49 protein-coding genes, 1 pseudogene and 1 riboswitch (2 of these 51 running past the window's edge) are annotated in these 56,382 nt (G+C 74.7%); of the genes and pseudogenes, 31 read left to right on the forward strand and 19 right to left on the reverse strand.

Annotated features, from left to right (window positions below):
* On the forward strand, positions 1–2,514 hold the 3' portion of the coding sequence (locus ACZ501_RS22975) for a hypothetical protein (RefSeq protein WP_468797605.1). The gene continues 2,082 nt to the left of window position 1, outside the view; 2,514 of the gene's 4,596 nt are visible here — the last part of the coding sequence; its start codon lies off the left edge, out of view; its stop codon occupies positions 2,512–2,514.
* Positions 2,515–2,529: 15 nt separating this feature from the next.
* Here ACZ501_RS22975 and ACZ501_RS22980 read toward each other — a convergent pair whose 3' ends face one another.
* Together ACZ501_RS22980 and ACZ501_RS22985 are read right to left on the reverse strand one after the other, a co-directional pair.
* Entirely contained in the window at positions 2,530–2,823 is a 294-nt protein-coding gene (locus ACZ501_RS22980; RefSeq protein ID WP_362457186.1) for a WhiB family transcriptional regulator, read from the reverse strand.
* Between the two features lie 221 nt (positions 2,824–3,044).
* Positions 3,045–3,496, reverse strand: a pseudogene (locus tag ACZ501_RS22985) (GNAT family N-acetyltransferase); the annotation flags it as partial.
* Positions 3,497–3,766: 270 nt separating this feature from the next.
* Here ACZ501_RS22985 and ACZ501_RS22990 point away from each other — a divergent pair.
* Together ACZ501_RS22990 and ACZ501_RS22995 are read left to right on the forward strand one after the other, a co-directional pair.
* Complete coding sequence (locus ACZ501_RS22990) at positions 3,767–4,567, forward strand: carbon-nitrogen hydrolase family protein (RefSeq protein WP_468797608.1); 801 nt, start codon at positions 3,767–3,769, stop codon at positions 4,565–4,567.
* A 55-nt stretch (positions 4,568–4,622) separates the two neighbouring features.
* A complete protein-coding gene (locus ACZ501_RS22995; protein WP_361609723.1) occupies positions 4,623–6,320 on the forward strand; it encodes a flavin monoamine oxidase family protein in 1,698 nt (565 codons plus the stop codon).
* A 229-nt stretch (positions 6,321–6,549) separates the two neighbouring features.
* On the opposite strand, the gene ACZ501_RS23000 is transcribed toward ACZ501_RS22995, so the two are convergent.
* From ACZ501_RS23000 to ACZ501_RS23010, 3 genes are all read right to left on the reverse strand, one after another.
* Positions 6,550–7,227, reverse strand: a complete 678-nt coding sequence (locus ACZ501_RS23000; RefSeq protein WP_361609721.1) for a DUF5995 family protein — start codon at positions 7,225–7,227, stop codon at positions 6,550–6,552.
* A gap of 76 nt (positions 7,228–7,303) precedes the next feature.
* Complete coding sequence (locus tag ACZ501_RS23005) at positions 7,304–8,692, reverse strand: uracil-xanthine permease family protein (RefSeq protein WP_361609729.1); 1,389 nt, start codon at positions 8,690–8,692, stop codon at positions 7,304–7,306.
* Between the two features lie 80 nt (positions 8,693–8,772).
* Positions 8,773–9,981, reverse strand: a complete 1,209-nt coding sequence (locus ACZ501_RS23010) for an MFS transporter (RefSeq protein ID WP_468797611.1) — start codon at positions 9,979–9,981, stop codon at positions 8,773–8,775.
* Between the two features lie 54 nt (positions 9,982–10,035).
* On the opposite strand from ACZ501_RS23010, the gene ACZ501_RS23015 reads away from it, so the two are divergent.
* Complete coding sequence (locus ACZ501_RS23015) at positions 10,036–11,205, forward strand: ROK family transcriptional regulator (protein ID WP_468797614.1); 1,170 nt, start codon at positions 10,036–10,038, stop codon at positions 11,203–11,205.
* Between the two features lie 4 nt (positions 11,206–11,209).
* Here the strand turns inward: ACZ501_RS23015 and ACZ501_RS23020 are convergent, their stop codons facing one another.
* The gene (locus ACZ501_RS23020) at positions 11,210–11,947 is read right to left on the reverse strand and encodes an SDR family oxidoreductase (protein ID WP_468797617.1); all 738 of its coding nucleotides are present in this window, start codon (positions 11,945–11,947) and stop codon (positions 11,210–11,212) included.
* Positions 11,948–12,122: 175 nt separating this feature from the next.
* Positions 12,123–14,474, reverse strand: coding sequence for a chitinase C-terminal domain-containing protein (locus tag ACZ501_RS23025; RefSeq protein ID WP_468797620.1), 2,352 nt, complete (start codon positions 14,472–14,474; stop codon positions 12,123–12,125).
* A gap of 299 nt (positions 14,475–14,773) precedes the next feature.
* A riboswitch (FMN riboswitch) is annotated at positions 14,774–14,903 on the forward strand.
* Between the two features lie 218 nt (positions 14,904–15,121).
* On the opposite strand from ACZ501_RS23025, the gene ribD reads away from it, so the two are divergent.
* From ribD to ACZ501_RS23075, 10 genes are all read left to right on the forward strand, one after another.
* Positions 15,122–16,186 carry a bifunctional diaminohydroxyphosphoribosylaminopyrimidine deaminase/5-amino-6-(5-phosphoribosylamino)uracil reductase RibD gene (gene ribD / locus ACZ501_RS23030; RefSeq protein ID WP_468797714.1) on the forward strand — a complete coding sequence of 355 codons (1,065 nt, stop codon included), beginning with the start codon at positions 15,122–15,124 and terminating at the stop codon, positions 16,184–16,186.
* Positions 16,187–16,810, forward strand: a complete 624-nt coding sequence (locus ACZ501_RS23035; RefSeq protein ID WP_361603393.1) for a riboflavin synthase — start codon at positions 16,187–16,189, stop codon at positions 16,808–16,810.
* Entirely contained in the window at positions 16,807–17,460 is a 654-nt protein-coding gene (locus tag ACZ501_RS23040; protein WP_361603390.1) for a nicotinamide mononucleotide transporter family protein, read from the forward strand. The genes ACZ501_RS23035 and ACZ501_RS23040 overlap by 4 nt, the downstream gene beginning before the upstream one ends.
* Positions 17,457–18,749, forward strand: coding sequence for a bifunctional 3,4-dihydroxy-2-butanone-4-phosphate synthase/GTP cyclohydrolase II (locus tag ACZ501_RS23045; RefSeq protein WP_361603387.1), 1,293 nt, complete (start codon positions 17,457–17,459; stop codon positions 18,747–18,749). Before ACZ501_RS23040 ends, ACZ501_RS23045 begins: the two co-directional genes overlap by 4 nt.
* Before the next feature lie 60 nt (positions 18,750–18,809).
* A complete protein-coding gene (gene ribH / locus ACZ501_RS23050) occupies positions 18,810–19,295 on the forward strand; it encodes a 6,7-dimethyl-8-ribityllumazine synthase (protein WP_361603384.1) in 486 nt (161 codons plus the stop codon).
* A gap of 58 nt (positions 19,296–19,353) precedes the next feature.
* Positions 19,354–19,635, forward strand: coding sequence for a phosphoribosyl-ATP diphosphatase (locus ACZ501_RS23055; protein WP_361603381.1), 282 nt, complete (start codon positions 19,354–19,356; stop codon positions 19,633–19,635).
* A 70-nt stretch (positions 19,636–19,705) separates the two neighbouring features.
* Positions 19,706–20,554, forward strand: a complete 849-nt coding sequence (gene hisG / locus ACZ501_RS23060; RefSeq protein ID WP_361603378.1) for an ATP phosphoribosyltransferase — start codon at positions 19,706–19,708, stop codon at positions 20,552–20,554.
* Positions 20,555–20,647: 93 nt separating this feature from the next.
* Entirely contained in the window at positions 20,648–21,112 is a 465-nt protein-coding gene (locus ACZ501_RS23065; RefSeq protein ID WP_361603375.1) for a PH domain-containing protein, read from the forward strand.
* Between the two features lie 199 nt (positions 21,113–21,311).
* On the forward strand, positions 21,312–22,679 hold the full coding sequence (locus ACZ501_RS23070; RefSeq protein WP_468797623.1) for a hemolysin family protein: 1,368 nt from the start codon (positions 21,312–21,314) through the stop codon (positions 22,677–22,679).
* Entirely contained in the window at positions 22,676–23,719 is a 1,044-nt protein-coding gene (locus tag ACZ501_RS23075; RefSeq protein WP_361603369.1) for a hemolysin family protein, read from the forward strand. Before ACZ501_RS23070 ends, ACZ501_RS23075 begins: the two co-directional genes overlap by 4 nt.
* A gap of 34 nt (positions 23,720–23,753) precedes the next feature.
* Here ACZ501_RS23075 and ACZ501_RS23080 read toward each other — a convergent pair whose 3' ends face one another.
* Both ACZ501_RS23080 and ACZ501_RS23085 read right to left on the reverse strand, forming a co-directional pair.
* Complete coding sequence (locus ACZ501_RS23080; protein ID WP_468797626.1) at positions 23,754–25,670, reverse strand: AAA family ATPase; 1,917 nt, start codon at positions 25,668–25,670, stop codon at positions 23,754–23,756.
* 378 nt (positions 25,671–26,048) lie between these two features.
* Positions 26,049–26,684: a uridine kinase family protein gene (locus ACZ501_RS23085; protein WP_468797629.1), complete on the reverse strand. Its 636-nt coding sequence runs from the start codon at positions 26,682–26,684 to the stop codon at positions 26,049–26,051.
* A 120-nt stretch (positions 26,685–26,804) separates the two neighbouring features.
* Between ACZ501_RS23085 and ACZ501_RS23090 the strand changes: the two genes are divergently transcribed.
* From ACZ501_RS23090 to ACZ501_RS23105, 4 genes are all read left to right on the forward strand, one after another.
* The gene (locus ACZ501_RS23090) at positions 26,805–28,226 is read left to right on the forward strand and encodes a peptidase C39 family protein (RefSeq protein WP_468797632.1); all 1,422 of its coding nucleotides are present in this window, start codon (positions 26,805–26,807) and stop codon (positions 28,224–28,226) included.
* A 119-nt stretch (positions 28,227–28,345) separates the two neighbouring features.
* Entirely contained in the window at positions 28,346–28,807 is a 462-nt protein-coding gene (locus ACZ501_RS23095) for an SPW repeat protein (RefSeq protein ID WP_361603360.1), read from the forward strand.
* Between the two features lie 137 nt (positions 28,808–28,944).
* Positions 28,945–29,097, forward strand: coding sequence for an SCO1431 family membrane protein (locus ACZ501_RS23100; RefSeq protein WP_361603357.1), 153 nt, complete (start codon positions 28,945–28,947; stop codon positions 29,095–29,097).
* A gap of 457 nt (positions 29,098–29,554) precedes the next feature.
* The gene (locus ACZ501_RS23105; RefSeq protein WP_361603354.1) at positions 29,555–30,727 is read left to right on the forward strand and encodes an acyl-CoA dehydrogenase family protein; all 1,173 of its coding nucleotides are present in this window, start codon (positions 29,555–29,557) and stop codon (positions 30,725–30,727) included.
* Between the two features lie 61 nt (positions 30,728–30,788).
* Here ACZ501_RS23105 and ACZ501_RS23110 read toward each other — a convergent pair whose 3' ends face one another.
* On the reverse strand, positions 30,789–31,055 hold the full coding sequence (locus tag ACZ501_RS23110) for a hypothetical protein (RefSeq protein WP_468797635.1): 267 nt from the start codon (positions 31,053–31,055) through the stop codon (positions 30,789–30,791).
* 320 nt (positions 31,056–31,375) lie between these two features.
* Between ACZ501_RS23110 and ACZ501_RS23115 the strand changes: the two genes are divergently transcribed.
* Both ACZ501_RS23115 and ACZ501_RS23120 read left to right on the forward strand, forming a co-directional pair.
* On the forward strand, positions 31,376–32,449 hold the full coding sequence (locus ACZ501_RS23115; RefSeq protein ID WP_361603403.1) for an Rv3169 family protein: 1,074 nt from the start codon (positions 31,376–31,378) through the stop codon (positions 32,447–32,449).
* Positions 32,450–32,477: 28 nt separating this feature from the next.
* Positions 32,478–33,569 (forward strand): phosphotransferase family protein, encoded by a 1,092-nt coding sequence (locus ACZ501_RS23120; protein WP_468797638.1) that lies wholly within the window; start codon positions 32,478–32,480, stop codon positions 33,567–33,569.
* 28 nt (positions 33,570–33,597) lie between these two features.
* Here ACZ501_RS23120 and ACZ501_RS23125 read toward each other — a convergent pair whose 3' ends face one another.
* Complete coding sequence (locus ACZ501_RS23125) at positions 33,598–34,047, reverse strand: hypothetical protein (protein WP_361603345.1); 450 nt, start codon at positions 34,045–34,047, stop codon at positions 33,598–33,600.
* Positions 34,048–34,264: 217 nt separating this feature from the next.
* Between ACZ501_RS23125 and ACZ501_RS23130 the strand changes: the two genes are divergently transcribed.
* The 4 genes from ACZ501_RS23130 to fxsA all read left to right on the forward strand — a co-directional run bounded on the left by ACZ501_RS23130 (position 34,265) and on the right by fxsA (position 38,305).
* Positions 34,265–34,705, forward strand: coding sequence for an Lrp/AsnC family transcriptional regulator (locus ACZ501_RS23130; RefSeq protein ID WP_030011705.1), 441 nt, complete (start codon positions 34,265–34,267; stop codon positions 34,703–34,705).
* A gap of 172 nt (positions 34,706–34,877) precedes the next feature.
* Complete coding sequence (locus ACZ501_RS23135) at positions 34,878–36,509, forward strand: amidohydrolase (RefSeq protein ID WP_468797641.1); 1,632 nt, start codon at positions 34,878–34,880, stop codon at positions 36,507–36,509.
* Between the two features lie 326 nt (positions 36,510–36,835).
* On the forward strand, positions 36,836–37,606 hold the full coding sequence (locus tag ACZ501_RS23140; protein WP_361603339.1) for a polyprenol monophosphomannose synthase: 771 nt from the start codon (positions 36,836–36,838) through the stop codon (positions 37,604–37,606).
* Between the two features lie 87 nt (positions 37,607–37,693).
* Complete coding sequence (fxsA, locus tag ACZ501_RS23145) at positions 37,694–38,305, forward strand: FxsA family membrane protein (RefSeq protein WP_468797644.1); 612 nt, start codon at positions 37,694–37,696, stop codon at positions 38,303–38,305.
* Between the two features lie 94 nt (positions 38,306–38,399).
* Here the strand turns inward: fxsA and ACZ501_RS23150 are convergent, their stop codons facing one another.
* The 3 genes from ACZ501_RS23150 to ACZ501_RS23160 form a co-directional block, all read right to left on the reverse strand.
* On the reverse strand, positions 38,400–38,774 hold the full coding sequence (locus ACZ501_RS23150; protein ID WP_007262928.1) for an RNA polymerase-binding protein RbpA: 375 nt from the start codon (positions 38,772–38,774) through the stop codon (positions 38,400–38,402).
* 346 nt (positions 38,775–39,120) lie between these two features.
* Positions 39,121–40,503 (reverse strand): MFS transporter, encoded by a 1,383-nt coding sequence (locus tag ACZ501_RS23155; protein WP_362457133.1) that lies wholly within the window; start codon positions 40,501–40,503, stop codon positions 39,121–39,123.
* Between the two features lie 65 nt (positions 40,504–40,568).
* Positions 40,569–41,339, reverse strand: coding sequence for a glycerophosphodiester phosphodiesterase (locus ACZ501_RS23160; RefSeq protein WP_468797647.1), 771 nt, complete (start codon positions 41,337–41,339; stop codon positions 40,569–40,571).
* A 200-nt stretch (positions 41,340–41,539) separates the two neighbouring features.
* Here ACZ501_RS23160 and ACZ501_RS23165 point away from each other — a divergent pair, with 200 nt between their 5' ends.
* On the forward strand, positions 41,540–43,042 hold the full coding sequence (locus ACZ501_RS23165) for an SCO1417 family PLP biosynthesis transcription factor (RefSeq protein ID WP_362457127.1): 1,503 nt from the start codon (positions 41,540–41,542) through the stop codon (positions 43,040–43,042).
* Between the two features lie 130 nt (positions 43,043–43,172).
* On the opposite strand, the gene ACZ501_RS23170 is transcribed toward ACZ501_RS23165, so the two are convergent.
* Entirely contained in the window at positions 43,173–44,795 is a 1,623-nt protein-coding gene (locus ACZ501_RS23170) for a P-loop NTPase family protein (protein ID WP_468797650.1), read from the reverse strand.
* A gap of 117 nt (positions 44,796–44,912) precedes the next feature.
* Positions 44,913–45,107: a hypothetical protein gene (locus ACZ501_RS23175; RefSeq protein ID WP_125605336.1), complete on the reverse strand. Its 195-nt coding sequence runs from the start codon at positions 45,105–45,107 to the stop codon at positions 44,913–44,915.
* Positions 45,108–45,497: 390 nt separating this feature from the next.
* Between ACZ501_RS23175 and ACZ501_RS23180 the strand changes: the two genes are divergently transcribed.
* On the forward strand, positions 45,498–45,899 hold the full coding sequence (locus tag ACZ501_RS23180) for an ankyrin repeat domain-containing protein (protein WP_361608891.1): 402 nt from the start codon (positions 45,498–45,500) through the stop codon (positions 45,897–45,899).
* A gap of 343 nt (positions 45,900–46,242) precedes the next feature.
* Entirely contained in the window at positions 46,243–47,640 is a 1,398-nt protein-coding gene (locus ACZ501_RS23185) for a HEAT repeat domain-containing protein (protein WP_468797653.1), read from the forward strand.
* 85 nt (positions 47,641–47,725) lie between these two features.
* Here ACZ501_RS23185 and ACZ501_RS23190 read toward each other — a convergent pair whose 3' ends face one another.
* From ACZ501_RS23190 to ACZ501_RS23200, 3 genes are read right to left on the reverse strand one after another with little or no spacing between them, the layout of a single operon-like run.
* Positions 47,726–48,583 carry a 5-oxoprolinase subunit C family protein gene (locus ACZ501_RS23190; protein WP_468797717.1) on the reverse strand — a complete coding sequence of 286 codons (858 nt, stop codon included), beginning with the start codon at positions 48,581–48,583 and terminating at the stop codon, positions 47,726–47,728.
* Positions 48,584–48,588: 5 nt separating this feature from the next.
* Complete coding sequence (locus ACZ501_RS23195; RefSeq protein ID WP_361608885.1) at positions 48,589–49,206, reverse strand: 5-oxoprolinase subunit B family protein; 618 nt, start codon at positions 49,204–49,206, stop codon at positions 48,589–48,591.
* Positions 49,203–49,973 carry a LamB/YcsF family protein gene (locus ACZ501_RS23200; protein ID WP_361608895.1) on the reverse strand — a complete coding sequence of 257 codons (771 nt, stop codon included), beginning with the start codon at positions 49,971–49,973 and terminating at the stop codon, positions 49,203–49,205. The genes ACZ501_RS23195 and ACZ501_RS23200 overlap by 4 nt, the downstream gene beginning before the upstream one ends.
* A gap of 85 nt (positions 49,974–50,058) precedes the next feature.
* Between ACZ501_RS23200 and ACZ501_RS23205 the strand changes: the two genes are divergently transcribed.
* The 4 genes in view from ACZ501_RS23205 to ACZ501_RS23220 are tightly spaced (at most 47 nt apart) and all read left to right on the forward strand, a layout consistent with a single transcriptional unit that may run on beyond the window.
* The gene (locus ACZ501_RS23205; RefSeq protein WP_361608883.1) at positions 50,059–51,597 is read left to right on the forward strand and encodes a hypothetical protein; all 1,539 of its coding nucleotides are present in this window, start codon (positions 50,059–50,061) and stop codon (positions 51,595–51,597) included.
* Positions 51,594–51,776, forward strand: coding sequence for a hypothetical protein (locus ACZ501_RS23210; RefSeq protein ID WP_361608881.1), 183 nt, complete (start codon positions 51,594–51,596; stop codon positions 51,774–51,776). The genes ACZ501_RS23205 and ACZ501_RS23210 overlap by 4 nt, the downstream gene beginning before the upstream one ends.
* The gene (locus tag ACZ501_RS23215) at positions 51,773–52,696 is read left to right on the forward strand and encodes a hypothetical protein (RefSeq protein ID WP_468797656.1); all 924 of its coding nucleotides are present in this window, start codon (positions 51,773–51,775) and stop codon (positions 52,694–52,696) included. Before ACZ501_RS23210 ends, ACZ501_RS23215 begins: the two co-directional genes overlap by 4 nt.
* A gap of 47 nt (positions 52,697–52,743) precedes the next feature.
* Positions 52,744–56,382, forward strand: the 5' portion of a protein-coding gene (locus tag ACZ501_RS23220) for a hypothetical protein (RefSeq protein WP_468797659.1). 1,188 nt of this gene lie beyond the right edge of the window; 3,639 of the gene's 4,827 nt are visible here — the first part of the coding sequence; the start codon lies at positions 52,744–52,746; its stop codon lies beyond the right edge, outside the window.

Consider the following 56,382-nt stretch of genomic DNA (forward strand, 5'->3'; position numbering starts at 1 on the left):
CCGTACCCGGGCCCCTCGCCCACCGCGTTCGTCCTGGAGGGCGTCGACGGCCGCACGGCCTCCTACCGCAGCCGCCGCTGGGGCCGCCGGCCCTGGGCCGTGATCCGCATGCCCCACGGCGGTGAGGACGCGGTGCTCGTCGGCCAGGAGGCCGTCCGCTGCCACGCCGCCGAGGACAACTCCCTCCTCTGGCAGGTGCACGGCTTCCCCGGCTCCGACCGCCGCCGCACCCCCGGCTTCGGAGAAGCCGCGGGCCCGTTCCCGCCGCCCGCCTTCTGGCACTTCCTCACCCCGCGCTGCGACACCTCCTCCAAGGCCCTGCGCCGCGTGGACGACACCGCCGTACGGGCCCTGCTCGACGCCGCCCTCGCGGGCGACCCGGCCCCCGCCCTGCCCGGCCGCCTCGAACCCCGCATCGCCGACGGCGTAGGCCGGGCCGCCCGGCTCGCCGCCGACGCCCTGCGCCGGCTGCGCGAGCTGGCCCGGCGGGTGGCCGTCATGCGGGCCGTCCCGGTCGTCTCCCTGTGCACCGAGGTACCCGACTCCGTCCTCGCCCCCGCCCTGTACCAGCTGGTGCCCCACCGCAGCCGCCGCTACGACGAGCCGGCGCCCGCCCCGCAGTCCGCGCTGCTGACCGCCGTCGCCGCCGACGGGCGCCACCTGCGCGGCGAGATCGGCGACGAGGCCCGCGTCCTGGCCCGCCCCGCCGCCCCCGAGACCTGGGAGCCGCTGGTCGGCGGGATCGGAGCCGTCGCCTGGCGGGCCGCCGTCGCGACCACCCCGGACCAGGACCGCACGGCACTGGCCGCGCTGCTGCGGACCTGGAGCGGGCAGCCCTTCGCCGAGCGGGGCGGCGCCTGGCGTACCGGCCGGGCCCGCGAGGACGCGCTGGCCGGCTGCCGTGCCGCCGGGCGGACCCTGACGTCCGGCGCCGTCCGCGACGGCCTGGCCTGGTTCCTCCAGCGGGCCGGCGATCCCGCCCCGGAGGGCGCGGAGGACTGCGCCACCACCGTCGTCGAGGACGACGACACCGTACGCCTGCCCCGGCTGCTGGACCTGCTCGCCGAGCGGGGCCCGCTGGAGGTGCCGCCGGCCGCGGTGGAGGCGTTCGCCCGGCTGACCGGCGTACGCGGCCCGCTCGCGCGGCTGGTCCTCGCGGGCTTCCCCGGCCGCGACCACCACGGCGAGCACCTCAAGCTGTTGGCGTCCGCCCCCTACAAGGCGAACAAGTCCCTCGCGGAGCAGTACGACGCCCTCTGCCGCCGCCTCGGCGACGCCGGACGGCGCGCGGTCCTCGCGGCCGGCCTGCCGCAGGACCCCGCCGGCCTGTGGCAGCCCGGCGGGGCCACGGCGGCGGCCGAGCGGATGGCCGCCGTGTGGACCGGGCTCCTCGGCGTCGAGGAGCCCGCGGACGAGGAGCTGGCGGCCGCCCTGGAGGCTGAACTGGGCCTGCCCGACAGCTGGGCGCGGGCCCTGCCCGCCGGGCACGCGCCCGCCGACGCGCCCTTCGGCCAGGACGGCCTGCTGCTCGTCGGCAGCCGCACGGGCGGGATCCACCTCCACCACGCCGGCCCCGACGGCAGCGCCGGGGAGTGGGTGGACTCCCGGTGGCCCGCGCACCGGCAGGCCGCGTCCGTGATCGCCTGGGCGCTGACCGAGCGGCCCGTCGGGGATCCGGCGGCCCGGGGCGCGCTGGCCCTGTACGGAAGGCTGCGGGCCCAGCTGGACGGCCCCGGCGCGCTCCTCCCGCTGGGCGGCTTCTTCCAGGAGCTGGTCGCGATCGCGGAGGCCGACCCGGAGTTCACCCCGTACGAGGGGACCGTCCTGCCCTGCCCGCAGCCGCTGTGGGAGGGGGCCGCCGGGACCTCCGCGGTCCGTGACGACGGGCTGTTCGTGGTGGCGGTGCCCAGCGGGGACGTCTTCCTGCGGACGGCCGCCCTCACCGACCCGGAGCGGATGGAGCGGGCCGAGCGGGTGGCCGGCGCGGTGCGCCAAGGCCACCTGCTGACGGTCCTGCGCCGGCATCGGGACCTCCTCGACGGCCTCGGCCGCCTCGCCACCCGCGCCGCCGCCACCCCGGTCCCCGAGGGCGGCTACGAGGCCGACCCGGCGCTGAGCGCCCCCGACCTGGTCGCGGAGGCCGCCGGAACCCTCGGGGTCGGGGCGGACGCCGCCGCCCTGTACCTCCAGCTGCTGGCCCTCGCCCGCCCGACGGACCGCGCCGTCCGCCGCTGGAACGGCTGGACGGCGGCCCGCCACAAGGCGGCTCAGGCGGAGCTGGCGGCCTGCGGCGCCGTGGAGAGCGGCAAGCGGGCCCGCGCGGGGCGCACGCTGTTCATCCCGGGCCAGTGGACGGAGTTCAAGGCTCCGCACCTGCCGGTGGAGCAGGCCAAACTGGCCGCGCACCTGGCGTCCGCCTCCGGTACGACGCTCCACGCGCCACTGCTGCGACTGCTGCCGCCGCGGCCCCCGCACGAGCTGTTCGCCCGCGCCTGGGCGGCGGCCCGCTCGTAGGCAGGCTCGTGGTGATCACACGGTGACGGGGCGGGCGCTCGGGGCCAGCATGGCCCGGCGCTCCTCCTCCGTCAGCCCGCCCCAGACGCCGAAGGGCTCGCGGGTGCGCAGCGCGTGCTCCAGGCAGGCCGCGCGGACGGGGCAGCCGGCGCAGACCTGCTTCGCCGCCCGGTCCCGGTCGTCGCGTTCCTCCCCCCGCTCCCCGGCGGGGTGGAAGAACCGGCTGGGCCCGAGCGCCCGGCAGGCGGCCCGGGACTGCCACTGCCAGTGGTGGAGGGCCGGGCCGGGCAGGCGTGAGAGGTCGGTCATGGTGAGTCCTTTCCGTTGCCTCGTAGCGCATCTGACCGCTCGGCGCGCACTGAAACACGGAACCGCCACGCGGGCGGGAACGGGAGCGCGGTGGCGGGCCGGACGACCGCTGATCTGCCGCGTGTTCATCGCCACGGCCGTCCGCCCGCTGCCCGCGCTCCCGTTCCGCCGACGCTACGGGCAACTCCGGCGGTACTCAATGAACCCCGTGTTAAAGCGTGTTACGGATGATCGTTTTCCTGCGCCGGGGTGCGGACGCCGATGAAGACCGGCTCGCGGCGCAGGGTGAACGCGTACAGCCCGATGGCGCCCGTGTCGGCGGCCGCCGCGTGCAGGAAGGGCAGGTCGCCGCGCTCGCGGATCCCGGCGGCCACCGCCCGGACCAGCCGTCCCACCAGGCCCCGGCCGCGGTGGTCGGGGTGGGTGCACACCGCGCTGATCTCCGTCCAGCCCGGCGGCCGCATCAGCTCCCCGGCCATCGCCACGAGCCCGCCCTCGTGCCGGATCCCGAGGTAGGTGCCGAGCTCGACGGCGCGCGGCAGGAAGGGGCCCGGCTGGTCAGCGCCACCAGCGCCGTCATCTCCGCCACGTCGGCGGGGCCGAGCCGGATGGCCTCCGGCGCGGGCTCGGCCCGTACCGCCCGGCCGTCCGGCTGGACGCCGGGGATGCGCAGCACCGTCTCCCGGTGCGGTTCCTTCCCTGGACGGCGCCCCGCAGGCTACGCGCGGCGGGGCGCCCGCCGCGCGCCCCGCCCGGGCCCTCCCCGCTTGCCCTTCCGGCGCCCCGGGCGCCCCTCGCGCCGCCCGCGCAACGAATCGCCGTGCACCCCGCAGAACGCGCAACGAATCGATGCGCCCAGCGCAACGCTCACGGCTTGTCCGGATCGAACGCCCGAACGTACCGTTTTACGACCCCCCGCCCCACCTGTCACAGAGGTACGCCCATGCCCCCGCTGCGCACCGCACTCCTCCAGAGCTCCGGACGGCTCGGCGACACCGCCGAGAACCTGAAGCGGCTCGACGAGGCCGCGGCGCGCGCCGCACAGGGCGGGGCCGGGCTCCTCGTGACCTCGGAGATGTTCCTGACCGGGTACGCGCTGGACCTCCAGGACGTACCGGGGTTCGCCGAACCGGCCGACGGCGAGTCCGCCCACGCCGTCGCCGGCATCGCCCGCCGCCACGGCATCGCCGTCCTGTACGGCTACCCCGAGCGCGACGGCGAGACCGTCTACAACTCGGCGCAGCTGGTCGGCCCCGACGGCTCGCGGCTGGCGAACTACCGCAAGACCCACCTGTTCGGCTGCTTCGAGCAGGACGCCTTCACCCCCGGCGACGCCCCCGTCGTCCAGGCGGACCTCAACGGCCTCCGCGTCGGCATCATGATCTGCTACGACGTGGAGTTCCCCGAGAACGTACGGGCCCACGCGCTCGCCGGGACCGACCTCCTCCTGGTCCCGACCGCGCAGATGCACCCCTTCCAGTTCGTCGCCGAACAGCTCGTGCCCGTACGGGCCTTCGAGAACCAGATGTACATCGCGTACGTCAACCGGACCGGCCCCGAGAGCGCGTTCGAGTTCGTCGGCCTCAGCTGCCTCGCCAGTCCCGACGGTGTCACCCGCACCCGTGCCGGCCGCGGCGAGGAGATGGTCTACGGGGAGGTCGACGCCGAGCTGCTGGCCGCCTCGCGCGAGACCAACCCGTACCTGCGCGACCGCCGCCCGGGGCTCTACGCCTCCCTCGTCTAAGCCCCCGCTCCGCCCTCCCCGCCCCGCCTGCTCTGCCGCAAGGAGACGTACCCCCATGACGTCCACGGTGCCCACCACCGCCGTCCCGCACAGCGACGGTCAGCCCCCGATCACCATGTTCGGGCCGGACTTCCCGTACGCCTACGACGACTTCCTCGCCCACCCGGCGGGCCTGGGCCAGATACCGGCGACCGAGCACGGCACCGAGGTCGCCGTCATCGGCGGCGGCCTGTCCGGCATCATCTCCGCCTACGAGCTGATGAAGATGGGCCTCAAGCCCGTCGTGTACGAGGCCGACCAGATCGGCGGCCGGCTGCGCACGGTCGGCTTCGAGGGCGCAGGTACCGAGGGCCTGACCGCGGAGATGGGCGCCATGCGCTTCCCGCCGTCCTCCACCGCGCTCCAGCACTACATCGACCTGGTGGGCCTGCAGACCCAGCCCTTCCCGAACCCGCTGGCCGAGGCCACCCCCTCCACGGTGGTGGACCTCAAGGGCGAGACCCACTACGCCGAGACCATCGCCGACCTCCCGCAGGTCTACCGCGACGTCGCCGCCGCGTGGAACGCCTGCCTCGACGAGGGCGCCGACTTCTCCGACATGAACACCGCGATGCGCGAGCGGGACGTCCCGCGCATCCGCGAGATCTGGGCGAAGCTCGTCGAGAAGCTGGACGACGAGACCTTCTACGGGTTCCTCTGCAAGTCCGAGGCCTTCAAGTCCTTCCGCAAGCGCGAGATCTTCGGCCAGGTCGGCTTCGGCACCGGCGGCTGGGACACGGACTTCCCGAACTCCATCCTGGAGATCCTGCGCGTCGTCTACACCGAGGCGGACGACCACCACCGCGGCATCGTCGGCGGCTCGCAGCAGCTGCCGCTGCGCCTGTGGGAGCGCGAGCCCGAGAAGATCCTGTACTGGGCCCAGGGCACGTCCCTGTCCTCCCTGCACGACGGCGCCCCGCGCCCGGCCGTGACCCGCCTGCACCGCACGGCCGGCAACCGCATCACCGTGACCGACGCCTCCGGCGACATCCGCACCTACCGCGCCGCGATCTTCACGGCCCAGTCGTGGATGCTGCTGTCCAAGATCGCCTGTGACGACACGCTCTTCCCGATCGACCACTGGACGGCGATCGAGCGCACCCACTACATGGAGTCCAGCAAGCTCTTCATCCCCGTCGACCGCCCCTTCTGGCTGGACAAGGACGAGGAGACGGGCCGCGACGTCATGTCGATGACGCTCACGGACCGCATGACCCGCGGCACCTACCTGCTGGACAACGGCCCGGACCAGCCGGCGGTCATCTGCCTGTCGTACACCTGGTGCGACGACAGCCTGAAGTGGCTGCCGCTGTCCGCGAGCGAGCGGATGGAGGTCATGCTGAAGTCCCTCGGCGAGATCTACCCCAAGGTCGACATCCGCCGCCACATCATCGGCAACCCGGTGACCGTGTCCTGGGAGAACGAGCCCTACTTCATGGGCGCGTTCAAGGCCAACCTGCCGGGTCACTACCGCTACCAGCGGCGCCTGTTCACCCACTTCATGCAGGACCGCCTCCCCGAGGACAAGCGCGGCATCTTCCTCGCGGGCGACGACATCTCCTGGACGGCCGGCTGGGCCGAGGGCGCCGTCCAGACCGCCCTGAACGCGGTCTGGGGCGTCATGCACCACCTCGGCGGCTCGACGGACGCCGCCAACCCCGGCCCGGGCGACGTCTACGACGAGATCGCCCCGGTCGAACTCCCCGAGGACTGATCCTCTCGACGCACCGCCCGCGCGGTGCGGCCCCAGGGCGCCTTACCGGCTTCGCGCCGCTGCGCCGGACTCCGTCCGGCGTGGCTGGGGCGGGGCCGGTTCGTGTTTCCGCTGCGCGGGGGTCTGGGGGCGAAGCCCCCAGGAAGGGGTCCGGGCGGAGCCCGGGGGACGGTGGAAGGGCGGGTCGGGGGCGGCCCCGCGCAGCGGCATGCCCGTACGCGCGGCGGCGTCACCAGGCGGACGGGCAGCTCCGCGCGGCGGGCCGGCCGCCCGTCGGGGTCAGGAGGCAGCGGCCCACCAGGCCGACGCCCGCGTCGAGGGACTCCTCGAACTCCTCGGCCAGGTCGGGGGAGCGGCGCAGGGTCCACAGCAGGCGCGCCGAGGCCCAGGCGCCCGAGCGGGCGCGCTCCAGGCTCCAGGAGCCGAGCAGGTGCGTGAGCGGGTCGGCGATCTCCAGCAGATCCGGGCCCGGCATCAGGTCCTCGCGGATGCGTTCCTCCAGGGCGACCAGGGTGTCGCCGACCTGGTGGAAGTCGGCTTCGAGGGCCGAGGGCGGGCAGTCCAGCACGCGGCAGGTGGACACCACCGCCAGGGCCAGGTCGTGCCCGATGTGGGCGTTGATCCCGGCCAGCGCGTGCTGGAGCGGGCGCACGCCCGGGTGGCGGCGGTACTGGAGCAGCGGGCGCCAGCAGGCGGGGGCCCGGTCCGCCTCCACCGCCGTCAGGTACCGCTCGGCGAAGCGGACGGCCAGTGTCTCGGCGCGCCGGGGCGCCGGGAACCGGCCCTGCCCGATCCGCCGGTGCAGGGTCTGCGTCACGGTCATGTACACCCGGTTGAAGACGGCCACACCGTCCTGCGCGGGGAGCCGCTCGTCGAGGGCGCGCATCCGCGCGAGTACCGCTTCCATGGGGGCAGCGTCCCAGCCGGGACGCCCCGCGCGGGGAACTTGGCCGTCTGCTTCGCCGGTTCGGGCGAAAGGCCCGTCAACCCCGCTTGCCGGCGCCGGTGTCGTAGTCCGAGGTGCCGGCGTCGAGCAGCGGCCGCTGTTCCTTCAGGTGCGCGGGGGCGAAGTAGCGCAGCGCGTGGTAACCGGTGATCACCACGATCGTGCCGAGCGCGATGCCGCCCAGTTCGAAGCTGTCGGTGAACCGGAGCTTCACCCCGCCCACGCCGATGATGATGCCTGCGGCGGCCGGTACGAGGTTCAGCGGATTGCGCAGGTCCACCCGGCCGTTCAGCCAGATCTGCGCGCCGAGCAGGCCGATCATGCCGTAAAGGATCACGGTGATGCCGCCGAGCACGCCGCCGGGGATCGCGGCGACGACGGCGCCGAACTTCGGGCACAGGCCGAAGAGCAGGGCGAAGCCGGCCGCCGCCCAGTAGGCGGCCGTGGAGTAGACGCGGGTGGCGGCCATCACCCCGATGTTCTCGGAGTAGGTGGTGTTCGGCGGGCCGCCGACCGCCGTGGACAGCATGGACGCCGCGCCGTCGGCGGCGATGGCGGTGCCGAGCTTGTCGTCGAGGGGGTCGCCGGTCATCTCGCCGACGGCCTTGATATGCCCGGCGTTCTCGGCGATCAGCGCGATCACCACCGGCAGCGCGATCAGGATCGCCGACCACTCGAAGGACGGCGCGTGGAAGGACGGCAGCCCGATCCAGTCGGCCTTGCCCACACCGGAGAGGTCGAGCCGCCAGTGGTCCACGGCCGCGGTCCCGCCCACCGGGGAGTGGATCCTGCCGAGGACCAGGTCGGAGAGCCAGGAGAGGGCGTACCCGAAGACCAGCCCCAGGAAGATCGCGATGCGCGACCAGAACCCGCGCAGGCACACGACCGCGAGCCCGGTGAACAGCATGGTCAGCAGCGCCGTCCACTGGTCCTGGGGCCAGTACGTCGACGCCGTCACCGGGGCCAGGTTGAAGCCGATCAGCATGACGACCGCGCCCGTCACCACCGGCGGCATCGCCGCGTGGATGATCCGCGCTCCGAACCGCTGGACGGCCAGGCCCGCCAGGAACAGCGCCGCGCCGACGGTGAACACCGCTCCGGTGACCACCGCGCTGTCACCGCCGCCCGCCCGGATCGCCGCGGCGACGCCGACGAAGGAGAGCGAGCAGCCCAGGTAGGAGGGGACCCGGCCGCGCGTCGCGAGCAGGAAGATCACCGTCGCGACGCCCGACATCATGATCGCCAGGTTCGGGTCCAGGCCCATGAGGACCGGGGCGACGAAGCTCGCGCCGAACATCGCGACGACGTGCTGGGCGCCGAGCCCGGCGGTGCGGGGCCACGACAGCCGCTCCTCCGGCCGTACCACCGCGCCGGGAGCGGGGGTCCGCCCGTCTCCGTGCAGGGTCCAGCGCACGCCGAAGCCCATGTCCCACCACTTCCGTTCCGTCGGCCGATCAAGCATCCTGGCCGCCTGCCGGTCGGTCGCGCAGCGGGCCAGCGGATATATTACGGCCGGATAGGGGCGGGTTCGTCCCGGTTGGCGGAGCCGACCGGCTCCGGCCTCGGCCGCAGGACGCCCGCCCCCACGGTCAGCGCGCACGCCAGCAGGGTCACCAGTGCGAACGACACCACCAGCGAGCTGGCGTCCGCCACCGCGCCGATCGCCGACGGGGCGATCAGCCCCGAGGTGTAGGTGATCGTCGCGACCCCCGCGATGGCCTGCGCCGGAGCCGGGCCGCTGCGCGCCGCCGCCGCGAAGGCCAGCGGCACCACCACCGCGATGCCGAGCCCGATCAGCGCGAAGCCCGCCATGGCCGCCGCCGGATGCCGCACGCCGACCACCACCAGCCCGCCCGCGACGGCCAGCACCCCGCCCGCGCGCACCGTGCGCACCGCCCCGAACCGGTCGACCACCCGGTCCCCGGCCAGCCGGGCCAGTGCCATGGTCAGCGCGAAGGCCGTCGTGGAGGCGGCGGCCGGGCCCGCCGCCGCGTCCAGGACGTCCCGCAGGTACACGGCCGACCAGTCCAGGCTCGCCCCCTCGGCGAAGACCGCGCAGAAACCCACCCCGCCGATCAGCAGGGCCGCCTTCGGGGGCCGGGCGAAGCGCGGCGGAGCCTCCGCCTCCCGCTCCGCCCGCAGGTCCAGCACCCCGCGTACGGCCACCAGCCCGGCCGCGGTCAGGGCCAGCGCGGCCACCAGGTGGTGGAGCCGGGCGTCGGTCCCCGCGTGCGCGGCGACCGTACCGGCGGCCGATCCCAGCAGCGCGCCGACGCTCCACATGCCGTGCAGCGAGGACATGACGGAACGGCCGAGCCGGTTCTCGGTCTCCACCCCGAGGGCGTTCATCGCCACGTCCGACAGGCCGGAGGTGGCCCCGTAGACGAACAGTGCGGCGCAGAGCGTCCACAGGTCCGGAGCCAGGCTCGGCAGCGCCAGCGACAGGGTCCACAGCGCCAGCATCCCGCGCAGGGCGGTGCGGGCGCCGAAGCGGTGGTTGATCCGCCCGGCCAGCGGCATCGCGAGCGCCGCGCCCAGCGCGGGGAAGGCGAGGGCCAGGCCCAGGGTGCCCGCACCGAGCTGGGCGTGCTCCTGGATCCACGGGATGCGGGTGGCGAAGGAGCCGGTGACGGCGCCGTGGGCGCAGAAGACGGCGGCGATCGCGAAGCGGGCATGGCGCAGGCGCGCCGGGCTGAGGTCGGATTCCCCGGTCATGGACGTAAACTATCAGGGAGCCTGCCTGATAGTTAGTGGCCGTCCCTCCTTAAGATGGGCGCCGTGATCCCTGCCAAGGTGCCGACCCCCGCCACCGCGCCGACCGTGCCGTCCCCCGCCTCGCCGAGCACGGCCCGGGCCATCAACGACCGCCTCGCGCTCGAACTCCTCCAGGCGGAGGGCCCCCTGACGGCGGCCCAGCTCAAGCGGCTGACCGGCCTGTCCCGCCCCTCCGTCGCCGACCTGGTCGAACGGCTCGGCGCGGCCGGGCTCATCCAGGTCGTCGGGGAGTCCGGCGCACAGCGCCGCGGCCCCAACGCCCGCCTCTACGGGATCGTCGCCGACCGGGCCCACCTGGCCGCGCTGGACGTACGGACCGACAGCGCGACGGCCGTGGTCACCGACCTGCTCGGACGCCCCCTGGCCCGGGCCGCCCTGCCCGTCGACGCGGTCGGCGAGGCCGTGGACCGGCTGGAGGAGCTGGCCCGCGAGGCGGGCGCCCGGCAGCTGCACACCGTGGTCGTCGGCGCCCCCGGGCTCGTCGCCCCGGCGAGCGGCGAGCTGCGCGACACCGGCGGCCTGCCCGCCTGGCACCGGGACCTGGTGGCCGCCCTCCAGCGGAGGCTGCCCGCCCAGGTGGTGGTGGAGAACGAGACCAACCTGGCGGCCCTGGCCGAGCAGCGCAGCGGCGCCGCCCGCGACCTGGACTCCTTCGTACTGCTGTGGCTCGGCGCGGGGGTCGGCGCCGCCGTCGTGCTGGACGGGCGGCTGCGCCGGGGCGCCTCCGGCGGGGCCGGGGAGATCGGCTTCCTGCCGGTACCCGGCACCGGCGGCCTCCCCTCGGCCACCGACTGCGGCGGCGGCTTCCACGCCCTGGCCGGCCGGGCGGCGGTGGCCGCGCTGGCGGCGGAACACGGCTTCGCCGGGCCGGTGGAGGAGGCCGTCGCCGGCGCCGCCGGGGAGGCCTTCCTGGACGCCCTCGCCGAGCGGCTCTCCCTCGCGGCCGCAGCAGTCGCCGCGATCCTGGACCCGGGCTGCGTGGTCCTCGGCGGGGAGATCGGCCGCGCGGGCGGGCCGGCCCTCGCCGCCCGCGTCGCACACCGCCTCACCACCCTGACCCCCGTCCCGACGGCGGTCCGCGCCACCGCCCTGGGCGGCCCGGCCGTCCTGGAGGGCGCCCGCCTCGCCGCCCGGGAGGCCGCCCAGGACGCCCTCTTCGGCTGACCGCTCAGCCCCGCCGCTCCAGGTACTCCGCGTAGGTCCCGCGGCCCACCGCCCGCCCGGGCGCCAGGTTGCCGCCGCGCCGGAAGCCCGCGTACGCCTTGCCCGCGAGCGGCAGCGGGACCACACGGCGCCTGCGGCCGGTCGCTGCGAGGTGCAGGCGGCCCCACTCCTGGAGGGTGCGGACCTCCGGGCCGCCCATGTCCGCCACCCGGCCCGCCGCAGCCGGGACGGCCAGCTCGGCCAGCCGGTCCGCGACCTCCTCCACGGCGATGGGCTGGATCCGCACGCCGCCGGGCAGCGGGACCACCGGCAGCTTGGCGGCCGCGTCCACCACCTGGGCCACCAGATCGTGGAACTGGGTCGTCCGCAGGATCGTCACCCCGAGCCCCGACTCCTCCAGCAGCCGCTCCACCCGGAGCTTGACCTTGTAGTAGGGGAACGGGATCTCGTCCACCCCGACGATCGAGATGTAGACGACGTTCGTGACGGTGCCGCTGCGCCGGGCCGCCTCGATCAGGTGCCCGGCCGCCACGTCGTCACCCCCGCGGGGCGAGCTCGCGCAGTGCACCACCACCTGCGCGCCGGCCATCGCCGCGTCCAGCCCGGTGCCGTCGCGCAGGTCGACGGGGAAGTCGGCGGAGCTCCGGCTCAGGACCCGGACGTCGTGTCCCCGGCCGCGCAGCCGGGTGACGACGAGGGCCCCGAGGTTCCCGGTGCCGCCGGTGACGAGGATCGTGCTCATGGTGTGGGGTCCTTCCCTGTTCGCGGTGCTTGCCTCCAGGTGACAGGGCAGCCCGCCGGAACGTGACAGCCCGCGCGGGGGAATTTCCGCGCGGGGAGGACCCGCACGCGCGAGGACCCGGCGGCCGTCGGGCCGCCGGGTCCTCATCTGCGCTGCTCCGGGAGGGGGTGGTGGGTCAGCAGGCGCCCAGGTCCTTCCAGACGCCCCACTGGCCGGTGGTGCCGGGCTCCTCGTTCTGCGTCCACCACTGGGCCTTCCAGGTGTGGCCCTTGTGCGCGACCACGCTCCCCGCGTTGTAGACCGTGCCGGCCGCGTACGCCGGGCCGGTGCAGGCCCCGGGGGTGGTCGGCGGCGTCGTCGGGGGAGTGGTCGGCGGGGTGGTGGGAGGCGTGGTCGGCGGCTGGGTGCCGCCGGGCTCCGTCGGCGTGGCGCCGCGCGCGCGGTCCCCGGTGAGGGCGTAGGCGGTGCCGGAGACGGTGACCGTCCAGTTGGAGGGCGTGGACACCGGCAGGTAGTAGTTGAACGCCAGGTCGACCGAGGCGCCCGGGGCCAGCGACTGCCAGGCCGGGAGCTTCAGGGAGACCCGCTGGAAGTCGCCCTTGAGGCCGCCCGCGTTGCTGCCGCTGTGGCCGGTGGCGATCACCTTGGTGCCGAAGCCGGACTGGTCCGAGGCGTTGGCCGGGGCGGAGGTGCCGTAGTCGAACTGGAACTCGGTGCCGCCGGGCAGCGTGCTCCTGGTGTTGTTGGTGATCTTGAGCTTGGGGGTGATCGGGTAGTTGGAGTCGCCCAGCTTGAAGTCGGTGAACTCCGTCTTGATGTCCACGGCCTGCGCCGGCAGGGCCGAGGTCGCCTTCTTCGCCCCGTACGGGGCGGCGGCCTTGAACTTGTCGTACATCAGGGAGGTGAGCGTGTCGCCCGTCTCGTACTGGCCCTTGGCCGCGTTGTACGCGTAGTCGCCGGCCAGCTCCCAGACCATCGTGCCGCCGATGCCCTTGTTCACCACGTAGTCGGCCTTGGCGGCCACCGACTGCTCGTCCTCCGTCGACAGGAAGACCTTCTTCTGCGCGTTCCACAGCCACGGCGCCACCAGCGTGGAGTCGTACTTGCGGGCGTAGCTGCCGGTCAGCGTGGTGTTCGCGGGGAAGCCGTACTTGGTGACGTAGTCGCCGACGACGCCCTTCTCCAGGTTCTTCGCGTGCCACATCGGGTTGGAGCCCGCCGGGGACTCGGCGCCGTTGGCGTCCAGGTCGTGCCAGAGGTTGTCGATGCCGACCGCGCCGTCACCGCACTTGGTCAGACCGGCGCCCGCCGGGCAGCTGGTGGCCGGGGCCTTGCCCCACAGGCCGTCCGTGCCGCCCTGCACGTTCTTGAAGCCGCGGGTGTAGTACGGCAGGCCGATGTTGATCCGGCCGGACGGCATCGAGCCGCGGAAGTAGTGGTAGGCCCAGTCGGTGTTGAGGTAGCCGACGCCGCCGTACTGGGAGGTGGAGTAGACGCCCGCGGCCGCCAGTTCGGCGTCCTTGCCGTCGTCGAAGAGGGAGGCGTTGGGGCCGACGTACTCGTTCCAGGCGCCGTGCAGGTCGTAGGACATGATGTTGACGTAGTCCAGGTACTGCTGCATCTGGAACGTCTCCATGCCGCGCAGCAGGTAGCCGGAGGAGGGGGCGGCGACGGAGAGCAGGTAGTGCCTGCCGTCGGCGGCGCCCGCGCGGTCGAGCTTCTCGCGGAGGGTCTTCATCAGGACGTCGTAGCCCTTGACCAGGCCGGCGCGGCGGGCGTTGGACAGCTGCCAGTCCAGCGGGTTGCCCGCGTCCTTCATGGTGGTCGGGTACTCGTAGTCGATGTCGACGCCGTTGAAGCCGTACGTGCGGACGAACTCGACGGAGGAGTCCGCGAAGGTGTTGATGCCCGCCGTGTTGACGGAGCCGTCGGCGTTGGTGGCCATCGAGTAGAACCCGCCGGAGGCGACGCGGTTGCCGTCGTCGCCGAAGTAGCCGCCGGTCTCGGCCCAGCCGCCCACCGAGATGAGCGTCTTGACGTTCGGGTACTGCTTCTTGAACTTGTTGAGCAGGTTGAAGTGGCCCTTGTAGGGGAGGGCCGGGTCCATCTCGGCGCCCGCGACCCCCGGCCAGGTCATCCCGGTGGCGGCGTTGTTCGCGTTGTCGGCGCCGACCGAGATCTTGTTGTCGGCGCCGACGTGGGCGAAGGCGTAGTTCAGATGGGTGACCTTGGACCACGGGACGTTGTTGGCGAGGTAGGCGGGTGTGCCGTCCTTGCCGGTGCGCCAGCCGGTGAAGTAGCCGATGACGCGGCGCTGGTGGTCGGCGCCCATCTTCTCGCGGCCTTCGGAGTCGTAGACGGAGCAGTACGGGACGTCGACGCCGGCGGTCTTGTAGAGCCCGTCGGGGCGGCACGATTCGTTGTCGGCGGCGTGCGAGACGCCCGCGGAGAGCCCGCCGGCCAGCATCGCGGCGATTGCGGCGCCGGATGCCAGGAGCATCGCTCTCGTTCGTGTGGGGGACGGCATGGTGCCTCCTGGGGAGGGGAGGATGGCAGGGCCGACGTGCGGCAACTGGCGGAAAGGCGGCGCTGGTTGGCCCGTGACGTGCGCACGTCGGCAGGCCGGCTCCCGGGGAAGATGAAGGGAACGTTAAGAGGACTAGACCAACCCGTCAATAGGTCTGGACCAAAGCCGGGCGGGGTGGATGTCCCGGCGCCACCGGCGCACGAGGGGCGCTCGAAAACGGCCGGCCTGTGAGCCAGGCCACAGCGCTTCACCCGCATGGCCGCGGATCACCCGTGGCACACTGGCCCTAGTACCAGTAGCAGCGCACTCCGGGGTCGGTGTAATTCCGAACCGGCGGTATAGTCCGCGACCCGTCCGCATCCAGCGGCCGGTTGACCAGGTGAAATTCCTGGACCGACGGTTAAAGTCCGGATGGGAGGCAGTGCGCGGCGGGCCAGTCACCGGTACGCCGCCGTCGGCGGTCCATCGGCGTATCCCCAGCGGATACGTGTCGGAAGGACCGTATCTCCGGCCTCGGCGTCCCCGCGTGTGCTCACCCGCTTCATCTGTCGTATCCCGACAGGCCCCGGAGTCCGTGCCCGATGAGGCAGGAGGACCCGGTGGCGACACACGCCGCGCAGGCAGCACCCGACCCGAGCGTCACCGCGATGCGCCGGGCCGTCGAGCTGGCCTCCCGCGGACTCGGCTCCACCAGCCCCAACCCCGTCGTCGGCTGCGTCATCACCGACCCCGCGGGCACCGTCGTCGGCGAAGGCTGGCACGAGCGGGCGGGCGGCCCCCACGCCGAGGTCCATGCCCTGCGCGCCGCGGGGGAAGCCGCCCGCGGCGGCACCGCCTACGTCACCCTCGAACCCTGCAACCACACCGGCCGCACCGGCCCCTGCGCCCAGGCGCTCATCGAGGCCGGGATCACCCGCGTGGTCTACGCCGTCTCCGACCCGAACCCCCAGGCCAGCGGTGGCGGAGCCACCCTGCGCGCCGCCGGGGTCCGCACCGAGGCGGGCTTCCTCGCCGACGAGGCCGAGCAGGGCAACGCCGCCTGGCTGACCTCCGTGCGCCTGGGCCGCCCCCACGTCACCTGGAAGTACGCCGCCACCCTCGACGGCCGCAGCGCCGCCGAGGACGGCAGCAGCCGCTGGATCACCTCCCCGGAGTCCCGCGCCGACGTGCACCGGCTGCGCGCCGAGGCCGACGCGGTCCTCGTCGGCGGCGGCACCCTGCGCGCCGACGACCCGCACCTGGCCGTGCGCGGCATCGACGGGGCCGTCCAGCCGCTGCGCGTCGCCCTCGACACCCGCGCCGGCCTGCCGCCGGCCGCCCGGATCCTGGACGACGCCGCCCCGACCCTGCTCGTCACCGGCGAGGACGCCGACACCTCGCACCTGCCCGGCACCGACGTCCTGCGGCTGCCGCTGCACGACGGCCGCGTCGACGTCCGCGAACTCCTCGAGCGGCTGTACGCACGCGGCGTGCGCTCCGTCCTCCTCGAAGGCGGCCCCACCCTCGCCGGAGCCTTCCTGGAGGCCGGGGCCGTCGACCGTGTCGTCGGCTACATCGCCCCGGCCCTCCTCGGCGCCGGCCCCGCCGCCCTCGCCGGTGCCGGCATCACGAACATCGCCCACGCGGTCCGCCTCGAGATCACCGAAGCCGTCCGCACCGGCACCGACCTGCGCATCACCGCCGTCCCCACCCACGCCCCCAAGGAGCACTGAGTGTTCACCGGAATCGTCGAAGAACTGGGCGAGGTCACCGCCGTCGAGCAGCTCGCCGAAGCCTCCCGCTTCCGTCTGCGCGGCCCCGTCGTGACCGAAGGCGCCAAGCACGGCGACTCGATCGCCGTCAACGGCGTCTGCCTGACCGTGGTGGACACCGCGGACGGCGAGTTCACCGCCGACGTCATGCAGGAGACGCTCAAGCGCTCCAGCCTCGGTGCGCTGGCCGCCGGCTCCCGGGTGAACCTGGAGCGCCCCATGGCCCTCGGCGGACGGCTCGGCGGCCACCTCGTCCAGGGCCACGTGGACGGCACCGGACGGATCCTCTCCCGCACCCCCTCGGAGCACTGGGAGATCGTCAAGGTCTCGCTGCCGGAGAACCTCGCAAGGTACGTCGTAGAGAAGGGCTCTATCACTGTGGACGGCGTGAGCCTCACCGTGGTCGAGGCCGCCGCCGACTACTTCACCATCAGCCTCATCCCCACCACCCTCGCGCTGACCACCCTCGGCATCAAGCAGAGCGGAGACCCGGTCAACCTCGAGGTCGACGTCCTCGCGAAGTACGTCGAGCGCCTGCTGGCCGCCGGCGTGAACCCCCTCGACGCGAAGGAGACGGACCAGTGACCGCCCTGACCTGGCTCAACGCCCAGGCCTTCGAGGTCTTCGGCCAGAAGGTCATCTGGTCCGACATGATCGGCAACCTGATGGGCCTGGCCGCCCTCGCCCTCGGCTGGCGGCGCTCCATATGGACCTGGCCCGCCCAGCTGCTGTCCGGCCTGATCCTCGTCGCCGCCTACGCCTCCGCCCACCTCGCGGGCGGCATCGGCAAGCAGCTGCTGGTGATCTCCGTCGCGGTCTGGGGCTGGCGCGCCTGGCAGCTCGGCCGCCGCAGCGCCCAGGACGGCTCCATCGCCGTGCGCACCGCCACCTGGAAGGAGCGCGGACTGCTCCTGGCCGGGGCGGCGGCGGGCACCCTCGCCGTCGGCGGCCTGTTCACCCTCTACCCGGCCCTGTCGTGGAGCCCGTGGGCCGACGCCTACATCTTCGTCGGCACGATCGTGGCGATGGTGGCCCAGGCCCGCGGCCTCGTGGAGTTCTGGTTCGCCTGGCTCCTCGTCGACCTCGTCGGCGTGCCCCTCGCCTTCAACAGCGGCCTGGTCTTCTCCGGCCTCGTCTACGTCGTCTACTTCGCGCTCGTCCTGTGGGGCGCCTACGACTGGTACCAGCGCTCGCGCACCACCCCCGCCACGGCCCTCGAAGGAGCAACGGCATGACCACCATCCTCAAGTCCGTGCCGGACCCCGCCCAGGAGACCTTCCGCCTCGACCCCGTCGAGCAGGCCATCCGCGACATCGCCGCCGGCCGTCCCGTGGTCGTCGTCGACGACGAGGACCGCGAGAACGAGGGCGACCTCGTCATCGCCGCCGAGAAGGCCACTCCCGAGATCGTCGCGTTCATGATGAGCGAGTGCCGGGGCCTGATCTGCGCGCCGATGGAGGGCCCCGAGCTGGAGCGCCTGGAGCTCCCGCAGATGGTCCAGAACAACACCGAGTCGATGAAGACCGCCTTCACCGTCTCCGTCGACGCGACCGCCGCCCACGGCGTCACCACCGGCATCTCCGCCGCCGACCGCGCCACCACCCTGCGCCTGCTGGCCAACGGCACCTCCGAGGCGGGCGACTTCGTCCGCCCCGGCCACATCTTCCCGCTGCGTGCCAAGCCCGGCGGCGTCCTGGTCCGCAACGGCCACACCGAGGCCGCCGTCGACCTCGCCCGCCTCGCGGGCCTGCGGCCCGCCGGCGCCATCGTGGAGATCGCCGGCGAGGACGGGGTGATGCTGCGGCTGCCCGAGCTGATCCCCTTCGCCCGCAAGCACGGCCTGACGATCATCTCCATCGAGGACCTGATCGCCTACCGCCGCTCCGCCGAGCCGACCGTGCGCCGCGAGGCCGAGGTCAGCCTGCCGACCGCCGCCGGCGAGTTCACGGCGTACGGCTACCGCTCCACCGCCGACGGCGTCGAGCACGTCGCCCTCGTCACCGGTGAGATCGGCGACGGCGAGGACGTCCTGGTCCGGATGCACTCCGAATGCCTGACCGGTGACATCTTCCAGTCCCAGCGCTGCGACTGCGGCCCCCAGCTCCAGGCCTCCATGGCCCGCATCCAGGCCGAGGGCCGCGGCGTGGTCGTCTACCTGCGCGGCCACGAGGGCCGGGGCATCGGACTGCTGTCCAAGATGCGCGCCTACGAACTCCAGGAGCGCGGCCGCGACACCCTGGACGCCAACCTGGAACTCGGCCTGCCCGCCGACGCCCGCGACTACGGGGCCGGCGCCCAGATCCTCGCCGACCTCGGCGTCCGCAGCGTCCGGCTGCTGACCAACAACCCCGACAAGTCGGACGCCCTCGTCCGCCACGGCATCACCGTCGCCGGCCGGGAGCCCATGCCCGTCGAGGCGGGCGAGCACAACCTGCGGTACCTGCGCACCAAGCGGGACCGGATGGGGCACGACCTGCCCTGGCTGGAGGGTGCCGTACCCACCTCCGCCTGCGGCAACCAGTAAGCACGTACACCCACCCCCTTCAAGACACCCCAGCGGAACGAAACACCGAGGAGCAGAGCTGTGAGCGGCAAGGGCGCACCCGAACTGAGCGTGAAGAACTGCGGAGACCTCCGGGTGGCCGTCATCGCGGCCCAGTGGCACGAGAAGATCATGGACGGTCTGGTCGACGGCGCCCTGCGGGCCCTGCACGAGCTGGGCATCGACGAGCCGACCCTGCTGCGCGTCCCCGGCAGCTTCGAGCTGCCGGTCGTGGCGAAGGTACTGGCCGGCCGCGGCTACGATGCCGTCGTCGCCCTCGGAGTGGTTATCCGCGGCGGCACCCCGCACTTCGACTACGTCTGCCAGGGCGTCACCCAGGGCCTGGTGCAGGTGTCGATCGACACCGGAGTGCCCGTCGGCTTCGGCGTCCTGACCTGCGACAACGAGGAGCAGGCGCTGGACCGCGCCGGCCTTGAGGGGTCGAACGAGGACAAGGGGCACGAAGCGGTCACCGCCGCCGTCTCCACCGCCATGACCCTGCGCACCGTCAGCGAACCCTGGCGGTAGTCCACGGAGTGAACCCCGGCACCGGGGGTGCGCGCCGAACCCGTACCCTGAGGGAATCATGGCGAACAAACCCACCAAGAGCTTCGAAGAACTCTTCACCGAGCTCCAGCTCAAGGCCGCCGACGGCGACCCCAGCACCTCCCGTACCGCCGAGCTCGTCGCCAAGGGCGTCCATGCCATCGGCAAGAAGGTCGTCGAGGAGGCCGCCGAGGTCTGGATGGCCGCCGAGTACGAGGGCAAGGAAGCCGCCGCCGAGGAGATCTCGCAGCTGCTGTACCACGTCCAGGTGATGATGGTCGCGCGCGGGATCTCCCTCGACGACGTCTACGCGCACCTCTAGGCCGGAGCCCTCGCACCGGGGCTGCCGCCCCGCCCACCCCCTTTCGCTCTCTACGCACCAAAGGAAGCTCATGCTGCGCATCGCCGTCCCCAACAAGGGTTCACTCTCCGGACCGGCGTCGGCGATGCTGCATGAGGCCGGCTACCGCCAGCGCAAGGAGTCCAAGGAACTCGTCACGGTCGACCCCGACAACGAGGTCGAGTTCTTCTACCTCCGCCCGAAGGACATCGCGATCTACGTCGCCTCGGGCAAGCTGGACATCGGCATCACCGGACGCGACCTGCTGCTGGACTCCGGCGCCAACGCCGAGGAGATCCTGCCGCTGAACTTCGGCCGCTCCACCTTCCGCTACGCCACCAAGCCCGGCACCGCCAAGGGCCCCGAGGACTTCGGCGGCATGACGATCGCCACCTCCTACGAGGGGATCGTTGCCAAGCACCTCGCCGACCAGGGCATCGACGCCTCTGTCGTCCACCTGGACGGCGCCGTCGAGACCGCCATCGAGCTCGGCGTCGCCCAGGTCATCGCCGACGTCGTCGAGACCGGCACCAGCCTGCGCAACGCCGGCCTGGAGGTCGTCGGCGAGCCGATCCTCCAGTCCGAGGCGACCGTCATCCGCCGCACCGGCGCCGACAACGACGACCCCAAGGTCGCGCAGTTCCTGCGCCGCCTCCAGGGCGTCCTGGTGGCCCGCAGCTACGTGATGATGGACTACGACTGCCGCGCCGAGCACCTGGAGCGCGCCGTCGCCCTCACCCCGGGCCTGGAGTCGCCGACCATCTCCCCGCTGCACAACGAGGGCTGGGTCGCGGTCCGCGCGATGGTCCCCGCCAAGGAGGCGCAGCGGATCATGGACGACCTGTACGAGCTCGGCGCGCGGGCGATCCTCACCACCTCGATCCACGCCTGCCGCCTCTAGGCCGTCCAGGCCACCGCCGCGGCCGGGCCCTGCCCGGACCCGGCCCCCGCGCCGTCCCTCCCGTCACGCCATACCCAGAAGGCCCAGCGCACCATGAGCGAGTCCGCCGCCCACCCCGCACCGCCCGCCCTGCCGGTCACCTTCCGGCCGACCCGGACCCGGGCGGTGCTGCTGGGCGTCGGGCTCGCCATGTTCGCCACCATCACGGCGATCGCGGTGCTCCTGGAGAACCTCAGCCCCGGCGAGCGGATCAGCTTCGTCTTCACCGCCGTCCTGCTGACCTCCGTCCTCGTCCTGCTCAGCCGCCCCAAGGTGGTGGCGGACGAGGCCGGGGTCACCGTGGTGAACCTCACCACCACCCGCCGCCTGGAGTGGGCGCAGATCCTGCGGGTGAACCTCCGCCCGGGCGACCCGTGGGTGTTCCTCGACCTCAGCGACGGCACCAGCCTGCCGGTCCTCGGCATCCAGCCCGGCATCGCCAAGGCCCGCGCCATCGGCGACGCCCGCGCCCTGCGCGCCCTCGCCGAGACCCGCGGAACCGGCCCGGACGGCCACTGACCCGGCCGAGCCCGTCGCGGCGTCCCATTGCGGCGGCGATCTCAATGACTACCCTGGTGGCGGGGCGCAGCTGTGCGCCCTCCCACCCGCCCCGGGACCCCGTGGCCCGTGGGCACCTGCGACCAGAGGAGTGACTCCCTCCAGCAATGGACGGATCGTCCGGTAGTACCCGCGCCGCCCTCCCCATCAGGACGGCGGCATGACCATCCCGCTACTGCTGCTCGTGGCGGCCTTCGCGCTCATCCTCGCGAACGGTTTCTTCGTGGCCGCCGAGTTCGGCCTCGTCACCGTCGAGAAGCCCGAGGCCGAACGCGCCGCCGCCGAAGGCGACCGCCGTGCCCGCACGGTGGTCGAGGCCCTGCGGGAGCTGTCCTTCCAGCTCTCCGGCACCCAGCTCGGCATCACCATCACCTCCCTCGTGGTCGGCATGCTCGCCGAACCGGCCCTCGCGGCCCTGCTGTCGGGGCCGCTCGCCGCGACCGGCCTGCCCGCGGGCGCCGTCTCCGGCGTCGCCGTCTTCATCGGCATGCTGCTCGCCTCCGCCGTCCAGATGGTCGTCGGCGAGCTCGTCCCGAAGAACTGGGCGGTCTCGCGGCCGCTCCAGGTGGCCCGCTTCGTGGCCGGCCCGCAGCAGGTCTTCTCCCGGGCCTTCCGGCCCGTCATCGCCGGCCTCAACTCCGTCGCGAACCGCCTCGTGCGGGCCCTCGGCGTCGAGCCCGCCGAGGAGATGGCCTCCGCCCGCACCCCGGGCGAGCTGGTCTCGCTGGTCCGCCATTCGGCCCAGGCCGGCGCGCTCGAACAGGACACCGCCGACCTCTTCGTACGGACCCTGTCGCTCGGCGAGCTCACCGCCCAGCACGTCATGACCCCGCGCGTGAAGGTCAGCGCCCTCCAGCACACGGCCACCGCGGCCGACGTGCTGAACCTGACCCGCGCCACCGGCCTGTCCCGCTTCCCGGTCTACCGCGAGCGCATCGACGAGATCACCGGCGTCGTCCACCTCAAGGACGCCCTCGCCGTGCCCGAGTCCGAACGCGCCCGCGCCACCGTCGGCCGGATCTGCGTCGCCCCGCTGCTGGTGCCCGGCTCCCTGCCGGTGCAGCCGCTGCTGGAGCGGCTGCGCAGCGAACAGCCGATGGCCGTGGTCGTCGACGAGTACGGCGGCACCGCCGGCGTGGTCACCCTGGAGGACATCGTGGAGGAACTCGTCGGAGAGGTCCGCGACGAGCACGACCTCGCCGAGGACGACAGCCCCGAACTGGCCGCCGTACCGGCGGAGGACGGCCGGCCCTCCTGGGAGGCCGACGGCAGCTGCCGCGTCCACACCCTGCGCCGGATAGGCCTCGAGGTGCCCGAGGGGCCCTACGAGACCGTCGCCGGGCTCGTGGCCGACATCCTCGGCCGCATCCCCGCCCCCGGGGACCGCGCCGAGCTGCCCGGCTGGAAGCTCTCCGTCCGCCAGGTTCGGCGCAACCGCGCCGAACGGGTGCGGCTGGTCCGCCTCACGGCGGTGCCGGCCCCCGCGAGCGCCCGGCCGGCCTCCGAGCTGGAAGGCGCCGCCCGGTGAACGCCCTCCAACTGCTCTTCGCCCTGCTCCTGGTCCTGGCCAACGGCTTCTTCGTCGGAGCCGAGTTCGCGCTCGTCTCCGTACGGCGCAGCCAGATCGAGCCCCTGGCCGCCGCCTCCTCGCGGGCCCGCCAGGTGCTGTACGGCCTGGAGAACCTGCCGCGCATGATGGCCGCCGCCCAGTTCGGCATCACCATGTGCTCCCTCACCCTCGGAGCCGTCGCCGAGCCCACGGTGGCCCGGCTGCTGGAGCCCGTCTTCCACGCCGCGCACGTGCCCGAGGGGCTGATCCACCCCCTCGGCTACGTGGTCGCCCTGTCGGCGGTGGTCTTCCTGCACCTGGTCATCGGTGAGATGGTGCCGAAGAACCTCGCCATGGCCGCCCCGGAGCGGACCGCCCTGTGGTTCAGCCCCGGCCTCGTCGCCTTCGCCCGGGTCTGCGGCCCGGTCACGGCCGCCCTCGGAGCGTGCGCGGCCCTCGTCCTGCGCCTGTTCAAGGTCGAACCGAAGGACGAGGTCGAGGCCGTCTACACCAGCGCGCAGCTCGGCCGGCTCCTGAAGGACTCCCGGCAGGCCGGGCTCCTCGAACCGGTCGAGCAGGAACGCCTGGAGGACGCCCTGGAACTGGGCAGCCGCCCGGTCACCGACGTCCTGCTCAGGCGGGACCGCCTGGTCACGGTGGGCCCCGCGGTCACCCCCCGGCAGATCGAGCAGCTGACGGTCCGTACGGGCTACTCCCGCTTCCCCGTCCGCTCCGAGACCGGGGCCTTCATGGGGTACCTCCACGTCAAGGACGTCCTCGACCTGGAGGACCGCGAACGGGCCGTTCCGCAGCGGGTGTGGCGCCGGATGACCACGCTGTGCTCCACCCTCCCGCTGGACGACGCCCTCACCGTGATGCGCCGCGACGCCACCCACCTCGCCCAGGTGGCCGACCCCGCGGGCCGCATCCTGGGCCTGGTGGCGCTGGAGGACGTCCTGGAGATGCTGGTGGGCGAGGTCCGCGACCCGTCGCACCGCCCCTACGTCCGGGCCCTCTGAGGCACCCCCCTCCCGGCCGCGGCACGCGCCGCGGTCAGGAGGGGTTCGGGCCGCGGCCCGAGAGGACCTCGCCGTACGCCTGCATCAGGTCCGGCAGGCGGAGCGTCGCCAGGTCCTCCCGGGACGGCTCGCCGGCGAAGCCGGCCAGCCGCAGGTCCCGGTACGCGCAGCTCTTCTCGTACAGGGTCCGCAGGAAACGGCCGTTGCCCAGCTCGTCGATCCAGCCCTGCTCCACCACGTGTGCGCTGATGCTGCGCAGCTCCTCCCGCGCCTCCTCGTCCCAGCAGTCCCCGTTCGCCTCGGCCAGGACCCCGCCGATCGCCGTCAGCTCCACCGGCCGGTAGCTCGGGAAGTCGACCCGGGTCGTGAACCGCGAGGACAGCCCGGGATTGGCGGCCAGCAGCCGGTCCATCCCCGCCGGGTAGCCCGCCAGGATGACCACCAGGTGGTCACGGTTGTCCTCGGCCCGCTTCAGCAGCACCTGGAGGGCCTCGTCGCCGTAGGCGTCGCCCTTGCTGTAACCCGAGTTGGACAGGCTGTACGCCTCGTCCACGAACAGCACCCCGCCGATCGCGGAGTCGATCAGCTCGTTGGCCTTGACGGCGGTCTGCCCGAGGAACTCGCCGACCAGGTCGGCCCGCTGCGCCTCCACCAGGTGGTCCCCGCCCAGCAGCCCCAGCGCGTAGAAGACCCGCCCCAGGATCCGGGCCACCGTGGTCTTGCCCGTCCCCGACGGCCCGGAGAAGACGAAGTGCCGCTTCGGGGGCTGCACCGGAAGCCCCTGGGCGGCCCGCAGCCGGGCCATGTGCAGCTGCGCCGACAGGGCCTTCACCTGCCGTTTCACCGGCTCCAGCCCCACCATCCGCTCCAGCTCCGCCAGCGCCTCGGCGAGCAGCGCCGGATCGGCGGGCCCGGCCGGCAGCCCGCCCGGAGCGCCCTGCGGGGGCACCGGCAGCCGGTGCCGTACGCCCTCGCGCCGGTCCGTGCCCGTCGGTTCCCCGGGGGTCGGCGGGTCGGGGTCCACCTGCTCGTCCGGCGCGATGTCCTGGACCGGGCCGCCGCCCGGCCCGCCGCCCCCGCCGCCCAGGGCGACCGCCGCGTAGTGCCCGGCCAAGCCCTCGCTGAGCTGGCCGCCGTAGCCGCCGTACCCGAAGGCGTCGGCCATACCGGCCATGTCGTCGGGGTCGGTGCTGTCCTCGATGGCCGTCAGCCGGGCCGCGGTGTCCATGAACGCCGGGTCCACCCGGTGCACCGCCCGGTACAGCGGCAGCGCCGCCGCGCTGCGCCCGGTGCCCTCGCGGGCCCGCGCCAGCCAGTACCGCAGCTCCTTGCGCTGCGGCTGCTCACTGCGGCACCGCATCAGCGCCGCCGACAGCATCGGCTCGGCCTGCCCGTACATCTCCAGCCGGACCCGGGCCATCCCGCCGAAGAGCCCCGCCTCGATCCCGAGCAGCGGGTCGAGGAGCAGCGGCTCGGTGTGCCGTACGAGCTGCTCCCAGTCCTTGACCAGATAGGCGCGGCAGGCGTGCAGGAACCGCACCTGGGGATCGGTGTCCACCGGCGGCAGCGCGGCGAGGGCCTGGTCCAGTTCGGGGACGTGCCGCCCGTCCAGCCAGTGGGAGGCGTGGGCGAGCAGCAGGTCCCGCCGGCTCTCCAGCACCGGCTGCACCCACCAGCCCAGCCAGTACCAGGAGTTGAGCGTCCGCCGGTGCCGGGCGCGCTGCTCGCCGAAGCGGTCCCGGTGCGCGTACATGCGCAATAACGCGTTGGTGGTGTCCACCCGCAGGGCGTGCAGCCCCAGCCAGCCGTCGGCCATGGCGGGATCCAGCCCGACGGCCGTGCGGAACTCCTCCTCGGCCTGCGGGTAGGCGCCCATCGTGCAGGCGTCGACCCCGCGGAGCCAGGCGAGTTCGGCCGGAGCGTGTGCGCTGCCCGGCATGCCGAAGTCCATCACATCCCCCACAAGCATGCCCCGTGGTGCGCGGCAAACTCCGCTTAGCGCACGCGAGTTGTCCGACCCCGCCGATGAAATCAGGGCTGCATCGTACCTGCGGTGACGCACCTTACCCAGGGTGCGGCGGGGACGGGTCGGGGCCGGCCGCCCCCGGTGTGCGGTCACTCAGGGTGAGGGCGGGCGGGCGGAGCGCTGTGCGCGGCCCCCTCCGGAAGCACCGCCGGGGCAGAACGAAGCCCCCGATCACGGGGGAACAATCGGGGGCTCCGCGTCCGCAGCGGCCTTCGCAGGCCGCGCATTCAGAACGTACGGCGGTTCCCGGGCCCGGGTCAAGCGGGTCGGGGAAGCCCTGCGGGGCCGTCTGCGCGCGGCCGCTCAGGCCTGGGGGAGTCCGTGACACCCGGTGACCGAAGGGGCCGTTCCCGGGGTCACAGAAGCCCCGGAAGTCCACTCGTATCCCGTACCGCTCTGATGCACCAAGGTGTCCGCGAAGGGGCGTGAAGGATCATCCGAGAAGTGCGCGAGCTCCGCGCGCTCCCATCCGTCCCAGAAGCCGGACAGTTCGCGCCCGTCCCGGTTCCGCCCGCGTCCCCACGACGTCTCGCGGGGGGTCTCCATCCACAGCAGCCGCGCCAGATGGGGGCGCAGCTCCCGCCGTCCGGCGCCCACGCCCTCGACGATCAGCACCGGCGCGGGCTCCAGCACCCGCTCCGGGCCGAAGCGGCGCTCCACCCAGTCGTACGGAGCCCAGCGCGCGGCCCGGCCGGCGGCGAGCGGCTCCAGCACCTGCGCCCGCAGCCGCCCCGGCCAGCCGAAGAGCTCCTCGTGGGTGGCCACGTCGTCCAGGTGCAGCACGGGCGCGCCCCCGAGGGCCGCGGCGAGCCGCTCCGCGAAGGTGCTCTTGCCCGAGCCGGCGTGCCCGTCGACGCCGATCACCCGGACCGGGCCGAGCGAGGGCGGCAGGGCGGCGAGCTCCCGCGCGAGCGACTCGAGTGACTGCTGTGGCTCCACCCGGTCAGAGTACGGGCCGCGCGACCCGCCGACACGTGCCCCGGGCTTCCGCCGCCGCGCGGCCGGGAACTGGGAGGGTGGAGCAGCCGGACCACCAGACCGACCCCCGGGGGACACGCGATGACCGCACCCACGCCACGCAGGGCCCTGCTGGCCGTAGCCCTGGCCGCCGCCACCGCGGCCACCGTCCCCGGCGGCCGCGCCTCGGCCGTCTCCGCCCCCGCCGCCGCCCCAGGGAAAACCGCCGGGCAGCCCCCCCAGCCGGAACCGGTACACGTCCCCGACGGCGGCGGGGCCCCCGCCCCGACGGTCGACAACCGGTTCTGGTACGCGTACGGCCACTGGCAGGCCGGCACCCACCGCGGCACCGCCGCCGCCGACGGCGCCCGCCCGGGCCTGCGGATCGCGACCCCGGCCGGCCGCACCGAGTACACCGACCCCCACACGGCCCGGACGTCCACCTGGGAGTACGCCACCTGGACCTCCCCGCTGCACCGTTCCACGGTCCCCGCCACCGAGGCCGTCGCCTCCTGGAACGCCCGCACCCCGGCCGGCAGCTGGATCCAGACCGAGCTGCGCCCCGCCTACACCGACGGTTCGCGCGGCCCCTGGTACGTGATGGGCCGCTGGGCCGCCGGGGACGGCGACATCCGCCGCACCTCCGTGGACGGCCAGACCGACGGCCGCACCATCGTGTGGACGGACACCCTGGCGGTGGACGCCCCGGCCGCGGCCGCGGGCCTGCGCATCTCCGGCTGGCAGCTGCGCCTGACCCTCCACCGCAAGCCCGGCACCGCCGCCGGACCCGTCGTCTGGCTGGCCGGGGCGATGTCCTCCGCCGTCCCGGACCGGTTCACCGTCCCCGCCTGCGCCCCCTCGGGGCGGCCCCACGAGCTGCGGGTCCCGCGCTACTCGCAGGAGGTCCACGCCGGCCGGTACCCGGAGTACGACAACGGCGGGGAGGCCTGGTGCAGCCCCACCTCCTCCCAGATGGTCATCGAGTACTGGGGCCGCAAGCCCAGCGCCGCGTCCCTCGGCTGGGTCCGCCCCGGCTACTCCGACCCGCAGGTCTGCCACGCGGCCCGCTCCACCTACGACGCCGCGTACAAGGGCTGCGGGAACTGGCCCTTCAACGCCGCCTACGCGGCCACCTACCGGGACCTCGCCGGCGTGGTCACCCGGCTGACCTCCCTCGCCGACCTGGAGACCCTGGTCCGGGCCGGCATTCCGGCCATCACCTCGCAGTCCTTCCTGGCGCACGAGCTCACCGGGGCCGGCTACGGCACCGCGGGCCACCTGATGACGGTCATCGGCTTCACCGCGGCCGGAGACGTGATCGCCAACGACCCGAACTCGGCGGACAACGACTCCGTACGGCGCGTCTACGCCCGCCGGCAGTGGGAGAACGTGTGGCTGCGCACCAAGCGGCACGACGCCGCCGGGAAGACGGTCTCGGGCAGCGGCGGCGTCTGCTACCTGTACGTCCCGGCCCGGCCGGACGCGGCGCAGGTCACGGCCCTGCGGGAGGTCGGGGTGCTGTGAGCGGGGCGCCCTGGGGACGGGTGGCGGGGCCCTGCGGAAAAGCCCGCTGAACCGAATGGCTTAACGGGCCGAATATGGGCATAAAGGGCATGTAAGGCTTCGCTAGGAGGCAGCCCACCATGACCACCCATTCGAGCATCGAACACCACCCGGACCTTGCCGAAATGCGGACTCGGTTCGAGAGGGTGACGACCACTCCCGCCGCGCAGGCCGTCGAGGCGCTGGCCCTGATCACGGGCCTGTATCTGGCGGCTTCGCCCTGGATAGCCGGGTTCAGCGTGCTGGGCCCGCTGGCCATCAACAACCTCATCGCCGGTCTGGCCTTCTGCCTGTGCATGAGCGGGCTGGGCTCGGCGTACGAGCGCACCCACGCGATGGCCTGGACAGCGGTCGCGATCGGCGCCTGGACCATCGTGGCCCCCTGGGTCATCGCCGGTGAGATGGACACGACCCGCAGCATCGTCAGCAACGTCATCACCGGAATCGTCGCCCTGTGCCTCGGCCTGGCCATGGTCGCCATGGGCGGGCGGCAGCGCTCGGCGCACCAGCGCGCGGCGCACCAGCGCACCACGACGCCCTGACCGGGAGGGCATCCCCCGCCGGGCCCCGGCCGCGCCTCCGCACATCGGAGGCCGCCGGGGCCCGGCGGCGTGAGCTGTGCCACCAGTGACCCTCCTCATATACCGCGAAAGCCTCTTACGCTGGCACATTGGACGGCATGACCGCACACACCGCCGCCCTCACCGCCCGCGCCCGCCGTCTCGTCGGGACCGGTGGCCCCCAGGAGGACTCCGCCTGGCTGGAGCACGTACTCGGCTGGACCCTGGTGGTCGTCGTGGCCATGTTCGTCACCCAGGTCGGCTGGCTGTAGCCCCGGTCCTGGACCGGCGTCCGGCCGGGATCGCGAGGCGGCGTGCGGGCCCGTAGGGCCCGACGCGGAGCAAGCGGCCGCCCGTTGCCCGCAGATGCTCCGTACGACGCCCCCTCCGTGGGCGACATCGCCCGCCCCTCGGGCGTCGGCGAGCGGCTGGTCGCCCACTCCCCAGGGGAGGGCTCCGCGTCACCGAGGCGTTCGTCCCGGACTGTCCGGCTCCTCCAGCGGCCCCCGAGGAGCCCGCGAGGCACCCGCGAGGCCCCCGGATGATCATGACAATCATGTACCGGTGACGTAAAGCGCCTGATCGGGCATACTCAAGCCGCCGCAGCCGCTGTTCGAGCCCTCCCGCGACCCGGGAGGGCAGCATCGGCTGTGCGAGACCGAGACCCGGCGGCGCGTCCCACACCTCACGCGTCGCCGCCGTGCCCGAACGAGGGAGGAGAGCGCCGCCATGACAGACCGCGCCCCGCAGCCGGTGGACCGTCAGCTGCCCACCGAGGAGTCCCGGGACCTCCTCGCGCTCGTACGCGAGATCGCCCAGCGGGAGATCCGCCCGCACGCCGCCGACGAGGAGGAGACCGGCCGGTTCCCCCGCGAGGTCTTCACCCTGCTGTCCGAGTCGGGGCTGCTCGGGCTTCCGTACGGCGGTGAGTTCGGCGGCGGCGACCAGCCGTACGAGGTCTACCTGCAGGTGCTGGAGGAGCTCGCGGCCGCCCGCCTGACCGTCGGCCTCGGCGTCAGCGTGCACTCCCTGGCCTGCCACGGCCTCGCCGGCTACGGCACCAAGGAGCAGAAGGCCGCGCACCTGCCGGGCATGCTCGGCGGCGGCCTCCTCGGCGCGTACTGCCTCTCCGAGCCGGCCGCCGGCTCGGACGCCGCCTCGCTCACCACGAAGGCGGTGCGCGACGGCGACGACTGGCTGATCACCGGCACGAAGGCCTGGATCACCCACGGCGGGGTCGCCGACTTCTACACCGTCCTCGCCCGCACCGGAGCCCCGGGCGCCAAGGGCATCACGGCCTTCCTCGTGCCCGGCGACGCCCCCGGCCTGACCGCGGCCGTTCCCGAGAAGAAGATGGGCATGAAGGGCTCGCCCACCGCCCAGCTGCACTTCGACGGCGTCCGCGTGCCCGACACCCGGCGGATCGGCGAGGAGGGTCAGGGCTTCACCATCGCCCTGGCCGCCCTCGACGCCGGCCGGCTCGGGATCGCCGCCTGCGCCATCGGCGTGGCCCAGGCCGCCCTGGACGAGGCCCTCGCCTACGCGCTCGGCCGCAAGCAGTTCGGGCACCCGATCGCGGACTTCCAGGGGCTGCGCTTCATGCTGGCCGACATGGCCACCAAGATCGAGGCGGGGCGGGCGCTCTACCTCGCGGCCGCGCGGCTGCGCGACGCGGGCAAGCCCTTCTCCCGGCAGGCGGCGATGGCCAAGCTCTTCTGCACGGACGCGGCCATGGCCGTCACCACCGACGCGGTGCAGATCCTCGGCGGCTACGGCTACACCGCGGACTTCCCCGTGGAGCGGCTGATGCGCGAGGCGAAGGTGCTCCAGATCGTGGAGGGCACCAACCAGATCCAGCGCATGGTCATCGCCCGCCACCTGGCCGGCCCCGAGACCCGCTGACACCGCCCCCGGACCCGGCCCCCGGCGTGCGCCCCGCGGCGTCCGCCCGTCCGGGCCGGGGTCAGGGGCTGTTGTAGAGCGGGCCGCTCGGCCAGATCGGCGACGAGGCGATCCGGGACCACTCCGGGTCGCGCCGCCCCGGCAGTGTCCGGCCGTCGGCGGCCCATCGGGCCAGCAGGTCGCCGTAGATCGGCGGGTCCGAGTGCCGCGGCCGGCCGTGCTGCGGGCCCGGCTCCCGGACCGCCTGCTGAACCGATTCTTCGTAACCCGGCCGGGTGGGGCGCCGCCTGCGCCCCGCTCTCGCCGAAGGCGTTTCGAGGGTGGTCATGCACCGCCAACGCAGGACCCGACGCACGGGTAACCCCTCCCCGCCCGCGCCCATCCGTTCGAGCCGTCCCACGCGCGCGGGGGCGCGCGCCCGGTGCCGCGGGCCCGGGGCGGCGCACTCCGGGGAGCGGCCCGGCCGGGTGTGGCCGGGAGTGCCGTGCTGTCAGGATGTGCCAGGGATCTGGCCGCGAGCGGGATATCTGACGTACCGTCATATCCGCTCAGCAGCCCTGCCCGCCCTGTGCCCCCCGGAGGTTTGCCGTGCCCGCGGACCGCCCCGTCGCCCTCGACGAGTACCCCGTCCACCAGGCCCCGCTGTCGATGAAGCACCACGTCAGCGGCGACCGCAACGCCTACGACCGCTGCATCTTCCACGTCTTCGACCACGCCGGCCGCGCCGTCCTCATCCTCGGGCTCGGCGTCTACCCCAACGCCGGCGTCATCGACGCGTACGCGACCCTGCGCCTGGGCGACGAGCTCCTCGCCGTCCGCGCCTCCGACGCCCTCACCGACGACCGGATGAACCTCTCGGTCGGCCCCCTCTCGATCACCGTCGACCAGCCGCTCAAGCGGCTCACCCTGCGCTGCGACCCCGACCCGGCGGACCCGCACGGCCTCTCCTACGACGTCACCTGGACCGCCGAGTTCCCCGCCGTCTGGGAGCCCCACCACATCCAGCGCCGCGGCGACCGCCTCATGCTCGAAGGCCGCCGCTTCGTCCAGGCGGGCAACGTCACCGGCACCGTCCGGGCCCGGGGCGAGGAGCTCACCCTCACGCCGGGGGAGTGGACCGGCACCCGCGACCGCAGCTGGGGGGTGCGCCCCATACCCGGCGAGGACGGCGGCCGGGCCGCCGAGGAGCACCGGCCCGAGGGCTTCCACTGGCTCTGGATCCCCGTCCGCTTCGAGGACCGCTTCCTGATGGTCATCGCCCAGGAGGACGCCGACGGCCACCGCACCCTCAACGAGGCGGTCCAGGTGTTCCCCGAGGGCAGCGGCCGCCACGACGTCCAGCTCGGCTGGCCGCAGACCGAGATCCACTACCGGTCCGGGAGCCGCCACCCCGAGAGCGCGGTCGTCCACCTCACGGACCCCTCCCGCAAGCCCCTCGAACTCGGCGTGCGGATCCTGAACTCCTCCCCGCTCGCCGTCGGCGCCGGCTACCCGCCCGCCGCCGACTGGCAGCACGGCACCTGGCAGGGCCGGGGCTGGACCGACCGCCGCGCCTACGACCTCTCCGACCCGGCCGCCCACCCCATGGCCGCCTTCGGCGTCACCGACCACTCGGCCCGCTTCACCCTCGACGGACAGACCGGCTTCGGCATCTTCGAGCACGGCAGCTTCGGCCGCCACGACCCCAGCGGCTTCGCCGACTACGCCTCCGTCGCGCCCTGACCCCGCCCCGAGAGAGGAACGGTCCCGCATGGCCACGGCACCACGTCCCCGCACCTCCACCCGCGAACCGGAGGAACTCGGCCGCCGCCTCGCGGCCTGGCTCGACGGCCGCCTCCCCGGCGCGAAGGTCGCGAACACATCCGTCCCCGGCTCCAACGGCATGTCCAGCGAGACCCTGCTCTTCGACATCGAACACCCCGACGCCCCCGTCCGCGCCTGCGCCCTGCGCCTGGCCGCCGACCCGGCCGCCTACACCGTCTTCCCCTCCTACGACATGCCCCGCCAGCACCGCGTGATGAGCCTGGTCGCCGAGCACACCGACCTGCCCGTCCCGCAGGTGCTGTGGCTGGAGGAGGACCCGGCCCCGCTGGGAGCACCGTTCTTCGTGATGGCCCGCGCCGAGGGCCGCGTACCGCCCGACGTCATGCCCTACACGTACGAGGGGAACTGGCTGCACTCCGCCACCGACGCCGAGCGCGCCGCACTCCAGGAGGCGAGCATCTCCCTCCTCGCCCGGCTGCACGACCAGTTTCCCGCGAAGGAGGCCGAGTTCCTCCTCCCGGCGGGCGAGGGCAGCCCGCTGCGCCGCCACGTCGACGCGCAACGCGCCTACTACGCGTGGGTGGTGTCCGGCCTGGCGCGCTCGCCCCTGCTGGAGCGGGCCTTCGACCGGCTGGAGGAACTGTGGCCCGCCGACGAGGGCGAGCCGGTCCTCAACTGGGGGGACGCCCGCATCGGCAACATCGTCTACGACGGCTTCCGGCCGGTGGCGGTCCTCGACTGGGAGATGGCGGCCTGCGCCCCGCGCGAGGTGGACCTCGGCTGGACGGTCTACCTGCACCGCTTCTTCCAGGACCTCACCGTCGGCTTCGGCCAGCCCGGCCTGCCGGACTTCCTGCGCCGCGAGGACCTGGAGCGCCGGTACGCCGAACTCACCGGGCACACCCCGCGCGACATGGAGTTCCACACCCTGTACGCCGCCCTGCGGCACGGGATCGTGATGCTGCGCATCGCCTACCGGCAGGCCCATTTCGGGGAGGTGGAGGTCCCCGCCGACCCCGACGGGCTGATCCTGCACCATGCCAGCCTGGCCGACATGGTGCAGGGCACCTACTGGTAGGAAGCGGACCGGCGGACCCGGTGGCGGATCAGGCGGCCTGCGCGTGCTGGCTCTTGCGCGGCAGCGGGGCCGCCTCCGGCCGTACGGGACGCGAGCCCGGGCCGCCGACGTGCGAGAACGGCTGCGTCCGCCAGTCCAGCCCCTGCGGCAGGCTCAGGTGCACGACGGGCTCCAGCTCCTGCTGCTCCGGCAGGAGCGCACCCAGCGTCGGCAGCGCGTCCGCGACCGGGCGACCGGTGCCCGCGCACACCGTGAGCCCGAACGGGTTCCACGGGGTGAGGCACAGCGCGTGCTGCGGCAGGTGCTCCTCGTCGGCGACGAGGGCGATCGACTGCCCGCAGTCCGGGCAGACCGCGTGGCGGACCTCGAAGTCCTCGGCGTCGCCGGGTTCGAGGTACTCCCCGTCGTCCGCATAGCCGGCCTCGACGGATTCCAGGGGCTCCGGTTCGGTGCGACCGGCGCGCTTGGTGTTCAGCATGGATGTACTCCCCCTTGGGTGGGCCGGGCGGGCAGGTTCTTCGGCCACGGCCACACCAAGCACTTCCCGCCACGCGGCACGAGTAACCACAAGAGCGGGATGTACGCCCGTACAAGCCTGTGGCTTTGGTCACATGCCCGCCGCAGGTGCCACTTCTGCGTGGACACCGCTGTGCCTGGAGCCGCTCGGGGCAATAGGTTGTGCGGCTATGAGCGCAATGGAGGAGTTGGACCGCCAGATCGTTGATCTGCTCGTGCGGGACGGGCGGATGAGCTACACGGATCTGGGCAAGGCCACCGGGCTGTCCACGTCCGCGGTCCACCAGCGAGTACGCCGGCTGGAGCAGCGCGGAGTGATCCGCGGCTACGCGGCCGTCGTGGACCCCGAGGCGGTGGGCCTGCCGCTGACCGCCTTCATCTCGGTCAAGCCGTTCGACCCGAGTGCGCCGGACGACATCGCGGACCGGCTGGCGGGCGTGCCCGAGATCGAGGCGTGCCACAGCGTGGCCGGCGACGAGAACTACATCCTCAAGGTCCGCGTGGCCACCCCCCTGGAACTCGAGGACCTCCTGGGCCGCCTGCGCGCCCTGGCGCACGTCTCCACCCGCACCACCGTGGTCCTCTCCACCCCCTACGAGGCCCGCCCACCGCGCGTCTAGTCGGACTCCGGCCCCGCCGGCGTTCGAGGCGCGGGGTCCGGGGCGGAGCCCCGGGGAACAGCCGAAGGGCGGGCAGGGGACCGGCCCCGCGCGGCGGCACCCCGCAGCCCCCGCCCGACCCCCGCGCCACCCGGGGCAACCCGCGGCCGGCCCAGGGGCGAGACTGGTCCCCATGAGCGACCGCACCCCCTCCGCCGACGCCGCCGGAGCCTCCGCCCCCACCCGCACCGTCCTCCTGCGCGGAGGCGAGGTGCACAGCCCCGCCGACCCCTTCGCCACCGCGATGGTCGTCGAACGCGGCCGCGTCGCCTGGGTCGGCTCCGAGGGCGCCGCCGACGCCTTCGCGCAGGGCGTGGACGAGGTCGTCGACCTCGGCGGGGCGCTCGTCACCCCCGCTTTCACCGACGCCCACGTCCACATGACCTCCGCGGGCCTCGCCCTCACCGGCCTCGACCTGACCGGCGCCGGCTCCCTCGCCGAGGCCCTCGACCTCGTACGGGCGTACGCCGCCCGGCGGCCCGCCGACCGGGTGCTCCTCGGGCACGGCTGGGACGCCTCCGTGTGGCCCGAGCGCCGCGCACCGCGCCGCGCCGAGCTCGACGAGGCGGCGGGGGGCCGCCCGCTGTACCTGAGCCGGATCGACGTGCACTCGGCCGTGGTCACCACCGCCCTGCTGGACCTCGTCCCCGGAGTCCACCCGCACGGCGACGAGCCGCTGACCCGCGACGACCACCACGCCGTCCGCCGGGCCGCGCTGGCCGCCGTCACCCCCGCCCAGCGCGCCGAGGCGCAGCGCGCGGCCCTGGACCGGGCGGCCTCCCTCGGCATCGGCTCCGTGCACGAGTGCGGCGGGCCCGACATCTCCTCCGCCGAGGACTTCGCCGGCCTGCTGGCCCTGGCCGCCGGACGCCCCGGCCCGCGCGTCTTCGGCTACTGGGCCGACCGGGACCTCGACCTGGCGCGGGAGCTCGGCGCGGCCGGCGCCGCGGGCGACCTCTTCATCGACGGCGCGCTGGGCTCGCACACCGCCTGCCTGCACGCCCCGTACGCCGACGCCCCGCACACCGGGACGGGCTACCTGGACGCCAGGGAGGTCGCCGAGCACGTGGCCGCCTGCACCGACGCCGGCCTCCAGGCCGGGTTCCACGCCATCGGGGACGCGGCCGTCGAAGCGGTGACCGAGGGCGTGCGGGCGGCTGCCGAGAAGGTGGGCCTCGCCCGGGTGCGGGCGGCCCGGCACCGCGTCGAACACGCCGAGATGATGACCCCCGCCACCATCGCCGCCTTCGCGGAGCTCGGCCTCACCGCCTCCGTCCAGCCCGCCTTCGACGCGGCCTGGGGCGGGGACGAGGGGATGTACGCGGACCGGCTCGGCGTGGAGCGGGCCCGCACCCTCAACCCGTACGCCGCCATGCTCAAGGCCGGGGTCCCGCTCGCCTTCGGCTCCGACGCACCCGTCACCCCGCTCGACCCCTGGGGCACGGTGCGGGCCGCCGCCTTCCACCGCACCCCCGCCCACCGGATCTCCGTACGGGCCGCCTTCGCCGCCCACACCCGCGGCGGCTGGCGGGCGCTGGGCCGCGACGACGCGGGTGTCCTCGTCCCCGGCGCCCCGGCCGACTACGCGGTCTGGCAGACCGGCGAACTGGTGGTCCAGGCCCCGGACGACCGGGTCGCCCGCTGGTCCACCGACCCCCGCTCCGGCACGCCCGGCCTGCCCGACCTGAGCCCGGGCGGCCCCCTGCCGGTGTGCCTGGCGACGGTGGTCGGCGGCCGGGAGGTATTCGTACGCCCACAGGGGTGATCCACCGGGCCTCGGTTCGGTACGGGCGGCCCGACCCGGATAGGTTCGGCCGGGTCCACCACCGGACGTCCCCACCGGACGGCTCCGTCCGCTCAGCGCGCCCGCGCCTCGGGGGCGAGGGAAGGTTTCGCCGGTGGGGGCACCCCCCGGCGCCAGCGGGGGGAGGGTGGCCCCGGATCGGGCCCGGCGGCCCAGTAGACAACGGTCACGGCGGCCCGCAGCCAGCGGGAGCCGGTCCGGCCCGAAGGGCCGCCGGTCCCGGTCGCCGGCTGTTCTAAAATCGTCCTGTTGTGACGGGATGTACGAAGAACACACAAGGGGACCCAGTGAGCGACGGCGGACAGCGGACCTACGGGCCGCTCGGCACCACCCTGGTGATCATTCCGACGTACAACGAGGCCGAGAACATCGGCCTGATCACCGGCCGCGTCCGCGCCGCGGTCCCCGAGGCGCACATCCTGGTCGCGGACGACAACAGCCCCGACGGCACCGGCAAGCTCGCCGACGAGCTCGCAGCCGCCGACGACCACATCCACGTCCTGCACCGCAAGGGCAAGGAGGGCCTCGGCGCCGCCTACCTTGCGGGCTTCGCCTGGGGCCTGGAGCAGGGCTACGGCGTCATCGTCGAGATGGACGCCGACGGCTCCCACCAGCCGGAGGAGCTGCCCCGGCTGCTCACCGCGCTGGGCGGCGCGGACCTGGTGCTCGGCTCCCGCTGGGTGCCGGGCGGCCGCGTCGTCAACTGGCCCAAGAGCCGCGAGTTCCTCTCCCGCGGCGGATCCACGTACTCCCGGCTGATGCTCGACGTCCCGATCCGCGACGTGACCGGCGGCTACCGCGCCTTCCGCCGCGAGACCCTGGAGGGGCTCGGCCTCGACGAGGTCGCCTCGGCGGGCTACTGCTTCCAGGTGGACCTGGCCCGCAGGGCCGTCCGTAAGGGCTTCCGCGTGGTGGAGGTGCCCATCACCTTCGTCGAGCGCGAACTCGGCGACAGCAAGATGAGCAAGGACATCGTGGTCGAGGCCCTGTGGCGGGTCACCCAGTGGGGCCTGAAGGAGCGCGCGGCCAAGCTCACCGGAGGCACCTCCGCCCGGTAGCCGGAGCCGCCCCCGCCCCGACCCCTAGGGGACGCCCGGTACCTCCGGCTGAGCCCGCTTTTACGGGGGTCCGGGCACACTGGGGGTATGACGACCGGCACTGGTTCCCCGAGGACCGGCACATCGACGGCCTCCCGGCAGCGCTCGCGCGCCCGTACCCTCATCCCCCTGGCGGTCGCCGCCTGGCTGGTCCTGGAGATCTGGCTGCTCGGCCTGGTCGCCGGGGCGGCCGGCGGGTTCACCGTCGCGGCGCTGCTCGCGGGCGGGCTGGTGCTCGGCGTGGTGGTCATCAAGCGCGCCGGGCGCCGGGCCTTCAAGAACCTCACCCGCAGCTTCGAGCAGGCCCGGGACCAGGCGATGGCGGGCGGCATACCGGCCGCCCCGCAGCCCGCGAAGGGCTCCGGCAACGCCATGACCATGCTCGCCGGGCTGCTGCTGATCATGCCCGGACTGCTCTCCGACCTGGCCGGCCTGCTCCTGCTGCTGCCGCCCGTACGGGCCTTCGCGGGCCGGCGGGCCGGGCGCACCCTGGAGCGGAAGATGGCGGCGGGCGTCCCGGGCGGCTTCGGCGACGCCTTCACGCAGGCCCGCATCCACCACCCCGACGGCAAGGTCGTCCAGGGAGAGGTCATCCGCGAGGACCGGCCCGAGCAGCGCCCGGGCCCCGGCACCGGCTACCGGCCCCCGCTGGCCCCGTAACCCGTCACGCCGGCTCAGCGGAAGGGCCGGGAACGCCGAGGGGCCCCGCCACATGTCGTGGCGGGGCCCCTCGGCTTGTGCGCTGTGCCCGCGGTCAGGCGGACTTGCGGCTGTCGCGCGGATGCACGGCGATGTTCATGGCGCCGGAACGCAGGACCGCCAGCCTCTCGGCCAGCACTTCCTCCAGTTCCTCGCGGGTGCGCCGCTCCATGAGCATGTCCCAGTGCGTTCGCGCGGGCTTGCCCTTCTTCTCTTCGGGCCCGTCCCCGTCCACCAGGAGTGCCATGGCGCCGCACGCCTTGCACTCCCACTCCGGCGGAATCTCTGCCTCAACCGAGAACGGCATCTCAAATCGATGTCCGTTCTGGCATGCGTACTCCACCGCCTGGCGCGGGGCCAGATCGATGCCGCGGTCCGTCTCGTAGCTGGTAACCACGAGCCGCGTACCGCGGAGAGCTCGCTCACTCATGAATCGTGCCTCCCGGGCTTGTCGCCCACAGGACAGGTGTCGCTGTCGTCGTCATCCGGTCAACGTCCGGTCGGCGGTATAGATTCCCGCTCCGGGTCACGCGTCGCCCGTCGTGCCGCCCCTTGTTGTACCCACCAGTGCCCGTTTTGTCACATCTGGCAGCAGATGTCACCCAACGTCCACACTTCTTAAGCGCGCAGTAACGGTCCGCCTGGCAGGCCAAAGGCGTACACTACCGGCCCTTTGCCGCAACGTCGAAATTCGTTCGGAATTCGTTCGTGGGTCCGGGTGGCCGACGGGTGGCGGGCGGGCCGGATCCGGGCCCGGCCGGGCCCGGATCCGCGCTTCAGAGGCGTACGGGAACAGGATTGCCCGCCGCCTCCACCGCGCGCCGCACCGGCACCCGCGCGAGCAGCACGAAACCCAGTGCGAAGAAGACCACCAACGAGATGATCGCGTCGCGGTAGCTGCCCGTGACCTGGTAGGTCAGGCCGAAGACCAGCGGCCCGACCCAGCTCAGCCCGCGGTCGCTCATCTCGTACGCCGAGAAGTACTCGGCCTCCTTGCCCGCCGGCACCAGGTGCGAGAACAGCGAGCGCGACAGCGCCTGGCTGCCGCCCAGCACCAGCCCGATCATCGCGGCGAGCGCGTAGAACCACACCGGCGTCCTGGCGGGCAGGAAGTAGCCGGCCGCCAGTGTCAGCGCCCAGGCGGCCAGCGAACCGAGGATCGTCCGCTTCGCCCCGTACACCCGCGCCAGCCGGCCCATCGCCAGGGCGCCCGCCACCGCCAGCACCTGGACGAGCAGCACCGCGCCGATGAGCGTGGACTGGTCCAGCTCCAGCTCCTCCGAGCCGTAGACCGAGGCCTGGGAGATCACCGTCTGCACGCCGTCGTTGTAGATCAGGTACGCGAGCAGGAACGACAGGGTCAGCGGGTAGCGCCGCATGTCCTTGAACGTGGCCACCAGCTGCTTCCAGCCGCTGACCGCCGGGGCGCCGCCCGCCTCCCGGACCACCGACCGGTCCCGCAGCCGGCGCAGCGGGATCAGCGCGAAGGCCCCCCACCACAGGCCGGCCGAGGCCAGGCAGACGCGTACGGCCTCGCTCTCGGAGAGGCCGAAGGAGTCGTGGCCCAGGTACAGCGCGAGGTTCATCACCAGCATCAGCGAGCCGGCGGTGTAGCCGAAGGCCCAGCCCCGGGAGGAGACGGTGTCCCGCTCGTCGGGCGTGGAGATCTGCGGGAGGTAGGCGTTGTAGAGGACCATCGACACGGACAGGGCCGCGTTCGCGACGATCAGCAGGAAGCCGCCCAGCAGGTAGCGCTCGCCGCCCAGGAAGAACATCCCGGCCGTCGCCGTGGCGCCGGTGTACGCGGCCACGGCCAGCAGCGGCTTCTTGCGTCCGGTCCGGTCGGCGACCGCGCCCGCCAGCGGCATGAGCAGCACGGCGAGGATCACCGACGCCGAGACCGCGTACGCGAAGAAGGATCCGGCCCGCACGGGGATGCCCAGCGGGTGGACGTAGCCCTCGGCGTCCGCGGCGGCCTTCGCCACCGAGGTCAGGTACGGGCCGAGGAAGACCGTGAGCACGCTCGCCGAGTACACGGACACGGCGAAGTCGTAGAAGTACCAGCCGCGCTGTTCGCGCCTGCGTGCGGCCGCCGCCTCCGCGGACGGTCTGCCGTCCTCGGCCCCGGGCTCCGCCCCGTCCGTTGTCTGCGCGCTCACCGAGAGCCCCCTCGCTGGTCCCCGTACCGCACGGTCCCGGCCGGCCCGCGCGGGCCGGGGCGGTGTCAGGCCCAGGCGCCGCGCCGGTCCAGCACCGTGCGCAAGATGTCGATCCGGTCGGTCATGATGCCATCGACACCCAGGTCGAGGAGAGCCTCCATCCGTTCCGGTTCGTTCACGGTCCACACGTGCACCTGGAGCCCCCGCTCGTGCGCGGTCCGTACGAAGCGCCGGTCGACCACCCGGATGCCCCCCTGCGCCTCCGGCACCTGCGCCGCCACCGCGCCCGCCCGCAGGGCCGCGGGGATCGCGAAGGAACGCAGCCGCAGCCCGACCACGCCCCGCACCCCGTACGAGGTCGCCAGCCGCGGCCCGGCGATCTTGTGGGCCCGGGCCACCCGGCCCTCCGAGAAGGACCCCACGCACACCCGGTCCCACACGCCCGCCCGGGCGATCAGGTTCACCAGCGGGTACAGGGCCGACTCGTCCTTGAGGTCCACGTTCCAGCGGGCGTCGGGGAACTCCTCCAGCAGGTCCTCGAACAGGGCCAGCGGCTCAGTCCCCGCCACCCGCGCCTCGCGCACCCGGCTCCACGACAGCTCCCGGATCCGGCCCCGCATGTCGGTGACCCGGTCCAGGGTGGCGTCGTGGAAGGCCACCAGCTTCCCGTCGGCCGTCGCGTGCACATCGGTCTCGAAGTACCGGTAGCCGGCGGCGGCGGCCCCGCGGAAGGCGGCCGCGGTGTTCTCCAGGCCGTCCGCGGCCCCGCCCCGGTGGGCGAAGGGGATCGGAGCCGGGTGGTCCAGGTAGGGGTGCCGGAGGCGTACGTCAGTCACGGCGGCAGTATGCCCGCTGCCTCCCGGGAAAAGGGAGCGGCGAAGCGGCCGGCGGGTGAACGGGCGGCCCCGGAACGCCCGTGCGGTCCCCCCTGGCCCCCGTGGACCGCTCCATGACACTCTGGGGCCGCGCAGTCAATCCAATGCCGGCCCCGGCCCCCGCACGCCGAGGCCAATTCGACGAAGGTGGACCGGACGCCATGGCTCAGTGGACCTCAGCGGTCGGTGCCGCGCAGCTCGCCCGGCTCATCGGCTCCCAGCAGGACCGGCCCGCGCCGCCCGGCGCCCGCAAGGCGCCCGCGTACCGCACCCTGGCCGACGGCATCCGGCTGCTCGTCCTCGAGGGCCGCGTCCCGGTGGCCGCCCGGCTGCCCGCCGAGCGGGAACTGGCCGTCGCCCTGTCCCTCAGCCGCACCACCGTCGCCGCCGCCTACGAGGCCCTGCGCGGCGAAGGTTTCCTCGAATCCCGCCGGGGCGCGGGCAGCTGGACCTCCGTACCGGCCGGGAACCCGCTCCCCGCCCGCGGGCTGGAACCCCTGCCGCCGGAATCCCTCGGTTCCATGATCGACCTCGGCTGCGCCGCCCTCCCGGCCCCGGAGCCCTGGCTGACCAAGGCCGTCCAGGGCGCCCTGGAGGAACTCCCGCCCTACGCCCACACCCACGGGGACTACCCCGCCGGGCTGCCCGCGCTGCGCCGGATGCTCGCCGACCGCTACACCGAGCGGGGCATCCCGACCATGCCCGAGCAGATCATGGTCACGACCGGGGCCATGGGCGCCATCGACGCCATCTGCAGCCTCTTCGCGGGCCGGGGCGAGCGGATCGCCGTCGAGTCCCCCTCCTACGCCAACATCCTCCAGCTGATGCGCGCGGCCGAGGCCCGCCTCGTGCCCGTGGCGATGGGCCCTGGGCTCAGCGGCTGGGACATGGACGTCTGGCGGCAGGTGCTGCGCGACTCGGCCCCGCGCCTCGCCTACGTCGTCGCCGACTTCCACAACCCGACCGGGGCCCTGGCCTCGGAGGACAGGCGCCGGGCGATGGTCGAGGCGGCCCGGTCCGCCGGCACCGTGCTGATCGCCGACGAGACCATGGCCGAGCTCCGGCTGGACCCGGAGCTCGACATGCCGCGCCCGGTCTGCTCCTTCGACCCGGCCGGATCGACGGTGATCACCGTCGGCTCCGCCAGCAAGGCCTTCTGGGCGGGCATGCGGATCGGCTGGGTCCGGGCGGCCCCCGACGTCATCCGCAGCCTGGTCGCGGCGCGGGCGTACGCGGACCTCGGCACCCCGGTGCTGGAGCAGCTCGCGGTGAACTGGCTGATGCGGACCGGCGGCTGGGCGGAGGCCGTCGGCATGCGCCGCGAGCAGGCCCGCGAGAACCGGGACGCCCTCGTCGCGGCGGTGCGCCGGGAACTGCCGGACTGGGAGTTCGAAGTGCCGCGCGGCGGGCTGACCCTGTGGGCCCGGGCCGGCGGCCTGTCCGGGTCCAGGCTGGCCGAGGTGGGCGAGCGGGTCGGCGTCCGCGTCCCCTCGGGCCCCCGGTTCGGCGTGGACGGGGCCTTCGAGGGCTACGTCCGGCTCCCCTTCACGGTGGGCGGGCCGGTGGCCGAGGAGGCCGCCGCCCGGCTGGCGGCGGCGGCCCGCATGGTCGCCACGGGGGCGGGCGGCAGCGGGGCGGAGCCGCCGCGCACGTTCGTGGCGTAGCCCCCCCCCGTACGGATCCCGGTGGCTGCGGCGCTCCGACGGTGTCCTGCGCCCCACCCGGGTCGTCGCCGAGCCGGGCCGGGCGTCGGGACCCCCTGGGGCGCCTGGTAGCCGCGACCCGCCGGGCCGCCTACGGCGCCTCCGCCGGGACCTCCGGCGACTGCGGGGCATCCGCCGAGGAGGGCTGGGGCCGGACCTGGAGCGCCCTGCCCGGGACCGCCGGGCCGCCGCCGCCCTGCCCGGGCGCCTGCCGCTCGGGCAGCAGCTCGCGTACCGCCTGCCGGTGGGCGGGGTGCGCGGCGTCGTCGTACGGGTCCGGCGTGGCCGGCACCTGGAGGCGGTGCACGGGCCCCGTCCCGAGCCGCGCGTACCCCCGGCCCGGCGGCAGCTGCGGGGGCGGAGTGGTGTGCGGGGGCAGCCCCAGCACGTCGGCGACCTGCTGGACGGGGGCGGGGCCGAGGACGACCCGGGCGCGGGTGTGCTGCCAGACGGCGTCGTTCAGCAGTTCGAGGTGGTCGAAGTGCTCGGCCACGACCACCGTGACGTGCGCGGCGCGCCCGTGCCGCAGCGGCACCTGGAGCGGGGCGAGGGGATCGGGCCGGCCGTCGGCGGCCGCCAGGTGCGCGAGCACGCTGGGCCGGTCCAGCAGGACCCATAGCGGGCGCCGGGAGTCCTCGGGTGCGGGGCGGCCCGCCTCGCGGGCCCGGTGCGTGGCGATCAGGCGCCGCTCTGTCTCCTGCGCCGCCCACTCGACGGTGGCCAGTGCCCCGCCGGGGCCGCACTCGACGGCGAGGACGCCGGCGCGGCCGGTCAGGCAGGCGTACTCGCCGCTGCCGCCGCCCTCGACGATCATCACGTCGCCGCCGTCCCGCAGGGCTTGGAGGGCGATCGAGCGCAGCAGGGTGGAGGTGCCGCTGCCGGGCTGGCCGACGGCCAGCAGGTGCGGTTCGCCGGAGCGGGGGCCGGTCCGCCAGATCACGGGCGGTACGTCGGACCGCTCCTCCCCTTCCAGGACCGGGAGGGTGCGCTGCACGCCGCCGGGGTCGGTGAAGCCGAGGACGATCTCGCCCGGGGAGGTCACGTACGGCTGGGCGGCGATGTCCGCGGGCAGCGGGGCGAGCACCCGCAGCTCCAGCTGGTTGCCCTCCTCGTCCCAGTCGAAGCGGTACTCCCGGCCGCGCCCGGCCTTGGCGTGCAGCAGGGCCTCGATCCGGGCGCGCGAGGCGCTCTCGCCGTCCGTGAAGTAGGCGGGGTAGCGGATCAGCAGCCGGCTGACCCGGCCCGCCGCGTCGAACTCGTAGCCGCTGAAGGCCTCCTCCCAGGCACCGCCGTGGGTGAACAGCGGGCTCGGGTCCTCCGGGGCGGAGAAGTAGGGCACGAGGGCCTCGTACAGCGAGCGGAGCCGCTCGGCCTCGGCTTCGCCGGGCCCGGACGCGGCCGGGGTGCGGTCCCGTCCGTGCCAGGCGGCGGCCGCCATGAGGGTGAGCAGGGCGGCGAGGGGGCCGTAGGGGACGATCGCGACCACGAGGACGCAGGCGGCCCCGAGGAAGAACGCCGGACCGCGCCGCTCCTTGGGGGTCGCGGCCCACGTGCGCCGCGCCGAGGAGGCCAGGACGCGCAGGCCCCGCCCGATGACGATGAGCGGATGCAGGACGTCGGTGGCGCTGTCGGCAGCCGTGCGTGCGAGGTCGCGGCCCCGGGTGAGCGACGCGGTGCCGCTGGTGAGGATGCGGGGGAGGGGGCGCCGGGCCACGGTCGTCTCCTGGAGTCGTGGTGGTGCGGGAACGGTGGCGTCAGGGCCCGGGCGCTGCGGGACGGGCCGGAGCCCGGGGGACGGGGCCGCGGGCCTGATCGCGGTGGGCCGGGGCGGCTAGAGCTTGATCCCGCCGAGCAGGCTCGCCAGGCTGGCCGTACTGGCCGTGATGCTCGGGGCGATCGCGGAGCCGGCGAGGAAGAAGCCGAAGAGCCCGCAGACGAACGCGTGCGTGAGCTTCATCCCGTCCTTCTTGAAGAACAGGAAGCAGATGATGCCGAGCAGGACGACACCTGAGATGGACAGGACCATGTGACGTTCTCCTGACGAGTCGAGGCTCCTGGTGGGTGGTAACGATCACCATCAGTTGTTCCAGGCTCACAGGAAGTATCAATGCGATAAAAGGTGCATCCGGGTGAATACTGTCTTTTTTCACTTGACCGGCCGCTTCTGGCTGGCGCCGCCGTCACCCCGCGGTGCGGGCGCGCCGTCGCCCGGCATCCTTGCCTCGGACCGGCCCCGTCATGTCCCCGCACGGGCGCTACCCTGGCGATTCACCCGTACGGACGCAGTGCCGTGCGCCGCCCTGCCCTCCCGGCCTGGGGAAACTCCTGGTGGAAGCGGCGGGGCGCGAGCGGCGCACCGGGTGGCGCGCCGACTGCGGCGTGCCGACGAGCCGGAGACCGAAAGGCGGTACGACCGATGAGCGAGCACCAGGACGCCCCCGACGAGGACGTCATCGAACTGGCCGGCAAGATCTTCGACCTCGCCCGTCAGGGTGAGGCCGCGATGCTGGCCGCCTACCTGGACGCCGGGGTCCCGGCGAACCTCACCAACGACCGCGGCGACACCCTCGTCATGCTCGCCGCCTACCACGGCCACGCCGAGGCCGTCACCGTCCTGCTGGAGCGCGGCGCCGAGGCGGACCGCGCCAACGACCGCGGCCAGACCCCCCTCGCGGGCGCCGTCTTCAAGGGGGAGGAGGCCGTCATCCGCGCGCTGCTCGCCGGCGGCGCCGACCCCCACGCCGGAACTCCCTCCGCCGTGGACACGGCCCGCATGTTCAACAAGGCCGACCTGCTGGAACTCTTCGGAGCCAAGTAGTCCGCTTCCGCCCGTGCGGCGCCCGGCCCCGACGGCCCCGCGACCTCACGGCTTGGTCACGGCGCCCTTAAATGTGGTCGCGGCGCACAAACCGCCTGGGTCATCATGGCGTCGGATTCGATTCGCGGACATGACGGACGGGCAGGGTCGGGCTGGACACGAAGGGTGTGTCCCCACCCACCCCTGCCGCACCGGCCGGCACGGACGCGAAGCACCGACGAGAGTGAGAAGGCAATGGTCTACATCGAGCGGAACCAGACGGCGGACGTCCTCACATGCTGTTACGCGGCTCTGTGAATCCCGATTCCCGGTCGCGTCCCCAGCTTGATTTGAGGCCATTCCCATGTTCGAACCAGTCATAGCGCCGAGCGGCACCCTGCTCGGGCTCCTCCAGCGGGGCCGCGGCGACGGCACGCTGCACGCCCTCGCCGCACCCAGGCCGGAGGCCCTCGCGGCCCTCAACCAGTGCGTGCTGCGCGACCCGCGCCAGGACTGGCAGGTCGAGAACCGCTCCCTGTACTACGCACGCCTCTACCTGGACCTCGACGGCCCCCTCGGCGAGATCGAGGCCCACCTCTTCGGCGCCGAGGACCTCCTCGACGAAGAGGACCACCGGACCGGCCTCGCGTTGTCCGTGCTCGGCCACCTGGCCTCGTACGGCCGGGACGACGCCCTCATGCTGCTGCGCCGCTACGCCGCCTCCGGGGCCAACTGGGCCTGGGCCCTCGACGAGCTCGCCCTGCGCGACGACGACGCGGGACTGCGGTCCCTCGCCGCGCCCGTCCTCGCCCGGTTCCCCGCCGGCGCCGAGGGCGAGGCGCTGCTGGCCGCCGCCGTGCGCGACGCCTACGAGCCCCGCCCGTGGGCCCTGTGGGAGGAGCTGCCCGCCTACGCGGGACGCCTGAGCGCCGCCCGCCGGCAGGGCTCCTTCGACCGCTGGCAGCGCCAGATGACCCCCAGCGGCCCCCGCCCGGAGTGGGGCGTCCAGGCCGTCTTCGACTGGGCCGCCGACGGACTGCGCCGGGGCACCCCGCTCCACGTGCCCGCGGCGCGCTGCCTGGCGGCCGTGGCCGCCCCCGAGGACCGCTCCGCCGTCCTCGCGGCCGCCGCCGGAGCCGGCGGTGAGGCCGCCCGGGCCACCGCCCTGCACCACCTCGTCCTGGCCGAACCGGAGAACCCGGCCGTCCTGGACCTCATCGAAGCCGCCGGGGACGAGCCCGCCGTGGCCGCGTACGAGCGGATGTGCGGCCCCGCCGCCCTCGAACGGGCCCGGCTCTGGGTCCACCGCCCCGACGCCCTGGGAGCGGCCGCCGCGGCCCTCCTGGCCGCACGCGGCGGCCCCGACGACGCCGACCTGGTCCTGGGGGCCCTGCGCGACACCGTCCGCGGCTCGGGCCCCGACTCGATCCGCCTCTTCGCGCTGGTCGACGGCGCGGGCCGGCTCTCCATCGGCTGCGCGGCGCCGGTCCTGCGCCACGTCTACCGCGAGACGGCCTCCTCGCACCTGCGCGGGCGCGCCGCCCGCGCACTGGCCGCCACCGACCCCACCTTCGCGGCGGGCTTCGCCGTCGAGTGCCTCTGGGACTGCGAGGAGACCACCCGCGAGGTGGCCGCCCGGCACGCCGAGACGGCCGACGCCCGGGTCGCCCCCCGGCTGCGCCGCCTGGCCGCGGACCCGGCGGAGGAGGAGGACGTCCAGTCGGCCGTCCGCAGCCGCATCACCCCCGAGTCGGCGGTGTGACCCCGGGCCCCCCTCCGGGGGCTCCGCCCCGCGCCCGCCGGCGTCCCGGTCGCGCGAGCGGCGCGGCCGGCGGGCGGGCAGGGCCTCAGCAGGGGACGAAGCGGACCCGCACGCCGGGACGGGCCTGGGCCGCCGCGTCCAGGGCCCGGCCCCGCGGGACCACGCCGACCACCGGATAGCCGCCCGTCACCGGGTGGTCGGCCAGGAAGACCACCGGAAGCCCGTCCGGCGGCACCTGCACCGCCCCCAGCACCATGCCCTCGCTCGGCAGCTCCCCGCCCCGTGCCCGGGCCAGCGCCGGGCCGGCCTCCGTGCGCAGGCCGATCCGGTTGGACGCCGGGGACACCTGGTACGCCGAGGACAGCAGCGCCGCCCGCGAAGCCGGCGTGAACCAGTCCGCCCGAGGGCCCGGCCGCAGCGGGAGCACCAGCTCGGCGATCGGCGGCCCCGGCGGGGCCACCGCGTCGGCGGCGGACACCGGGTCCCGGCCCGGGGCACCCACCGCGAGGACGGCCCCGGCCGACAGCGGCGGCGGCCCCAGCCCCGACAGCAGGTCCGTCGAGCGGCTCCCCAGCACCACCGGCGCGGCGAACCCTCCCCGCACCGCGACGTAGCTGCGCACCCCGAGCTCCGCCCGGCCCACGTCCAGCTCCGCCCCCGCGCGCAGCCGCACCGGCGCACCCCAGGCCGCCGGGCGCCCGCAGACGCGTACCGCGCAGGGCGCGCCCGTCACCGCGACCGTCACCGGGGCCAGGGCCCGCAGCCGGACCCCGTCGAGGGTGGTCTCCAGGGTGGCCGCCCCGGACGGGTTGCCCAGCAGCCGGTTGGCCAGGGCGTGCGCGCCGGCGTCCAGCGCCCCCGACCGGGGGACGCCCAGGTGGGCGTACCCGGCGCGGCCCAGGTCCTGGACGGTGGTCAGCGCGCCGGCCCGCTCCACCAGCAGCCCGTTCACGCGCCCGCCTCCTCGAACCGGACCCGCACCCCGGGCGCGAACAGCGCCGCCGGCTCCCGCGCGGGATCCCACAGCACCGCGTCCGTGGAGCCGATCAGCTGCCAGCCGCCGGGGGAGGAGCGCGGGTAGACCCCCGCGTACTCGCCCGCCAGGGCCAGCGAGCCCGCCGGGACCGCCGTACGGGGCGTGGCGCGCCGGGGCAGCCAGAGGTGCTCCGGAAGTCCCGTGAGGTAGCCGAAGCCGGGCGCGAACCCGCAGAAGGCGACCCGGAAGACGATCCCCCCGACCAGCTCCGCCACCTCCCGCTCCGCTACCCCCCAGGCTCCGGCCGCCGCCGCCAGGTCCGGGCCGTCGTACCGCACGGGGACGGTGACCAGCGGCCCCTCGGCCTCCGCGAGCGGCGGCACCTCCCAGCGCGCGATCCGCGCCGCCAGCGCGTCCGGGTCCGGTACGCCGTCCAGCAGCACGGTCCGGGCGGCCGGCACCACCTCCCGTACGCCGCCCAGCTCGCCCGCGTCCCGACGCCGCAGCAGCTCGGCGTGGAGCGCCGCCACCTCCCCGGCGGAGTCCACCTCGACCAGCAGCGCCTCCCGGCCCACCGCCAGCGCCCTCACGCGAAGGCCTCCACCCGCACCCCGGCCCCCTCCAGCGCCTCCCGCACGCGCCGGGCCAGCCCCGCCGCGCCGGGGGTGTCCCCGTGCAGGCACAGCGAGCGCGCCGGCACCGCCACGGGGGAGCCGTCGACGGCGCTCACCGTCCCCTCGGCGGCCATCCGCACCGCCCGCCCGACCACCGCGTCGGGCTCGTGCAGCACCGCCCCCGGCTCCCCGCGCGGCACCAGCGTGCCGGCCGGCGTGTACGCCCGGTCGGCGAAGGCCTCCGGCACCGCCTCCAGCCCGGCCTCCGCGGCGGCCGCCAGCAGCAGCGACCCGGGCAGGCCCAGAACCGGCAGCCCGGCCTCCCCGGCGGCCAGCCGGACCCCCGCGACCACCGCGGCGGCCTGGCCGGCGTCATGGACGGTGCGGTTGTACAGCGCGCCGTGCGGTTTCACGTACGACACCCGGGACCCGGCTGCCCGCGCGAACACCTCCAGCGCCCCGATCTGGTAGGCCACCTCGGCCGCCAGCTCCCCGGGCGGCACGTCCATCGACCGCCGCCCGAAGCCCGCCAGGTCCCGGTACGAGACCTGCGCACCGATCCGTACGCCCCGCCCGGCGGCCAGTTCGCAGACCCGGCGCATGATCGACGGGTCCCCGGCGTGGAAGCCGCAGGCCACGTTGGCGCTCGTGACCACCGCCAGCAGCGCCTCGTCGTCGGTCAGCGTCCAGCGTCCGAAGCCCTCGCCCAGGTCGGCGTTCAGGTCGATCCGAGGTGTGATCATGGCAACCATGCGGTGAGCGTAGAACAGCGGCCGCGCCGCGCCCCCCGCCGCCGGGGACCGATCCGGCCGAACCGTGCCGTTTGGGATGTTGTCCGTGTCACCGCCTACTCTTTCCGTCGTGACTTTCCCAGCCCCGGCGAAACCCCTTCCGTCCCCGGCGCCGGGCCCGGCCGCCGACGAGGGCCTCGCCCGGCGGCTGCGCGCCCTCGCCTGCACCGCCCCGCTGCACGACCTCGACGTCCGCAAGGCCAACCTGGCTGGCGAGTACGGGGTCTACGCGATGGCGGAGGTCGCGCTGTCCGCGATCGACCTGGTCACGCTGAACATGGACTTCGACACCGGCGCCGACCACGAGCAGATAGTGGCCCGGCTGCTGCCGCGCGTCGCCGCCCAGGCCCCCGCGAGGCCGGCCGCCGAGCACGAGCGGGTCGCCCGCTGGGTGCTGGAGAACCTGATCAACGTCGGCAGCGTGGACCGCGGCTTCCGCGCGATCTACGGCACCTTCGGGCCCGACGGGGTGTACGTCCGCCGCGACTACGACTTCAAGCTGATCGAGGAGGTGCCCGGCCACGGCGGCGCGGTGTACCTGCGCACCACCGACGAGGCGGTCAACGTCCTGGTCGGCGCCCTCGACACGGACGTCACCAGCGCGCAGATCGCCGCCGAGGTCAAGCTGGAGGTGCTGATCAGCCGGGGCCGGCTGGCGGACGCCCAGCTCGCCGCCGAGCAGGCCCGCTACCGGACCGTCCAGTACGCCGAGACCCTGCGCCGCACCCTCGACGCGACCCGGCGCAACGTCCGCGCGGTGGACTGGCTCCAGGCCGTACCCGACATGATCGCCGAGGCCCTGGACCACGTCGCCGACCGCTACCGGCACGAGAACGCGATCCTGACCAACATCCGCAGGGCCCGCGACGAGGCCGAGGACCCCGGGAACAAGCGGCGCGCCGCCGAGCTGGTCGACATCGTCAAGGACTGCATCCGCCGGCACACCCAGCTCCAGTCGCGGCTGCTCGACGCCGGCCCCCTCTTCCGCGCCGAGCAGGACCGCCAGGCCTTCGCCGCGCCCGCCGCGCGCTCCGGCATCGACCTGTACGGGCAGCTCGTCGCGCCCCTGCTGCCGCTCCCGCTGGAGGGGGCCACCCGGGTCACCGACGCCTTCTTCGCCGCCGGAACCGGGCTGCGCACCCCCGTCTCGGTGCGGGTCGCGGACCTGGTGGACATACTCCTCACCCCGCCCGTGGAACGGGAGCACCTCGGCGCCGAGATGCCCGAGCCGGACCTCATCGCCACCCCCGACGACAGCCGCTTCAGCGAGGAGCAGCTCGCCGCCGCCAACCAGCTCCTGGACCTGCCCCACGACGCGCCGCGCCGGCTCTCCGGCCTCCTCGCCGAGGCGAGGCGCGACGACCCCGACCTGCCCTACCTGGTGGCGCTGCTGGCCGTCCACGCGGCGAGCCCGGCGGTGGGCACGGCGTACCGCCAGGGCGAGGAGCGGCTGCTGTTCGCGGTGGACGACGGCACCCGGCTCGACGACCCGGAGTTCGGCGGCGCCGACCTGATCGTCGGCACCGCCCTCCTGGACGCCGCGGGCATGGCCGCCGCCCGCTCGGAGGCGTCATGACCCCGCACGCCCGGCGCACACCGGCCTCCGCGCCTCCCCGCCACCCCGGGTGCGCCGCCGTCCGCGCACGCCCCGGCGGCGGCCGGTCGACGGCCGCCGAAGCCGCCGCCCGAGCCACCACCCGCCACCGCACCGCCCGTGCCCGCACCACCCGTACCGCCGAGGAGAGCCACCCGTGAGCGACCACCGCGCCGAGCACACCGCCTGGAGCGAGGGGCAGCCCGCGTGGAGCGAGCCCGACGCGCCGTCGGCCCCCGTCGCGCCCACCCCCGCAGGGGCCCTCACGCCGGCCGACGCCGCCGACGCGGCCCGGCTCGTCGGCTTCGGACTCCAGCCCAAGCTGCTGCCCGCCCGTGACGCCGAGTACGCCGAACTGCTGCGCCGCTACCGCGAGGACCCCGCCTTCGGGCGGCTCGCCGACGCCGTCGCCACCGGCCTCGGGCTCGTCGTCTTGGAGGTGTCCCCCCGCGCCGGGATGGCCGTGGCCGCCGGCGAGGACTCCGTCTTCGCCGTACGCATGGGCGACTACGCCCGCCGCACCTCCGCCGACGGCGGCGACCGCTTCCTGCACGGCCTCGCCCACCTCGCCGTCGCCGCCCTCGCCTTCCCCCGCCCCGAGGACCTCGCCGACGACGGCTACATCGGCCGCGTCACCGTCAACGGCGTCGACGCGTTCGTCCGCCAGACCTGCCGCCGCCTGGAGGAGCGCGCCGAGGAGCTCGGCGAGAACACCGACCCCGCCTCCGGCTCCCCGCAGCTGGAGGCCGCCTGGCGGGTCTACGCCCGCCGCAGCGCGACCGGCGCCACGAAGGACGCCCGCCGCCTGGCCGGCTCCACCACCGGCATCGTCGGCAAGGCCGCGGCCTTCCTCACCGAGTCCGGGTTCCTCCAGCGCACCGGCGACGACGCCGGCGGCACCTACCGCACCACCCCCCGCTACCAGCTCCAGGTCCGCGACATGGCGGGCACCGCGGCCATGGCCGAACTCCTCGAACTCGGCGTGGTCCCCGTCAGCGACGGCTCCGCCACCCTCCTGCCGCCGCCCGAGGGCGACGACCTGGAACTCGCGGCCGACGCGGGCCTGCCCTTCCACGCCTGAGCACCCAGCCTTCCGTAAACCACGAGAGACCGCGAGAACCCGCCGCCATGTACGAGCTGTCCCGGATCCGCCTCTACTCCATCGGGCCCGCCGGCGCGCGCTACGCCGACACCGTGCTCGACCTGCGCGGAGTCGGCGAGCCGGTGCCCCATCCGGCGCCTGCCCAGGCGGAGTTCTTCGAAGAGGAGCCCACGGGCCCGCTCCGGCGCCCCGCGCCCGCCGGCGTGCTCTTCCTGGAGAACGGCGGCGGCAAGTCCGTCCTGCTCAAGCTGATCTTCTCGGTGATGCTCCCCGGCCACCGCAACACCCTCGGCGGCGCCAGCTCCGGCGTGCTGCGCAAGTTCCTGCTCGCCGACGACTGCGGGCACGTCGCCCTGGAATGGCAGCACACCCAGACCGGCGAGTGCGTCGTCGTCGGCAAGGTCAGCGAATGGCGCGGACGCCAGGTCTCCAACGACCCCCGCAAGTTCGCCGAGGCCTGGTACTCCTTCCGCCCCGGCCCGGGCCTGAGCCTGGACAGCCTCCCCGTCGCCGAGGCCACCTCCGTCCGCCCGCCCGTCGAGGGCGCCTCGGGCGCCCAGGGCCGGCGCCGCACCATGAAGGGCTTCCGCGACTCCCTCACCGAGGCCGGGAAGGCCTACCCGCACCTGGAGGTGTACTGGGAGGAGATCCACGACCGGTGGAACGAGCACCTCACCGAGCTCGGCCTCGACCCCGAACTCTTCCGCTACCAGCGCGAGATGAACGCCGACGAGGGCGAGGCCGCCGGCCTCTTCGCGGTCAAGAAGGACTCCGACTTCACCGACCTGCTGCTGCGCGCGGTCACCGACACCCGCGACACCGACGGCCTCGCCGACCTCGTGCACGGCTTCGGCAACAAGCTCGGCCGCCGCGCCGAGCTGATGGCCGAACGCGACTTCACCGCCGGCTCCGTGGACCTGCTCACCCGGATCGTGGAAGCCGCCGAGACCCGCTCCCGGCTGCGCGACGTCCACGCCGGCGCCGAACGCCGCACCCGCACCCTCGCCCGGCGGCTCTCCGCCCGGGCGTCCGAAGAACGCGGCCGCGCCGCCGACCTCGCGCAGCGGGTCACCGGCGCCGCCCACGAGGTCACCGCCGCCGAGGCCCAGCGGGCCCGCAGCGCCGCCGTCTCCGCCGAACTCGCCTACCGCCACGCCTCCCTGGCGCTGACCGTCGCCGACAAGGCCGCCGCCGCGCAGCGCCGCGAACTCCTCGAAGCGCGCACCCTGCACTCCGCCTGGCAGGCCGCCGAAACCGTGCTGCGCCACCGCGCCGCCGCCGACCGCTCCGCGCGGGTCGCCGCCGCCATCCTGGAGGCCGAACGGGACGCCGCCCCGGCGCTGGCCGCGCGCGCCACCGCCGCCGCCCAGCTGGTACGGGCCCTGCACACCGCCGCCGAGCAGGGGGAGCGGGCCGCCAACGAGGAGGAGGAGCGCTCCGCCGAACTGCAGTCCCTCGGCGAGAGCGCCCACCGCGACGCCACCTCCGCCGCCACCGCCGCCCAGCGCGCCCGCAGCGAGGCCGAGCACCTGCGCGCCCGGCTCGCCGAGGTCGAGCAGGAGACCGCGGACGCCGTCCGGGCCGGCTGGCTGGACGACACCGCGCCCGACGCCGACCCGGCCCGTGCCGCGCTCGCCGCCAGCGACGCCGAGAAGGCCGCCGTGGCGGCGTGGGAGGAGTCCCGAGAAGCCGCCAGGGCCGCCGCCGACGCCGCCCGCGAGGCGGCCTCCGCGGAGTCCCGCGCCGAGCTCACCGCGGCCCGCGCCGCCGACGCCGCCGACGCGGCCGAGGCCGCGCACGCCGCGGAGCACCGCGCCGCCGAGTCCCTGGCCGCGTCCCCGCGGCTGGCGGAGCTCCTGGGCCTCCCGTCCGTCCCCGAGACCTTCCTCCCGCACCCGCGCGCCGGCCGGGCCGCCGACTCCGCCGATGCCGCCGGGGCGGGTTCGGGGGCCGGTACGCCGGCCGGTGCGGCCGCGCCGGCCGGAGCCGGGCGCGGTTCGGCCGGGCACGGTCCGGCGGGCCACGGTCCGGCCGGGCAGGACCCGGCCCCGGCCGCCGGCGCCCCCGGCCGCGGGGGCGCCACCGCCACGGCCGACGCCGGTGCGCCCGCCCGCCCCGCGGCCGCCGGGCTCACCGCCGAGGACCTCGACCGCAACGCCGACACCCTCCGCGAACTGCTGGCCGACACCGTCGGCTCGGCCGAACGCCACCTGTTCGAGCTGCGCACCGCCGCCGCCGACGACGCCCGCATCCTCGGCGCGCTCGGCGACGGCGGCCTGCTGCCGCCCGGCCCCGACGTCCTGGCCACCGTCGAGTACCTCGGCGAGCACGGCATCCCGGCCCTGCCGGGCTGGCGCTACCTCGCCCAGTCCGTCGACCCCGCCGACCACGCCGCCGTCCTCGCGGCCCGCCCCGAACTCGTCGACGGCGTCGTCATCACCGACCCCGACACCCACGCCCGCGCCCGCGAGGTGCTCTCCGGAGCGGCCCTGCTGCCCCGCTCCACCGTCGCCGTCGGCACCGCCGCCGCCCTGCTGGCCCCGGTGCCGCCGGCCGACGGCGCTTCGGCGGTGTCCGGCATCTTCATCGTCCCGCCGAACCCGGCCATGCACGACGAGCACGCCGCCGACGAGGAGCGCCAGGCGCTGCGCGCCCGGGCCACCGCCCGCGACGGCGAGATCCGCGACCTGGCGGCCCGCCTCGCCGGGGACCGCGAGCTCGCCGCCCGCCTCGCCTCCTGGCGCACCGGCTGCCCTGCCGGCCGGCTCGCCGAGCTGGCCCGGCAGGCCGAGGTCGCCCGGGCGTTCGCGCAGGAGACCGACGCCGAGCTGGCGGAAGCCCGTACCGTACGCGCCGAGGCCGAGGAGGCCGCCGCCGACGCCGCCCGCGTCCGCGACGAGCGCCAGGACACCGCCCAGCGCGCCCGCCGGGCCGCCGACGCCCTCGCCGGCCTCGCCCACCGCCTGCGCGAACGCTCCGCCTGGCAGGCCCGGGTACGCGAACTCGCCGAAGAGGCCGCCGAGTCCGAAGCCCGCGCCGAAGCGTGCCTGGACCGCGCCCGCGCCGCCGACGAGGACCGCCGCGCCGCCCAGCGCGCCGCCGACGACGCCCGCCGCACCGCCCGCGCCCTGCGCGCCGAACGCGCCGAGATCGCCGGAGCCCCCGACCCCCTCCCGGAGGACGACGGCACCGTCAGGGCGCCGCTGCCCGACCTCCGCGAGGCCTACCGCGCCGCCTCCCAGGTCTACGAGAAGGTCGGCGTCGGCGCCGACCTGCGCGCCGAACAGGCCCGCGCCGAGAGCGACGAGAGCGCCGCCCTCGCCGAACTCGACCGGCTCACCAACAAGGTCCGCACCCGCGCCGCCCAGCTCCTCGAAGGCACCGACGGAGCCGACGGCCCCTCCCGGCAGGCCGCCGCCGCCCGCGCCGAGGCCCTCGTACAGATGCTGGAATCCCGCGCGTCCGCCGCGAGCGAGCAGCTCGGCCGGCTGCGCGGCGAAGCCGAACGCCACGCCCCCGCCGAGGGCGAGGCGCACACCGAGCTGCCCGAGGAACTGGTCCCGGCCGACGTCGAACAGGCCCAGGGCCTGCTGCGCAGCGCCACCGCCCAGCTCGCGGCGCACTCCGCCGCCGTGGAATCCGCCCGCGCCGCCCACGCCGACCTG

The organism is Streptomyces sp. NPDC034085 (assembly GCF_055575555.1).

What these genes read in the sequence shown, in the direction of transcription:
- ACZ501_RS22980 (WP_362457186.1), bottom strand. Translation starts at nt 2,823, where the DNA reads ATGACCGACCTCTCACGCCTGCCCGGCCCGGCCCTCCACCACTGGCAG.
- ACZ501_RS22990 (WP_468797608.1), top strand. Translation starts at nt 3,767, where the DNA reads ATGCCCCCGCTGCGCACCGCACTCCTCCAGAGCTCCGGACGGCTCGGC.
- ACZ501_RS22995 (WP_361609723.1), top strand. Translation starts at nt 4,623, where the DNA reads ATGACGTCCACGGTGCCCACCACCGCCGTCCCGCACAGCGACGGTCAG.
- ACZ501_RS23000 (WP_361609721.1), bottom strand. Translation starts at nt 7,227, where the DNA reads ATGGAAGCGGTACTCGCGCGGATGCGCGCCCTCGACGAGCGGCTCCCC.
- ACZ501_RS23005 (WP_361609729.1), bottom strand. Translation starts at nt 8,692, where the DNA reads ATGGGCTTCGGCGTGCGCTGGACCCTGCACGGAGACGGGCGGACCCCC.
- ACZ501_RS23010 (WP_468797611.1), bottom strand. Translation starts at nt 9,981, where the DNA reads ATGACCGGGGAATCCGACCTCAGCCCGGCGCGCCTGCGCCATGCCCGC.
- ACZ501_RS23015 (WP_468797614.1), top strand. Translation starts at nt 10,036, where the DNA reads ATGGGCGCCGTGATCCCTGCCAAGGTGCCGACCCCCGCCACCGCGCCG.
- ACZ501_RS23020 (WP_468797617.1), bottom strand. Translation starts at nt 11,947, where the DNA reads ATGAGCACGATCCTCGTCACCGGCGGCACCGGGAACCTCGGGGCCCTC.
- ACZ501_RS23025 (WP_468797620.1), bottom strand. Translation starts at nt 14,474, where the DNA reads ATGCCGTCCCCCACACGAACGAGAGCGATGCTCCTGGCATCCGGCGCC.
- ribD (WP_468797714.1), top strand. Translation starts at nt 15,122, where the DNA reads ATGCGCCGGGCCGTCGAGCTGGCCTCCCGCGGACTCGGCTCCACCAGC.
- ACZ501_RS23045 (WP_361603387.1), top strand. Translation starts at nt 17,457, where the DNA reads ATGACCACCATCCTCAAGTCCGTGCCGGACCCCGCCCAGGAGACCTTC.
- ACZ501_RS23055 (WP_361603381.1), top strand. Translation starts at nt 19,354, where the DNA reads ATGGCGAACAAACCCACCAAGAGCTTCGAAGAACTCTTCACCGAGCTC.
- hisG (WP_361603378.1), top strand. Translation starts at nt 19,706, where the DNA reads ATGCTGCGCATCGCCGTCCCCAACAAGGGTTCACTCTCCGGACCGGCG.
- ACZ501_RS23065 (WP_361603375.1), top strand. Translation starts at nt 20,648, where the DNA reads ATGAGCGAGTCCGCCGCCCACCCCGCACCGCCCGCCCTGCCGGTCACC.
- ACZ501_RS23070 (WP_468797623.1), top strand. Translation starts at nt 21,312, where the DNA reads ATGACCATCCCGCTACTGCTGCTCGTGGCGGCCTTCGCGCTCATCCTC.
- ACZ501_RS23080 (WP_468797626.1), bottom strand. Translation starts at nt 25,670, where the DNA reads ATGGACTTCGGCATGCCGGGCAGCGCACACGCTCCGGCCGAACTCGCC.
- ACZ501_RS23090 (WP_468797632.1), top strand. Translation starts at nt 26,805, where the DNA reads ATGACCGCACCCACGCCACGCAGGGCCCTGCTGGCCGTAGCCCTGGCC.
- ACZ501_RS23095 (WP_361603360.1), top strand. Translation starts at nt 28,346, where the DNA reads ATGACCACCCATTCGAGCATCGAACACCACCCGGACCTTGCCGAAATG.
- ACZ501_RS23100 (WP_361603357.1), top strand. Translation starts at nt 28,945, where the DNA reads ATGACCGCACACACCGCCGCCCTCACCGCCCGCGCCCGCCGTCTCGTC.
- ACZ501_RS23105 (WP_361603354.1), top strand. Translation starts at nt 29,555, where the DNA reads ATGACAGACCGCGCCCCGCAGCCGGTGGACCGTCAGCTGCCCACCGAG.
- ACZ501_RS23110 (WP_468797635.1), bottom strand. Translation starts at nt 31,055, where the DNA reads ATGACCACCCTCGAAACGCCTTCGGCGAGAGCGGGGCGCAGGCGGCGC.
- ACZ501_RS23115 (WP_361603403.1), top strand. Translation starts at nt 31,376, where the DNA reads ATGAAGCACCACGTCAGCGGCGACCGCAACGCCTACGACCGCTGCATC.
- ACZ501_RS23120 (WP_468797638.1), top strand. Translation starts at nt 32,478, where the DNA reads ATGGCCACGGCACCACGTCCCCGCACCTCCACCCGCGAACCGGAGGAA.
- ACZ501_RS23125 (WP_361603345.1), bottom strand. Translation starts at nt 34,047, where the DNA reads ATGCTGAACACCAAGCGCGCCGGTCGCACCGAACCGGAGCCCCTGGAA.
- ACZ501_RS23130 (WP_030011705.1), top strand. Translation starts at nt 34,265, where the DNA reads ATGGAGGAGTTGGACCGCCAGATCGTTGATCTGCTCGTGCGGGACGGG.
- ACZ501_RS23135 (WP_468797641.1), top strand. Translation starts at nt 34,878, where the DNA reads ATGAGCGACCGCACCCCCTCCGCCGACGCCGCCGGAGCCTCCGCCCCC.
- fxsA (WP_468797644.1), top strand. Translation starts at nt 37,694, where the DNA reads ATGACGACCGGCACTGGTTCCCCGAGGACCGGCACATCGACGGCCTCC.
- ACZ501_RS23150 (WP_007262928.1), bottom strand. Translation starts at nt 38,774, where the DNA reads ATGAGTGAGCGAGCTCTCCGCGGTACGCGGCTCGTGGTTACCAGCTAC.
- ACZ501_RS23165 (WP_362457127.1), top strand. Translation starts at nt 41,540, where the DNA reads ATGGCTCAGTGGACCTCAGCGGTCGGTGCCGCGCAGCTCGCCCGGCTC.
- ACZ501_RS23175 (WP_125605336.1), bottom strand. Translation starts at nt 45,107, where the DNA reads ATGGTCCTGTCCATCTCAGGTGTCGTCCTGCTCGGCATCATCTGCTTC.
- ACZ501_RS23180 (WP_361608891.1), top strand. Translation starts at nt 45,498, where the DNA reads ATGAGCGAGCACCAGGACGCCCCCGACGAGGACGTCATCGAACTGGCC.
- ACZ501_RS23185 (WP_468797653.1), top strand. Translation starts at nt 46,243, where the DNA reads ATGTTCGAACCAGTCATAGCGCCGAGCGGCACCCTGCTCGGGCTCCTC.
- ACZ501_RS23200 (WP_361608895.1), bottom strand. Translation starts at nt 49,973, where the DNA reads ATGATCACACCTCGGATCGACCTGAACGCCGACCTGGGCGAGGGCTTC.
- ACZ501_RS23205 (WP_361608883.1), top strand. Translation starts at nt 50,059, where the DNA reads ATGTTGTCCGTGTCACCGCCTACTCTTTCCGTCGTGACTTTCCCAGCC.
- ACZ501_RS23210 (WP_361608881.1), top strand. Translation starts at nt 51,594, where the DNA reads ATGACCCCGCACGCCCGGCGCACACCGGCCTCCGCGCCTCCCCGCCAC.